The organism is Streptomyces sp. NPDC002446 (assembly GCF_053595675.1).
This window is the reverse complement of record NZ_JBSFYC010000014.1, coordinates 56624-114294: the sequence shown is the minus strand read 5'-3', so window position 1 is coordinate 114294 and position 57671 is coordinate 56624. Positions and strand designations below refer to the sequence as shown.

47 protein-coding genes (2 of these 47 running past the window's edge) are annotated in these 57671 nt (G+C 72.6%); 29 read left to right on the top strand and 18 right to left on the bottom strand.

What is annotated here, in order from left to right:
• Both ACWD6P_RS11360 and ACWD6P_RS11355 read left to right on the top strand, forming a co-directional pair.
• Positions 1–658 carry the 3' end of a protein kinase domain-containing protein gene (locus ACWD6P_RS11360; protein ID WP_451443801.1) on the top strand. Its footprint begins 1412 nt before the window's first position, so the window shows 658 of its 2070 coding nt (coding positions 1413–2070); the start codon falls outside the window, past its left edge; its stop codon occupies positions 656–658.
• 17 nt (positions 659–675) lie between these two features.
• A complete protein-coding gene (locus ACWD6P_RS11355; RefSeq protein ID WP_451443800.1) occupies positions 676–1641 on the top strand; it encodes a hypothetical protein in 966 nt (321 codons plus the stop codon).
• A 121-nt stretch (positions 1642–1762) separates the two neighbouring features.
• Here the strand turns inward: ACWD6P_RS11355 and ACWD6P_RS11350 are convergent, their stop codons facing one another.
• The gene (locus ACWD6P_RS11350; RefSeq protein WP_451443799.1) at positions 1763–2215 is read right to left on the bottom strand and encodes a peptidase inhibitor family I36 protein; all 453 of its coding nucleotides are present in this window, start codon (positions 2213–2215) and stop codon (positions 1763–1765) included.
• 248 nt (positions 2216–2463) lie between these two features.
• Between ACWD6P_RS11350 and ACWD6P_RS11345 the strand changes: the two genes are divergently transcribed.
• The 4 genes from ACWD6P_RS11345 to ACWD6P_RS11330 all read left to right on the top strand — a co-directional run bounded on the left by ACWD6P_RS11345 (position 2464) and on the right by ACWD6P_RS11330 (position 8069).
• Complete coding sequence (locus ACWD6P_RS11345; RefSeq protein ID WP_451443798.1) at positions 2464–4704, top strand: protein kinase; 2241 nt, start codon at positions 2464–2466, stop codon at positions 4702–4704.
• Between the two features lie 283 nt (positions 4705–4987).
• Positions 4988–6142, top strand: a complete 1155-nt coding sequence (locus tag ACWD6P_RS11340) for an acyl-CoA dehydrogenase family protein (RefSeq protein WP_451443797.1) — start codon at positions 4988–4990, stop codon at positions 6140–6142.
• A gap of 7 nt (positions 6143–6149) precedes the next feature.
• Entirely contained in the window at positions 6150–7160 is a 1011-nt protein-coding gene (locus ACWD6P_RS11335; protein ID WP_451443796.1) for an acyl-CoA dehydrogenase family protein, read from the top strand.
• A 450-nt stretch (positions 7161–7610) separates the two neighbouring features.
• A complete protein-coding gene (locus ACWD6P_RS11330; protein ID WP_393487502.1) occupies positions 7611–8069 on the top strand; it encodes an ATP-binding protein in 459 nt (152 codons plus the stop codon).
• Positions 8070–8344: 275 nt separating this feature from the next.
• On the opposite strand, the gene ACWD6P_RS11325 is transcribed toward ACWD6P_RS11330, so the two are convergent.
• Entirely contained in the window at positions 8345–9271 is a 927-nt protein-coding gene (locus ACWD6P_RS11325; RefSeq protein ID WP_451443795.1) for a cyclase family protein, read from the bottom strand.
• A gap of 82 nt (positions 9272–9353) precedes the next feature.
• On the opposite strand from ACWD6P_RS11325, the gene ACWD6P_RS11320 reads away from it, so the two are divergent.
• From ACWD6P_RS11320 to ACWD6P_RS11300, 5 genes are all read left to right on the top strand, one after another.
• Positions 9354–10259, top strand: a complete 906-nt coding sequence (locus ACWD6P_RS11320) for an SDR family oxidoreductase (protein ID WP_451443794.1) — start codon at positions 9354–9356, stop codon at positions 10257–10259.
• A gap of 11 nt (positions 10260–10270) precedes the next feature.
• Positions 10271–11467 (top strand): acyl-CoA dehydrogenase family protein, encoded by a 1197-nt coding sequence (locus tag ACWD6P_RS11315; RefSeq protein ID WP_451443793.1) that lies wholly within the window; start codon positions 10271–10273, stop codon positions 11465–11467.
• Positions 11467–12537: a Zn-dependent alcohol dehydrogenase gene (locus ACWD6P_RS11310; protein WP_451443792.1), complete on the top strand. Its 1071-nt coding sequence runs from the start codon at positions 11467–11469 to the stop codon at positions 12535–12537. The genes ACWD6P_RS11315 and ACWD6P_RS11310 overlap by 1 nt, the downstream gene beginning before the upstream one ends.
• 105 nt (positions 12538–12642) lie before the next feature.
• A complete protein-coding gene (locus tag ACWD6P_RS11305; RefSeq protein ID WP_451443791.1) occupies positions 12643–13977 on the top strand; it encodes an MFS transporter in 1335 nt (444 codons plus the stop codon).
• Between the two features lie 159 nt (positions 13978–14136).
• On the top strand, positions 14137–15225 hold the full coding sequence (locus tag ACWD6P_RS11300) for a hypothetical protein (RefSeq protein WP_451443790.1): 1089 nt from the start codon (positions 14137–14139) through the stop codon (positions 15223–15225).
• Positions 15226–15268: 43 nt separating this feature from the next.
• Here the strand turns inward: ACWD6P_RS11300 and ACWD6P_RS11295 are convergent, their stop codons facing one another.
• Complete coding sequence (locus tag ACWD6P_RS11295; protein ID WP_451443789.1) at positions 15269–15898, bottom strand: flavin reductase family protein; 630 nt, start codon at positions 15896–15898, stop codon at positions 15269–15271.
• A 209-nt stretch (positions 15899–16107) separates the two neighbouring features.
• On the opposite strand from ACWD6P_RS11295, the gene ACWD6P_RS11290 reads away from it, so the two are divergent.
• A complete protein-coding gene (locus ACWD6P_RS11290) occupies positions 16108–16689 on the top strand; it encodes an RNA polymerase sigma factor (protein WP_451443788.1) in 582 nt (193 codons plus the stop codon).
• An 8-nt stretch (positions 16690–16697) separates the two neighbouring features.
• Complete coding sequence (locus tag ACWD6P_RS11285; RefSeq protein ID WP_451443787.1) at positions 16698–17363, top strand: hypothetical protein; 666 nt, start codon at positions 16698–16700, stop codon at positions 17361–17363.
• 2 nt (positions 17364–17365) lie between these two features.
• Here ACWD6P_RS11285 and ACWD6P_RS11280 read toward each other — a convergent pair whose 3' ends face one another.
• Positions 17366–18262 carry an enoyl-CoA hydratase/isomerase family protein gene (locus ACWD6P_RS11280; protein ID WP_451443786.1) on the bottom strand — a complete coding sequence of 299 codons (897 nt, stop codon included), beginning with the start codon at positions 18260–18262 and terminating at the stop codon, positions 17366–17368.
• Positions 18263–18455: 193 nt separating this feature from the next.
• Entirely contained in the window at positions 18456–20714 is a 2259-nt protein-coding gene (locus ACWD6P_RS11275) for an acetate--CoA ligase family protein (protein WP_451443785.1), read from the bottom strand.
• An 810-nt stretch (positions 20715–21524) separates the two neighbouring features.
• On the opposite strand from ACWD6P_RS11275, the gene ACWD6P_RS11270 reads away from it, so the two are divergent.
• Complete coding sequence (locus ACWD6P_RS11270; RefSeq protein ID WP_451443784.1) at positions 21525–21992, top strand: Zn-ribbon domain-containing OB-fold protein; 468 nt, start codon at positions 21525–21527, stop codon at positions 21990–21992.
• A gap of 59 nt (positions 21993–22051) precedes the next feature.
• Positions 22052–22540 (top strand): N-acetyltransferase family protein, encoded by a 489-nt coding sequence (locus ACWD6P_RS11265; protein ID WP_451443783.1) that lies wholly within the window; start codon positions 22052–22054, stop codon positions 22538–22540.
• A 114-nt stretch (positions 22541–22654) separates the two neighbouring features.
• Here the strand turns inward: ACWD6P_RS11265 and ACWD6P_RS11260 are convergent, their stop codons facing one another.
• Together ACWD6P_RS11260 and ACWD6P_RS11255 are read right to left on the bottom strand one after the other, a co-directional pair.
• Positions 22655–23395, bottom strand: a complete 741-nt coding sequence (locus tag ACWD6P_RS11260; protein WP_451443782.1) for a pyridoxine/pyridoxamine 5'-phosphate oxidase — start codon at positions 23393–23395, stop codon at positions 22655–22657.
• Between the two features lies 1 nt (position 23396).
• On the bottom strand, positions 23397–24941 hold the full coding sequence (locus ACWD6P_RS11255; protein ID WP_451443781.1) for an FAD-dependent monooxygenase: 1545 nt from the start codon (positions 24939–24941) through the stop codon (positions 23397–23399).
• 314 nt (positions 24942–25255) lie between these two features.
• Between ACWD6P_RS11255 and ACWD6P_RS11250 the strand changes: the two genes are divergently transcribed.
• Positions 25256–26041, top strand: coding sequence for a VOC family protein (locus ACWD6P_RS11250; RefSeq protein WP_451443780.1), 786 nt, complete (start codon positions 25256–25258; stop codon positions 26039–26041).
• A gap of 56 nt (positions 26042–26097) precedes the next feature.
• On the opposite strand, the gene ACWD6P_RS11245 is transcribed toward ACWD6P_RS11250, so the two are convergent.
• Entirely contained in the window at positions 26098–27333 is a 1236-nt protein-coding gene (locus tag ACWD6P_RS11245; RefSeq protein WP_451443779.1) for a thiolase C-terminal domain-containing protein, read from the bottom strand.
• Between the two features lie 172 nt (positions 27334–27505).
• Between ACWD6P_RS11245 and ACWD6P_RS11240 the strand changes: the two genes are divergently transcribed.
• Both ACWD6P_RS11240 and ACWD6P_RS11235 read left to right on the top strand, forming a co-directional pair.
• On the top strand, positions 27506–29020 hold the full coding sequence (locus ACWD6P_RS11240) for an acyl-CoA dehydrogenase family protein (protein WP_451443778.1): 1515 nt from the start codon (positions 27506–27508) through the stop codon (positions 29018–29020).
• On the top strand, positions 29020–29490 hold the full coding sequence (locus ACWD6P_RS11235; protein WP_451443777.1) for a nitroreductase family deazaflavin-dependent oxidoreductase: 471 nt from the start codon (positions 29020–29022) through the stop codon (positions 29488–29490). The genes ACWD6P_RS11240 and ACWD6P_RS11235 overlap by 1 nt, the downstream gene beginning before the upstream one ends.
• A gap of 343 nt (positions 29491–29833) precedes the next feature.
• On the opposite strand, the gene ACWD6P_RS11230 is transcribed toward ACWD6P_RS11235, so the two are convergent.
• On the bottom strand, positions 29834–30481 hold the full coding sequence (locus ACWD6P_RS11230) for a TetR family transcriptional regulator (RefSeq protein ID WP_451443776.1): 648 nt from the start codon (positions 30479–30481) through the stop codon (positions 29834–29836).
• 894 nt (positions 30482–31375) lie between these two features.
• Here ACWD6P_RS11230 and ACWD6P_RS11225 point away from each other — a divergent pair.
• Complete coding sequence (locus ACWD6P_RS11225; protein WP_451443775.1) at positions 31376–33976, top strand: outer membrane protein assembly factor BamB family protein; 2601 nt, start codon at positions 31376–31378, stop codon at positions 33974–33976.
• A 12-nt stretch (positions 33977–33988) separates the two neighbouring features.
• Here ACWD6P_RS11225 and ACWD6P_RS11220 read toward each other — a convergent pair whose 3' ends face one another.
• Positions 33989–34876, bottom strand: a complete 888-nt coding sequence (locus ACWD6P_RS11220; protein ID WP_451443774.1) for a hypothetical protein — start codon at positions 34874–34876, stop codon at positions 33989–33991.
• 193 nt (positions 34877–35069) lie between these two features.
• On the opposite strand from ACWD6P_RS11220, the gene ACWD6P_RS11215 reads away from it, so the two are divergent.
• Positions 35070–35624, top strand: coding sequence for a hypothetical protein (locus tag ACWD6P_RS11215; protein WP_451443773.1), 555 nt, complete (start codon positions 35070–35072; stop codon positions 35622–35624).
• Between the two features lie 16 nt (positions 35625–35640).
• On the opposite strand, the gene ACWD6P_RS11210 is transcribed toward ACWD6P_RS11215, so the two are convergent.
• Genes ACWD6P_RS11210 through ACWD6P_RS11200 form a run of 3 tightly spaced genes read right to left on the bottom strand, consistent with a single transcriptional unit; the run spans position 35641 to position 38075 of the window.
• The gene (locus ACWD6P_RS11210; RefSeq protein ID WP_451443772.1) at positions 35641–36408 is read right to left on the bottom strand and encodes an enoyl-CoA hydratase/isomerase family protein; all 768 of its coding nucleotides are present in this window, start codon (positions 36406–36408) and stop codon (positions 35641–35643) included.
• Complete coding sequence (locus ACWD6P_RS11205; protein ID WP_451443771.1) at positions 36405–36887, bottom strand: Zn-ribbon domain-containing OB-fold protein; 483 nt, start codon at positions 36885–36887, stop codon at positions 36405–36407. Before ACWD6P_RS11205 ends, ACWD6P_RS11210 begins: the two co-directional genes overlap by 4 nt.
• Positions 36888–36923: 36 nt before the next feature.
• A complete protein-coding gene (locus tag ACWD6P_RS11200) occupies positions 36924–38075 on the bottom strand; it encodes a lipid-transfer protein (RefSeq protein WP_451443770.1) in 1152 nt (383 codons plus the stop codon).
• Positions 38076–38180: 105 nt separating this feature from the next.
• On the opposite strand from ACWD6P_RS11200, the gene ACWD6P_RS11195 reads away from it, so the two are divergent.
• Together ACWD6P_RS11195 and rox are read left to right on the top strand one after the other, a co-directional pair.
• Complete coding sequence (locus tag ACWD6P_RS11195; RefSeq protein ID WP_451443769.1) at positions 38181–39818, top strand: FadD3 family acyl-CoA ligase; 1638 nt, start codon at positions 38181–38183, stop codon at positions 39816–39818.
• Positions 39819–40033: 215 nt separating this feature from the next.
• The gene (gene rox / locus ACWD6P_RS11190; RefSeq protein ID WP_451443768.1) at positions 40034–41482 is read left to right on the top strand and encodes a rifampin monooxygenase; all 1449 of its coding nucleotides are present in this window, start codon (positions 40034–40036) and stop codon (positions 41480–41482) included.
• Between the two features lie 54 nt (positions 41483–41536).
• Here the strand turns inward: rox and ACWD6P_RS11185 are convergent, their stop codons facing one another.
• The 5 genes from ACWD6P_RS11185 to ACWD6P_RS11165 form a co-directional block, all read right to left on the bottom strand.
• Positions 41537–42133, bottom strand: coding sequence for a TIGR03086 family metal-binding protein (locus ACWD6P_RS11185; protein ID WP_451443767.1), 597 nt, complete (start codon positions 42131–42133; stop codon positions 41537–41539).
• A 167-nt stretch (positions 42134–42300) separates the two neighbouring features.
• On the bottom strand, positions 42301–43881 hold the full coding sequence (locus tag ACWD6P_RS11180; protein ID WP_451443766.1) for a class I adenylate-forming enzyme family protein: 1581 nt from the start codon (positions 43879–43881) through the stop codon (positions 42301–42303).
• A gap of 232 nt (positions 43882–44113) precedes the next feature.
• The gene (locus ACWD6P_RS11175; RefSeq protein WP_451443765.1) at positions 44114–44305 is read right to left on the bottom strand and encodes a hypothetical protein; all 192 of its coding nucleotides are present in this window, start codon (positions 44303–44305) and stop codon (positions 44114–44116) included.
• Between the two features lie 214 nt (positions 44306–44519).
• Positions 44520–44723, bottom strand: a complete 204-nt coding sequence (locus tag ACWD6P_RS11170; RefSeq protein ID WP_451443764.1) for a hypothetical protein — start codon at positions 44721–44723, stop codon at positions 44520–44522.
• 237 nt (positions 44724–44960) lie between these two features.
• A complete protein-coding gene (locus tag ACWD6P_RS11165; protein WP_451443763.1) occupies positions 44961–47897 on the bottom strand; it encodes a BTAD domain-containing putative transcriptional regulator in 2937 nt (978 codons plus the stop codon).
• 257 nt (positions 47898–48154) lie between these two features.
• On the opposite strand from ACWD6P_RS11165, the gene ACWD6P_RS11160 reads away from it, so the two are divergent.
• The 7 genes from ACWD6P_RS11160 to ACWD6P_RS11130 form a co-directional block, all read left to right on the top strand.
• Complete coding sequence (locus ACWD6P_RS11160) at positions 48155–49387, top strand: amidohydrolase family protein (RefSeq protein ID WP_451443762.1); 1233 nt, start codon at positions 48155–48157, stop codon at positions 49385–49387.
• 83 nt (positions 49388–49470) lie between these two features.
• Entirely contained in the window at positions 49471–50379 is a 909-nt protein-coding gene (locus tag ACWD6P_RS11155) for a TIGR03619 family F420-dependent LLM class oxidoreductase (RefSeq protein WP_451443821.1), read from the top strand.
• Positions 50380–50499: 120 nt separating this feature from the next.
• Positions 50500–51297, top strand: a complete 798-nt coding sequence (locus tag ACWD6P_RS11150; RefSeq protein WP_451443761.1) for an SDR family NAD(P)-dependent oxidoreductase — start codon at positions 50500–50502, stop codon at positions 51295–51297.
• 141 nt (positions 51298–51438) lie between these two features.
• The gene (locus tag ACWD6P_RS11145) at positions 51439–52563 is read left to right on the top strand and encodes an LLM class flavin-dependent oxidoreductase (protein ID WP_451443760.1); all 1125 of its coding nucleotides are present in this window, start codon (positions 51439–51441) and stop codon (positions 52561–52563) included.
• Between the two features lie 37 nt (positions 52564–52600).
• Positions 52601–54340: an N-acyl-D-amino-acid deacylase family protein gene (locus tag ACWD6P_RS11140; RefSeq protein WP_451443759.1), complete on the top strand. Its 1740-nt coding sequence runs from the start codon at positions 52601–52603 to the stop codon at positions 54338–54340.
• 71 nt (positions 54341–54411) lie between these two features.
• Positions 54412–55851 carry an aldehyde dehydrogenase family protein gene (locus ACWD6P_RS11135; RefSeq protein WP_451443820.1) on the top strand — a complete coding sequence of 480 codons (1440 nt, stop codon included), beginning with the start codon at positions 54412–54414 and terminating at the stop codon, positions 55849–55851.
• A gap of 366 nt (positions 55852–56217) precedes the next feature.
• A protein-coding gene (locus ACWD6P_RS11130; RefSeq protein WP_451443758.1) for an APC family permease crosses the window boundary here: on the top strand, positions 56218–57671 show its 5' portion. Its footprint extends 151 nt past the window's final position; only the first 1454 of its 1605 coding nucleotides appear in the window; its start codon is at positions 56218–56220; its stop codon lies beyond the right edge, outside the window.

Below are 57671 nucleotides of genomic sequence, written 5' to 3'. Positions count from 1 at the left end.
GCTGGGCGCCGTCCTCGCGCTCTCGCTGAGCGGCGACGACACCGGTGGGAAGGGCGGCAAGGCGTCCGGCGGCAGCGACAAGACGTCGTCGGCCAACCGGTCCAAGCCCTCGACGGAATCGGCCGACGGAGACGGTACGGCCGCCAAGTCCGAGGAGCAGGTGAAGGAAGGCGACAAGAACGCGGCGAAGCCGGGCGCACCGGACCCGAAGCCTTCGCCGAAGCCTGCCGAGGGAACCGCGTACAAGCACGACCAGGGATTCTCCATCGACCTCCCCGACGGCTGGAAGTACCGCTCCACCGACGACGCGGGAGCCCGCTTCACCGGTCCGGGCGGCCAGAAGCTGCTCGTGGGGTGGACGACGACGCCCAAGGACGACCCCGTCGCGGACTGGAAGAACCAAGAGGGTGCGATGGTCAGGGCGGACTACCACCGCATCGCCATAAAGTCCGTGGAGTACCGGGGCTGGCCCACTGCGGACTGGGAGTTCACCTATTCGGACGGCGGCAAGCGCTTTCGGTCCATAGACCGGGGGACCGTGGTGAACGACCACCTCGGCTACGGGCTGATGTACACCGCACCGGCCGACGAGTGGAGCGGCAAGCGGAGCCGGGGCGCCTGGAAGATGTTCACCGGCAGCTTCAAGCCGGCATCCTGACGGCAGATCTGTCCGTCATGATGCGTACGAAGGCCGGGGATCCGGCAACGCATGCGCGAGTGCCGTCGTCCTGGCGGCGCGCGTTCCTCTCGCGGCGCGGCCCCGCAGGCGCGCTCGTGCTGGTGCTGCTGAGCGGCTGCGCGCAGCAGGCCGACGACGACGCGCGCTCCGCCGACGGCGGCACCGCCGTGCGGGCACCCCGTACGCAGCGCCCGAGCCAGCAGCTGCCCATCACCGCGTACGCCCTCAGTGCCGAAGAGGACGCACTGGTCGCCAAGGCGGAACAGCGGCTGACGGGGGCCTGCGCCAAGAGGTTCTCCGTGGAGTACCGGCCGCCCGCTGAGGCCGGCAAGGGCGGGGCGGTGCGGGACGAGGACCGGCGCTACGGGGTGGTCGACGCGCAGCTCGCGGCGCGGTACGGCTACCACCTGCCGCCGGACCCCGAGGTCCCCGCATCGCACCTTTCGGACGGTCAGCGCACCGTGCTCCTGGGCCAGTCGGCCGACGGCGGTCCCGTCGAGCGCTTCCGGGGCAAGCGGCTGCCCGAAGGGGGATGCATGGGGGAGGCGCGGCAACGGGCCCGGGGCGACTTCGCGTCGCAGGAGCTGAGCCAGGTCGCCGGCGGAATCGACTCCGGGAGCTTTCGGCCCTCCATGGACGAGCCGAAGGTCAAGGCGGCGCTCGCGCAGTGGTCGCGGTGCATGGCGGGTCGGGGACATGACTACGCCACCCCCCTGGAATCGGTCGGCGACCGCCGCTTCGGGGGCGATGCGCCGTCCGAGGGAGAGCGGGAAGTGGCGAAGGCGGATGTCGACTGCAAGGCACGCACGGGGCTGATCGAGCGCTGGGTGGCAGGAGAATCCCGGCTTCAGCGCGACGCGATCAAGCGGAATTCCGCGAAACTGAAGAAGCTGAAGGAACAGCAGCGCCGTGAGGTCCGGTATGCGCGCACCGTGCTCAAGGGGGACGGCGCGCCGCACTGAGAGATACCGGTACGCAGTACTGAGCCCTTGCGCCGGTGTCGGCGCAAGGGCTCAGTCATTTCCTTCACCGGTCACAGCGGGGCGGGGTCAGCGCTCCCTTTCCTGTGCCGAAAGGGCGGTATCAGTACCACTTCTTGCAGCCCGAAGGGAGCTGTTCGAGCACCCTCGGGTAGAAACGCAGGGAGGCGTTGTTGTTGTAGGTCTTGGCGAGCTTCGGCGCGGTCGCCCAGTGGTTCTCCAGCGAGCCGAAGAGGTCGCACGGACCGGAGTACCCGCTGTTGGCGAAGATGGCGCCGCTGCTGGCCTGCGAGCTGTTGTGCGCCCGGAACTTCGCCGATGCGGCGTTGTTCTTGACGGTCTTTCCCCTGCCCGTCGAGCCGTAATTGAAGTTGAAATCTCCCAGGTTGGAGATATTGCTCGCCGCGATGAAGTACGCGCCCTTGAAGTTCTTGTTGTAGAAGAAATACATGCACGTCTTGTGGGCGCTTTTGCAGCTGCCGGTGTCGGCCGCGCTGGCTGGCGTGGCGCTCAGCGTGGTGCCGGCGAACGCCAGAGCGGCGGCGCCGAGAGTCATCGCGGACTTCTTGAGCCTGTTCACTGTCCCCCCAGAAAACTCATCCGACCGTTACCGATCGACGAGTCCCAGCTTATCGGGACCATGATCAACACATCAACGCCGTTCGGACGAATGTGCGCGCCGGACGGCGCCCGGGCCTGCGGCGACGTATCGTGAGGGTTCACAGGCCGTGCGGAGCCGCAAGTGGGCTGGTACGCGGCGGAGATGAACGTGGACGGCGGGTGAGCGCGCTGCGGGGAGGCGTCGTGGACGAGTACGCAGGAAGGGTGCTCGCCGAGCGCTACCGCCTGCCCGCGCGGCCCCTGGGCGATGACGACTTCACCGAGAGCCGGGCCTTTGACACCTACAGCGGGCAGGAGGTGCTGGTCCGTCAGGTGCCGCTGCCCGAGGTCGTCGAGGCGGAGGTGGTGGGGGCCGGGGCGGCCGGGTTCGCCGGGGGGCACGGCGCCGGCGGCCGCCCCGGCGGTGCGCGGGCGACGGGGGTGGCCGACCGCAGCCCCCGGGATCCCGTCGTACGGCGGGCGCTGGAGGCCGCCACGACCGTGGCGCAGCTGCCCGACCACCCCCGGCTGGAGCAGGTCTTCGACGTCTTCGCGCAGGACGGCAGCCTGTGGATCGTCGGCGAGCTCCTGGCCGCCCGGCCGCTGGCCGCGCTGCTCGCCCAGCGGCCGCTGTCGCCGCACCGCGCCGCGGAGATCGGCGCGGATCTGCTCACCGCGCTGCGGATGCTGCACGCGGACGGCCGGCTGCACCGCAACATCACCGCCCGGACGGTCCTGGTCTGCGACGACGGCCGGGCGATCCTGACCGGTCTGGCGGCGGGCGCGGCCCAGGAAGCGCTGTGCGGATACGATTCGCCGGCCGAGGCCGGGGTCTCGCTGACCAAGTCCGCGGCGTCCGGTGCCGGCCCGGGCGCCACCGCGGCCGACGGGACCGACGGACACGGCCGGCCCGCCTCCGGGCTCGCCGCGGAGCGGGCGTGGCAGGCGCGGCTGACCGTCATCGGCCCGGTCACCGAGCGCTGGGCGCCGGAGCAGGCCGGACCGGTGTACGAGGGCACACAGCCGGCGCTGCAGGTCGGCCCGGCCACCGATCTGTGGGCGGTCGGCGCGCTGCTGTTCCGCAGTGTGCAGGGCCATCCGCCGTTCCCCGAGGACAGCGCCGCCGAACTGGCGCAGCTGGTCTGCTCCGGGCCGCCCGCGGACGCCGCGGAGTGCGGGGCGCTGCGGCCGGTCGTCGAGTCGCTGCTGCGTCAGGACCCCGCCGACCGCCCCGGCTTCGAGGAGCTGCGCGGCGCACTGCGCTCGCTGATCCGCCGGGCGCCGGAGCCGGAGAGCGGCAGCCGGCTGGTGACGATGCCGGCGCTGGAGCAGGGCGGCGATCCACGGCGGCTGCCGATCCTGCGGCGCCGCGGCGAACTCGTCCGCAGGGGGCGCCACAAGAAGAGCCGCACCCCCCGGCGCGAACGCCGCCCGCAGCCGGCACCCGCCGCCGCGGCGCACCGCCTCGCCGCGCCGGTGCCGCCCCGCCGGACCGCCCCCGACTCCGAGCAGACCTTCCCTCCCTCGAGCTCGAAGGAGCAGGGGGGACCCGCATTCCCGCCGCCCCGGCTGTCCCGCCCCCCGAAGCAGCCCAAGCCGCTGCGGCAGTCCAGACCGGCCCGCCCGGCCCGGCTCGCCAAGCAGCCGAAGCCGCCGGGGCGGTCCAGAACCTCGGACCGGGACCTGTACGAGCAGCAGATGCTGGGCCAGGTGGGCGTGGCGGCCGACGCCCGGCCGGCCCGCCCGGCGCGCGGCGCCCCCCGCAACCTCGGCCGGCTGCTGCTCACCGTGATCCTGCTGCTCCTGGTCTGCGCGGTCGTCTACGCGACGGCGTTCATGCCGAAGGCCGGCGAGGCCGGCAAGGACGGGCGGCGCGGCGCGGACCGCGCGGCCACGTCCGGCACGGCCCCCGACCCCGGCCGCACACCGTCCGGCGGCAAGGACGGCGGCGCGCCCGCCACCGCGGGGCCGGGGACCACCGCGTCCGCGGACGTCGCCGAGGGATTCGAGGTGCGCACCGACCCGAGGGGCTTCCAGGTCGCGGTCCGCAAGGGCTGGCAGCGGCGCGGTGCGAACGCCCGGGGCCAGGTGCGGTACGTCGGCGGCGACTACGAGCTGCTGATCGTGCCGGGCCGCGACACGACGGCGAGGTCCGGCGCGGACCCGATGGCGTACCTGCAGAACAAGGAGCCCGAGCTCGCCCCGTACCGCTCCTCCAGCTGGGCCTCGGCCTCCGGCCTGCGGCGGATCGACGTCGGCGGGACGGCGATGGCGGAGGGCACCTTCTCGTGGCGCGACGGCAGCGGCCGCGAGGTCTACGTCCGCAACCTCGCGATGATCCACCAGGGCCGCTACCACCTCGTCCTGGTCATCGGCCCGGACCGCGGACGCCACGAGGTGGACCGGCTGTACGAGCAGGCGACGAGCGCGTACCGGCCGCGCTGAGCTCCGCCGGGCGACCGCCCGACCTCCGCCGGGGCGGCCGCCCCGCAACGTGCTCCTGACGCCGGGTCAGTTCTGGTGCGGAGGCGGCCGGCGTCCGCTGCCTTGTCGCCCCGGGAGTGCGGAGCTAGCCTGTATCTGACGGTCCATCAGATATGGGATATGGCGGTGTGCGGCCCGCCCGGACCCGGGGTGCGGGGACGACGAGGGGGAACCCGATGGAGCTACCGCGGATCATCAGCGTCGACGGCCAGGTGACGGGCCCCGGCGACGGGCCGGTCCGCTGATGGACCTCGCCTACACGCAGGAAGAGGAGGACTTCCGGGCGCGGCTGCGGGCCTGGCTGGGCGAGGTGCTGCCCACGCTCCCCGCGAAGCCCGCGGCGGCCGACTGGCCCGGCCGCCGGGCGTATGACGCGGCCTGGCAGCGGATGCTCCACGACGCGGGGTACGCCGGTCTGCACTGGCCGAAGGACGCCGGCGGGCAGGGCGCCACCCCCACCCAGCACCTGATCTTCCTGGAGGAGACCGAGCGCGCCGGCGCGCCCTACGTCGGCGCGGGCTTCGTCGGGCTGCTGCACGCCGGGCCCACCCTCATCGCCGAGGGCACCCCGCAGCAGCGTGCCCGCTGGCTGCCGCCGATCCTGCGCGGGGACGAGGTGTGGTGCCAGGGCTTCAGCGAGCCGGACGCCGGGTCCGACCTGGCGTCCCTGCGGACGCGGGCGCGGCGCGACGGCGACGACTACGTGATCAGCGGCAGCAAGATCTGGACCTCGCACGCGCAGGTCGCCGACTGGTGCGAGCTGCTGGTCCGCACCGACCCCACGGCGCCCCGGCACCACGGCATCACCTGGCTCGCGATGCCGATGGACGCGCCGGGCGTGACGGTCCGGCCGCTGCGCACCCTCGCCGGGTCGGCGGAGTTCGCGGAGGTGTTCCTCGACGAGGTGCGGGTGCCGGTCGGCAACCGGGTCGGGGCGGAGAACGACGGCTGGCGGGTGACGATGGTGACGCTCTCCTTCGAGCGCGGCACCGCCTTCGTCGGCGAGGTCGTCGCCTGCCGCCGGGTGCTGGGTGAACTGGCCCGTACGGCCCGCGCCAACGGCCGCTGGGACGATGCCGTACTGCGCCGCAGGCTCGGCCGGCTGCGCGCGGAGTTCACCGCGCTGTGGCGGCTCACGCAGTGGAACGTGAGCGAGAGCCGGAGGAACGGGGGGCCGCCCGGTATCGGCGGTTCGGTCTTCAAGCTGCGCTATTCGCACGCCCGCCAGGAGCTGTACGACGCGGCGGCCGAGGTGCTGGGCGCCGGCGCGCTGGACGCCGGCCAGGAGTGGATCGCGGACCGGCTGTCGTCCCTCTCGTACACCATCGCGGCCGGTACGTCGCAGATCCAGCAGAACCTCGTCGCCGAGCGGATCCTCGGCCTGCCGAAGGGGCGGTGAGCGGGCGGTGGACTTCCAACTCACCGACGACCAAAGGGCGTTGCGGGACGGGACGCGGGAGCTGCTGGCCGCCCGGTTCGCCCGCGAACGGCTGCGGGCGGCCGTCGACGCGCCCGCGCTGGACCGTGCGCTGTGGCGGGAGCTGGGCGCGGCCGGGTTCTTCGCGCTGCGGCTGCCGGAGGCGGCCGGCGGAGTGGGGCTCGGACTGCCGGAGGCGGTGCTGGTCCTTGAGGAGGCCGGTCGGGCGCTGCTGCCCGGCCCGCTGGTGGCGTGCCAGCTGCTGGCCGGGACGGTGGACGGCGTCGCGACCGGCGAGAAGATCGTCGGGCTGTGCGACGGGGCGCGGCACCCGGCGCTGTGGGAACACCCGGATGACTGCGATGAGTTGATCCTGCTGGACGCGGACGTGGCCGGGAACGCAGGCGTAGGTGCGGGGGCACGGGCGGTCGGCGGGGGCGCACAGGGGCGCACGGGCGGTGCGCGCCGTAGCGCGCCGGACCAGGTCCCCTGCGCCCCTTTCACCTCCGTCGACCCGCTCACCCCGCTGGCCCGCATCACCGGCACTCCGCGCTCGGCGCCCCTCGCCTGCCCGGACGTGTCCCGGCTGCGTCGCGAGGCCGCGCTGCTCACGGCGGCCCAGCAACTCGGCAGCGCGGCCCGCACGGTCGAGATGGCGGTCGCCCACGCCCGTGCGCGCACCCAGTTCGGCGCCCCCATCGGCTCCTTCCAGGCGATCAAGCATCTGTGCGCGCAGATGCTCGTACGTGCGGAAATCGCCAGAAGTGCCGTATATGCGGCGGCGGTCACGGACAGCGCTCCGGACGTCACGGGCGCCAAGCTGCTCGCCGACGAGGCCGCGGTGCGCAATGCGCGGGACTGTCTGCAGGTCCACGGCGGAATGGGCTTCACATGGGAGGCCGATGTCCATCTGCACCTCAAGCGGGCCTGGCTGCGCGCCGAGTGCTGGGGCACGGCGGCCGAGGCCGAGGAGTCGCTGGCGGCGGGCCTGATCGGCTGAGGGCGGTGAGCGGTGGTGGGCGATGTCAGACTCTGCCAACCCGTGTGCGAAATGTCGGACCCACCACACAGAAGCGGTCACGGAGGGTCGATATCGGGTTGTGTCCTAGGCGTGACTCGTCACAGGCGGGAGTCGGCGTTCCGCTCAGGTACGCTCCGTTGGGTGCGAGTGGTTCTGTGGCGCAACGAACCCGGTGCCGTCGGAGCGACGGTTCCGGGGTACGGACTGCGCGCCGCCCGCCTTGGGCAGGGGCCCGATATCCCCCCTTGTTCGACTCCCCGCAAAGTGCGTCGCACAGTATGCAGCACGCATACTCCCTTGCGCTGGAATATGCCCGAAGCGCTTGTTGGGGTGACTGAACGTCAACCATGCTGTGCTTCACCGGGGTCACGCACCGTGACTCCGTGGAGGCGCGAGGCGATGTTTCCGCCGGTTCGGATGGTGTGAGCGGTGCAGGTGCTTCAGGTGCAGTTGGACGTACGGCCCGACCCCGCGGAGGTGGGCAGAGCACGGCGGTGGGCCCGCTCGCGGCTCGTGGGGTCCGGCATAGGGCCCGATGAACCACTTGCCGAGACGCTGATCCTGCTGATCTCCGAGCTCGTCACCAACGCCGTGGTGCACACCGGCGCGGCTGCCGAGCTGCGGATGTGCTTCTCCGGCTCGGGTGCGGTCGTGGGGACGGTCCGTGTGGAGGTGGTGGACGCCAGCGCCCGCCCGCCGCGCCAGCGGCACGCGGACGGCGACGACACCAACGGCCGCGGCCTGGAGCTGGTCGACGGACTGGCGGACCGCTGGGGCTGGCAGCAGGAGGGTGCCGGCAAGCGCATCTGGTGCGAGGTGGACCGCGGCCGGCCGCTGCTGATGGCGACGGGGACGGACCTGGGGCATTTGAGTCCCATTGCGCCATAGTGAACCGCCCTCAATGCGGGCAAATGGGACACCGATGCGTCCGTGTCGCGAAATTAGTCCAGACCAGGTGTTGACGTGGCGTGCCTAGTTGATCACTCTTGGGTGGAGCGATTCGCCGTGAGGGGACGCCGAGGGTGTGGGGGGCATCGGGCTTGCGCCCGGTCCTTGCCTCGACGAGTGCGGATCGCGGCCCGGGAGGGTGGCGGTCCGCGGTGCCGTGCTCGGGGCGCGCATGAGCGCACCGCCACCTGGCCGGCCGGGCCCCGTCGCGACCGTCACAGGATCGCGACGGGCGCGACCGGAGTGCCGGCCCCGCCGACGAACGGCTCGGCCATCGCCGACAGGAAGAACGTATAGCGGCCCGCTTCCGCGCAGGCCGTCGACAGCTCCTCCAGATTCCAGTTCTGGCCCTGCAGCATGCCCATCTCGACGAGGTGGAGCGCGTGCACCGGCAGCCACAGGTTCTCGATCTCCGGCGGGAAGATCTCGAACGTCAGGGTGTCGTTGGCGACCGCCGCGACATCGCGCGCGTGGAACCACTCCGGGGTGCGCAGCGACAGCCCGGGTGACGGGAACGCGTACGCCTGCCGGTCGCCGGCCAGGTAGTGCTGCAGCTGTCCGGTCCGTACGAGGACGATGTCGCCGGCCCGGACCGCGGTGCCGGCCAGGTCCTCGGCGGCGTCCAGGTCCTCGGGGGTGACGGCGTGCCCGCCGGGCAGCCGGTCGGTGCCGTGGGCGCGGGCCACGTCCAGCAGGACGCCGCGGGAGGCGATCGGGGCGGCCTTCTCGATGCCGAGGGCGGTGGCGCCGAGGTGGGCGGTGACGGAGTCGGCGGGGCGGTTGTTGTAGAGGCGTCCGGAGTGGGAGACATGGGTGAGGCCGTCCCAGTGGGTGGCGGCCTGCAGGCCCATGGTGACCGCGTCGTCCGAGGTCGCGACCGTACCCGGGCCGAAGATCTCCTGGTTGATGGCGGTCATGGTGTGCAGCGGGTTGACCCGGCCGGGGATCATCCCGGTCTGCACGCCGTCCTGCTGGAGCGGGAGCGCGAGCGGGACGCGGCGGCCGCTGCGGATGCAGCCGGCGGCCTCCCGTACGACCTGCTCGGTGATCAGGTTCAGGGTGCCGATCTCGTCGTCCGTCCCCCAACGCCCCCAGTTGTTCACGCGTTTGGCGATGTCGTGGAAGTCCTGCGGCAGGGGCATGGCGGCCTCCGGGGGCTTGTGGTTGACTCGCGTCTGCCCAAAAATCTAACGGTCCGTCAGAAAGTGCGGGAAGGGGCGCGGCATGGGGAACTTCTTGGCCGGCAAGGTGGTCGCCGTCACGGGTGCGGGGCGCGGTATCGGGCGCGCTGTCGCGCTGGCCTGCGCCGCGCAGGGCGCGCGGGTCGTGGTCAACGACTACGGGGTCTCGATCGAGGGCGGCGCCCCGAGCAGCGAGGTCGCCGACGCGGTGGTCAAGGAGATCGAGGCCGCGGGCGGCACGGCCACGGCCGTCGCCGATGACGTGTCGACGATGGCGGGCGGTCAGCGCGTCGTGGACACCGCGCTGGCGCAGTACGGGCGGGTCGACGGGGTGGTGTGCGTGGCCGGGATCCTGCGCGAGCGGATGCTCTTCAACATGTCCGAGGAGGAGTGGGACCCGGTGGTCGCCACTCATCTGAAGGGGACGTTCACGGTGTTCCGGGCGGCGGCCGCGGTGATGCGGCGCCAGGGATCGGGGACCCTCGTCGGCTTCACCAGCGGGAACCACCAGGGGTCGGTGTCCCAGGCCAACTACTCGTCCGCGAAGGGCGGGATCATCTCGCTGGTGCGCAGCGCCGCGCTGGGCCTGCACAAGTACGGAGTGACCGCCAACGCGGTGGCGCCCGTCGCGCGCACCCGGATGTCGGCGAACGTACCGATGGAGCTGAAGGAGATCGGCGAACCGGAGGACGTCGCGGCGTTCGTCGTCTATCTGCTCAGCGAGCGGGCGCGCGAGGTCACCGGGCAGGTGTACACGGTGGCGGGCCCGAAGATCGCGGTGTGGGCGCAGCCGCGGGAGCTTCGTTCCGTGTACGCGGACGGCGGGTGGACGCCGGAGAAGGTGGCCGAGGTGGTCCCCGGGGCGGTGGGGGCGGATCCGATGCCGATGCTGGCGCAGCTGGAGGAGATGGCGGCGGCCGCGGCGGCCAAGGCCCGGCCCAACCGGTAGGCGGTCCGGTCGTGGACTTCGGGTTCGGGCGTGCGGAGGAGGAGTTCCGGGCCGAGGCACGGGCCTGGCTGGCGGGCCGCCTTGCGGGCCCCTACGCCGGGCTGGCGGGCCGGGGCGGACCCGGCAGCGAGCACGAACAGGCCGCGGCGCGGCGCGCCTGGGAGCGGGAGCTCGGGGCCGGCGGGTGGATCGGGATCGGCTGGGACCGTACGCACGGCGCGTACGGGAACCGGGCGGCGAGCCTGACGCAGCAGGTGGTGTGGGCCGAGGAGTACGCCCGGGCGGGGGCGCCGGGCAGGGTGGGGCACATCGGGGAGAACCTGCTGGCGCCGACGCTGATCGCGCAGGGGGACGAGGCGCAGCGGCGGCGGTTTCTGCCGGCCGTCGCGCGCGGTGAGGAGCTGTGGTGCCAGGGCTACAGCGAGCCGGAGGCGGGGTCGGATCTGGCGGGGCTGCGGACGGTGGCGGTCCGGGACGGGGCCGCGTACCGGATCAGCGGGCAGAAGATCTGGACCTCGCTGGCCCGGGAGGCCGACTGGTGCTTCGTCCTGGCGCGGACGGACCCGGGCGAGCGGCGGCACCGGGGGCTCTCGTTCCTGCTGGTGCCGATGGACCAGCCGGGCCGCATCGAGGTGCGGCCGATCCGGCAGATGTCGGGGACGGCGGAGTTCAACGAGGTGTTCTTCGACGGGGCCCTGGCACGGGCCGAGCATGTGGTCGGCGGGGAGGGGAACGGCTGGCGGGTGGCGATGGGGCTGCTGGCGCTGGAGCGCGGGGTCTCCACGCTCGTCCAGCAGATCGGGTTCGCCGCGGAGCTGGCGGAGGTGGTCGCCGCCGCGTCCCGCTGCGGGACGCTGAACGACCCCGTACTGCGCGATCAACTCACCACGCAGTGGGCCGAGTTGAAGGTCATGCGGTGGAACGCGCTGCGGACCCTGGGCGCGGCCCGGGGCGCGGGCGCGCCGAGCGTGGCCAAGCTGCTGTGGGGCGGCTGGCATCAGCGGCTCGGGGAGCTGGCGATGCGGGTACGGGGCGCCGCGGCCGCGCTGGGGCCGGCCGACTGGAGCGGGCGGGCGCCGTACGAACTGGACCCGCTGCAACGGCTGTTCCTGTTCACCCGTGCCGACACCATCTACGGCGGCTCGGACGAGATCCAGCGCAACATCATCGCCGAGCGTGTGCTCGGCCTGCCCAGAGTGGAGCGGTGATGAGAGGCGTCATATTCGACGGTGAGCAGCCCCGGGTCGTGGACGATCTGGAGGTGCGTGCCCCCGGACCGGGCGAGGTGCTGGTCGGGATCCGGGCGGCCGGGCTGTGCCACAGCGATCTCTCGGTCGTCGACGGGACGATCCCCTTCCCGGTTCCGGTGGTGCTGGGGCACGAGGGGGCGGGGGTGGTGGAGGCCGTGGGCGCGGGCGTCGGGCATGTGGTCCCCGGCGACCATGTCGCGCTGTCGACGCTGGCCAACTGCGGGGCGTGCGCGGAGTGCGACCGCGGGCGGCCGACGATGTGCCGTCAGGCGATCGGGATGCCCGGCAGGCCGTTTCGGCGGGGCGGCACCGAGCTGTTCCAGTTCGCGTCGAACTCGGCGTTCGCGGAGCGTACGGTCGTCAAGGCGGTGCAGGCGGTGAAGATCGCCGAGGATGTTCCGCTGACGTCGGCCGCGCTGATCGGGTGCGGGGTGCTGACGGGCGTAGGGGCGGTGCTCAACCGCGCGAAGGTGGACCGCGGCGAGTCGGTCGTGGTGATCGGGGCGGGTGGGATCGGCCTCAACGTGCTGCAGGGGGCGCGGATCGCGGGCGCGTCGGTGATCGTCGCGGTGGACGCCAACCCGGCGAAGGAGGCGGTGGCGAGGCAGTTCGGCGCCACGCACTTCATCGACGCGTCGGCGGTGGCGGACAGCGTCACGGCGGTCAAGGAGATCCTGCCGGCCGGCGCCGACCACGCCTTCGAATGCGTGGGCAGCACACGGCTGATCCGGCAGGCGATCGACCTGCTGGACCGGCACGGCCAGGCGGTGCTGCTCGGGGTGCCGCCGGCCTCGGCCCAGGCGTCGTTCCTGGTGGCGTCGATGTATCTGGACAAGTCGATCCTGGGCTGCCGCTACGGCTCGGCACGGCCGCAGCGGGACATCGCGCTGTACGCCCGGCTCTACCGCGAAGGGCGGCTGCTGCTGGACGAGTTGGTGACCCGGACGTACGCGGTGGAGGACTTCGCGAAGGCGGCGGACGACGCGCACCACGGGCGGGTGGCACGGGCGGTGCTGACGTTCGGCTAGGGGGCTGCCGGGCCTCCTGCCGTGGTCTCCCGCTGGCCCGATCCTGGCGAACCCTGACCTTCCGGCCACTCGTTCCGTACGGGCGCTGCGGACGAAGCTGCTGCGGTGACCCAGACACCTGAACTGCCGATACGGGCGAAGGGCCGCCGTGCGGCGGGTGCCGCAGTGCCCCCTGGGCGGCGGCGGCCGCACCGCGCCTGGTCCGTCGCCGCCGTCACCTTCCTCACGATCATCGGCGCGGCCGGCTTCGCCTCCCTCCCCGGCCTGCTCATCGACCCGCTGCACGCCGAGTTCCACTGGTCGCGCGCCACCATCGGCTTCGCGGTCTCGGTGAACCTCGCCCTGTACGGGCTGACCGCGCCGTTCGCCGCCGCCCTGATGGACCGCTTCGGCATCCGCCGGGTCGTCGCCGTCGCCCTGGTGGTGATCGCGACCGGCGCCGGCCTGACCGTCTTCATGACGGCCGGCTGGCAACTCGTGCTCCTGTGGGGCGTGCTGGTGGGCCTGGGCAGCGGCTCGATGGCGCTGGCCTTCGCCGCCACGGTCACCGGCCGCTGGTTCACCGAGCGGCGCGGGCTGGTCACCGGCATCCTCACCGCGGCCGGCGCCTCCGGCCAGCTGGTCTTCCTCCCGGCCCTCTCCTGGATCATCGACCGGCACGACTGGCGGCCGGCCGCGGTGACCGTCGCGCTCGCCGCGCTCGCCGTCGTCCCGCTGGTGTGGCTGCTGCTGCGCGACCACCCGGCGGACGTCGGCCTCGCGCCCTACGGGGCGACGGAGTTCGTCCCCAAGCCGCCGCCGCAGCGGGGCGCGGCCCGGCGGGCGCTGCGGGCACTGGTCTCAGCGGCAGCCACGGGCCCGTTCTGGCTGCTCGCGGGCACCTTCGCGATCTGCGGCGCCACCACGAACGGACTGGTCAAAACCCACTTCGTGCCCGCAGCCCACGATCACGGCATGCCGGTGACGGCGGCCGCCTCGCTGCTCGCGGTGATCGGCGTCTTCGACATCGCCGGAACCATCGCCTCCGGCTGGTTCACCGACCGCTTCAACACCCGCCGGCTGCTGGCCGTCTACTACGGACTGCGCGGCCTGTCCCTGATGTTCCTGCCGCTGCTGCTGTCCGACACCGTCCATCCGCCGATGGTCTTCTTCATCGTCTTCTACGGCCTGGACTGGGTGGCCACCGTCCCGCCGACCATCGCCCTGTGCCGCGAGCACTACGGCGAGGACGGCGCGATCGTCTTCGGCTGGGTCCTCGCCGCCCACCAGGTGGGCGCCGCCCTGATCGCCTTCCTGGGCGGCCTCGCCCGCGATGCCTTCGGCACCTACAACCCGGTCTGGTACGCCTCGGGCGCCCTGTGCGCCCTCGCGGCCCTGATGGCCCTGGTCATCCGGCAGCGGCGTGAGCAGCCGGGGCGGGCACGGCCGGCAGCGTCGTGAGCCACCCCCCCCCGGTGGAGGGGTGCATTTTCGGCCACTGCATGATCCCGGTGTCGGGCTGAGGCGCTGAGGTGCCGAGGCGCTTGGGATGCGTGAGATGCGCGTGATGCATGAAGTGCACGTGATGCATGAGATGCGCGGGGACGGAGGGGGCGGGCGATGGGGACGGCGGTCGGGGACGAGGCAGCAGCCGGAGGGAGCGAGGCAGCAGCCGGAGGGAACGAGGAGGCAGCCGCAGCGAACGAGGCAGGAGCCGCAGGGAACGAGGCGGCAGCCGGCGGCACCGGGTGGCCGGACGGGGCGGCGCTGCGCGAGGTCCGGAGCGAGTTCCGGAGCGAGGTCCGGAGCGAGGGGAGCGCCGGGACGCTGCGCGAGGTGTGGAGCGGGCGGGCCGTTGTGGTGTCGATGGCGACGCTGTTCGCCGAGGCGGTGTGCGCCGGGGTCGGGCTGGTGCTGTACGGCTTCACCCAGGAGGGGCCCATCGGCAGTCCGATCCTGGTGATCTTCCTGCCGTTCGTGCTCGCCCTCGGGGCGATCCCCGGCTTTGTGGTCACGGCCGCCGTGGTGCTGCCCGCGCTGACGCTGGCGCGGTGGGCGGTCGGGTGGAGCGGCCGGCCGGGGCGGCCGAAGTGGTGGTGGACGGTGGCGGCGACCCCCTTCGCGGCGGCCGCCGCGACCGCCGTGTGCGGGGTGTTCCTCGCGCTCCGTACGGGCTCCGTCGGGCCGTTCGCCGCCTACGCCGCATGCTGGGCGGTGCTCACGGCCGCCGCCGTCCCCGCCGCTCTGCTGGCCGCGCTCGCCGCCAGGGGCACCGGGACCCTGCGCACCGTGCGTATCGCCGCCACCGTCGCGGGCGGCGCCCTTCTGGCGGCCTTCGCGGCGGGGGCCCTGGGGGTGGCGGCCCTCCTGACCGGACTGCTGCCGGCGTACGAGCCCCCGCGGCTGGACCGGGCCGATCTCGTAGGGGTCTGGGAGGACGGCAGCGGCGGCACCCTCGTGCTGCGCTCCGACGGGGTGGCGCGAGCCGCTCGCGTCGGCGAGCCGGGAGAGCGCTGCGGCGGTGTCGGCAGCTGGGAGCCGGAGCGGTTCATGGGGGAGGGGAGAGTGCTGGTGTCCGGCGACTGCGGGGGCGAGTGGTTGATCGGCGGCACCGAGGAGCGGCCCACGCTCTACTACTTCCTGGGCGATCCGGATGACTGGAAGCGGTATGTGCTGACGCGGCGGGACCGTGGGGCTTCGGCCCGCTAGGGCCTGTCCGATGGGTCAGGGTCGGACAGGCCCTGGCCCGCCCTCACGGGCTGAAGTGCCCGAACGCGCCCCGGTGGAAGAGGAGCGGGCCTGCTTCGGCGGCGTGCGGGTCCGTGCCGAGGGCTTCGACGCGGCCGACGACGATCAGGTGGTCGCCGCCGGTGTGCACGGCGTGGATCGTGCAGTCGATCCAGGCGGGGACGTCCGCGAGCCGGGGTGAACCGGTCGCGGGGGCCGGCCCGTAGGAGACGCCGGCGAACTTGTCGGCGCCGCTGACCGCGAAGCCGCGGCACAGCTCCCCCTGGCCCGCGCCGAGGACGTTGACGCAGAACACCCCGGCGCGGGCGATCCGGGGCCAGGTCGTCGACGTACGCGCCACCATGAACGTCACCAGCGGTGGGTCGAGGGACAGGGAGGCGAAGGACTGGCAGGCGAAGCCGGCCGGGCCGGGCTCTCCGGGGGAGGTGACGACCGTGACGCCGCTGGCGAAGTGTCCCAGGACGGCGCGGAATTCGGCCGGATCCAGCGGGGCGCGCTCGTCCTCGCGTACGGCGCGCAGCGCGGGCCTCGGGTGAGCCGTGGCGGGGGCGGCCGGTGCGGCGGCCGTGGTCGGTGCGCCGACGGAGCGCAGATAGCGCACGGCCGTGGCCGCCATTCCAGCGTGTCCCATCATGGCGTCATTGAATCTGATGGAGCGTCAGTTGTGAAGCGGACGGGGGAAGCGGCGGTGCCACCCGGATGTGTGGTTTGGCTGCGGGGGCGGGGCGGCCGTCGGTGGATTCGCGGGAGATTGGACGGCGGATTACCGAATGCGTGTCGCCCGCACGGGTAGCGTCCACCTCGGCCGCGTCCGTAGCCGAGCACGGGGGAGAGTTCCGGTACATGGCCGATGCGACACCGTCATCAGCTTCGTCCGCCGCGTCACCCACCTTCGACGAGGTCTTCTGCGGGCTGCTGCCGCGGCTCTACCGAAGAGCGGTGATGCTGGCCGGTTCCAGACAGTCGGCGGAGGACGTGGTGCACGAGGCGTACCTCAAGCTCGCCGCCCGTCCGCAGCGCTTCCTCGCCCATCCGGAGCCGTACGCCTACGCCTTCACGGCCGTGCTCAACGTCGCCCGTGACGCCCACCGCAAGGACCGGCGCCAGGTGCTGGTCGACGGGCTGGAGGGGGTGGAGGAGGCCGGCGCGAGCGCCTCGGGGGCCGGGCCCGGCGGGGCGCCCGGCGGCTGGGACGGCGGGGTGGAGCGGCGGAACGCCGAGATCGAAGCGGTGCGCCTGTTAGGGCGGTTGTCGCACCGCCAGGCGGGCATCGTCATCCTCGTCGACCTCGACGGCTACACCATCGACCAGGCCGCCAAGATCATGAAGGTGCATCGCGGCACCGCCGCCCGCCATCGGGCCCGTGCGCTGGACAGGCTGCGCGCCTACCTCGTTGAATCGGAACACGGGCAGGCCGGGAGGTGAGCGGCACGGTGGGTGTGGGGCCACGCTACGAGCACGGCGGCGCGGGAGGTGCGGGAGGCGCGGGAGGCGGCCGGGACTTCGGCGGTGGCCGGGGCGACGGCGCCGGTGACGACGCCGAGGCGCTGCTGCGCGCCCGGTTGCGGCGCGCGGACGCACAGATCGAGACACCGCCGGGCCTGTGGGACCGCATCAAGGAGACCGGCGGCCAATCGTCGCCCGCCGTGGTCGTGCGGCCCCGCAGACGCCCGTACGCGGTCGCGCTGGCGGTTGCGGCCGCGGTGGCCGCGGTGGCGCTGGGGGTGTGGTGGCTGGTGCGCCCCGGGTCCGTCACGCCGCAGCCGGCGGGGCCGGGCCGGATGGTGAAGATCACGGTCTACAACAGCGAGCAGGCCTGCCGTGCGGGCCGTTCCCTGGAGTGCGCGCTGCGGCTGGCCAAGGACCCGCACGCCGAGTACGCGGCGCGCGACAACTCCGCCGGCCGGGTCTGGCACGGCGACGAGCTGGGCGCACGCTGTGTCGTCACCGACGGCGTCATGGTCCGCGACGAGGCCGGCATCACCTCCACCCGCTGGTATCTGGTCACCAGCGGGCAGGGGGTTCAGGGGTGGCTGCCGGGTGTGCGGACGCGCAACACACGTGAGGTGCCGGTGTGCCCGGAGGGCGTGCGGGGGTAGGGCTATCGGCCCCGGTAGGAAGGGCTGCGCCGTTCCACGAAGGCGGTGACGCCTTCCTGGGCGTCCGCCGTCGTCATGTTGATCTCCTGGGCGGTGGCCTCGGCGGCGAAGGCCGTGGCCCGGTCGGCCTCGAAGGACGTGTTGACCAGCTGCTTGGTGAGGGCCAGCGCGCGGGTCGGGCCGGCCGCCAGCCGCTGTGCCCACTCCCGGGCCGTCTTCGTCAGCTCGCCGTCCGGGACGACCCGGTTGACCAGCCCCAGCCGTTCGGCCTCCGTGGCCGCTACGGCGTCTCCGAAGAACATCAGCTCCTTGGCGCGCTGCGGGCCGATCAGGCGGGGCAGGAGGTAGGCGCCGCCGCCGTCCGGGACCAGGCCGCGCCGGACGAACACCTCGATGAAGCGGGCCGATTCGGCCGCCAGTACCAGGTCGCAGGCGAACGCGAGATGGGCGCCGATCCCGGCCGCGGTGCCGTTGACCGCGGCGATCACTGGCTTCTCGCAGTCCAGCACCGCGGCGATGAACCGCTGGGTGCCGCGCCGGATCATCCGGGCGACATCGCCGGCGACCCGTTCGCCCGCCGGCGCCGAGCCGCGCAGATCGGCGCCGGCGCAGAAGCCCTTGCCGGTCGCCGTGATGACGACGGCCCGTACGTCCGGGTCGGCCGAGGCGTCGGCGAGGTGGCCGATGATGCGTTCGCGCTGGTCCCAGGCGAGGGCGTTGAGCACGTCCGGACGGTTGAGGGTGATCCACGAGACGCCGTTGTCAGTGGCGTGCAGTACCAATGAATCGACGGGGTCGGCTGAATCGACGGGGTCGGCGACGGCGGAGGGGCCGACGCGCTCGTCGCCGCCGGCCGGTTCGGTGGGGGGAACGGAACCGGGGGACGGGGAGGATGTCATGGGGGAGTGGCTCCAGAGGGTGCGGTCGGGGTGCTTACGGCGGGCGGGTGCTGCGCTGCTCGGGTGGATGGCGGCGTGGATGACGGCGTGGATGGCTGTGCGGACGGCGGCGCGGGCGGTTGCGCGGGCGGTGGTGCGGGCGGCGGCGCGGGCGGTGGTGCGGACGGCGGCGCGGACGGTGGTGCGGTCGCCATCAGTGGCAGACGGCGAGCGCGTCGAGGGCCACCGCGCCCTGTCCGCGCGGCAGCACCACCAGCGGGTTGATGTCCAACTCGGCCAGTTCACCGCCCATTTCGAGGGCCATCCGCTGCACGCGCAGGACGACCTCGACGAGGGCGTCGGTGTCCGCGGGCGGTGTGCCCCGTACGCCGTCCAGGAGGGCGCCGCCGCGCAGCTCGCCGAGCATCGCGCGGGCCTGGTCCTCCCCGAAGGGCGGTACGCCCACCGCGACGTCCCGCAGGACCTCCACGAGGACCCCGCCGAGGCCGACGGTCACGGTCGGCCCGAAGAGGCTGTCGTGGGTGACGCCGACGACCATCTCGACGCCCCGCTCGATCATCTGGCAGACCAGGACACCGTCCAGCGGGAGGTCCTCGTAACGGGCGATGTCGGTGAGCTCGCGGTAGGCGTCCCTGACCTGGCTGGCCGAGGTCAGACCGACCTTGACCAGGCCGAGTTCGGTCTTGTGCGCCAGCTGCGGCCCGGAGGCCTTCATGACGACGGGGTAGCCGACCAGGCTCGCCGCCCGTACGGCCGCCGCCGCGCTGGTCACCAGCTGTTCGCGCGGGACCCGGATGCCGTAGGCGCGCAGCAGCTGCTTGGCCGCGTGCTCGCTGAGCTGCTGGCCCGGGCGCATCAGGGCCTGTGCCTTGCGCGCGGAGGGGGACAGCACGCGCGGGGCGTCGTCGAAGGGGGAGCGGTAGGCGGCGGCGAAGCGGTGGTGGTCGAGGTAGGCGCGTACGGCGGTGATGCAGTTGGCGAAGGTGCGGAAGGTCGCCACCCGGGAGGAGCCGAGCAGGGTGTGGCGGTAGGCCTCCTCCGTTCCGACCGGCGAGCCCCACACCACGCACACCAGCTTGTCCGTCCGCTCCGCCGCGTCCACCAGGTCCTGGGCGAGTCTGTCGCTCATCGGCGGGAAGGGGCCGGTGATCGGGCAGATCAGTACGCCGATGGACGGGTCGGCCAGTATCGCGTCGATGATCTTTCGGCCGCGCCAGTCGCCGACGGGGTGCCCGCCGTTGTCGATCGGATTGGCGACGCTGAGATAGTCCGGTATCCACTGGTGCAGCTCGGCCTGCTTGGCGTCGTCCAGGGTGGGCAGCCGCAGTCCCGCCGCGGTCGCCAGGTCCGAGAAGTGGGCGCCGGTGCCGCCGGAGATCGAATAGACGGCGATGCCCTCGGCGGTGGGCTTCCTGGCACGGGCCAGCAGCGCCGCGGTGTCCTGCAGCTCGTCGAGCCCGTCCACCCGGATCACGCCGAACTGCCGCATCGCGGCGTCCACGACCCCGTCCGCGCCGGTGAGTTTGCCGGTGTGGGAGGCGGCCATCCGGGCGCCGGTCTCGGTGCGGCCGACCTTGACGGCGACGACCGGGACCTTGTTGCGGGCCGCGCGGTCGGCGGCGAGCAGGAAGCTGCGGCCGTCCTTGAGGCCTTCCACATACGCGGCGATGGCGCCGACCTCGGGCCGGGTGGCGAAGTAGGAGAGGAAGTCGGCGGTCTCCAGATCGGCCTCGTTGCCGGTGGGCGCCCAGTGGGAGAGGCGGATGCCCAGTTCCTGAAGGGTGAAGACCGGCCGGCCCTGGTGGCCTGACTGGGTGATCAGGGCGATGGCCGGGCCGTCGAGGTCTTCGCGGAACTGCTCGAAGGCGTTGAGGTTGGTGTTCGGGCCGAGCAGCCGCAGCCCGGAGCGCTCGACGGCCGCGGTGAGCCGGGCCTGGGCGGCCGCGCCCTGCTCCCCGGTCTCGGCGAAGCCGGAGGCGAAGGCCACCGCGAACTTCACCTTGGCCTCGGCGAGTTGCTCGATGACCGGCAGCGGATCGCCGACCAGCAGTACGGCGAGATCGACGGCCTCCGGCAGATCGGCGACGGTGGCGTGGCAGGTCCGGCCGAAGACCTGCTTCCGTCCCGGATTGACGGGGTGCAGCCGGGCGCCGACCCGCTCGGCCCAGGTGAGGAGCTGGCGGGTGATGCCGGTGTTGGGGCGGCCCTCGGTGTCCGAGGCGCCGATCACGGCCACCGACTCGGGCCGGAAGAACCGGTCCAGGTCGGGCACCGGAGCGTGCAGCGGGCGGCCGCTGACGTCCCGGTCGACGGCGCCGTCCGCGCCCGGTCCGCCGCTGCCGCGATGCGGTGCGCTCATGCCGTGGACGGTGTGTGGTGGTTGCTCCCCACAGGCCACGACGCGGGCCGGCCGGGAGTGAGTGGTGAGGGTGCCGTGAGTCGATCCAAGCATCGCAACGCCCGCTCCTGTGTGACGGCTCTCATTACCTGGCATGCCCGGCCACCCGGCCTACTCGGCTCACGGGACCGGCGAATTCCTGACAACTGACGCCTAGTCAGATTACTGAACTGATGCTGCGTCAGGAATGGGGATGCAGGGGAAAGCAGGGGAAAGCAGGGGAAAGCTTCGGGGCGGGGTGGGCGGCCCGCCGCGCGGGCGCTGGGGAAGGCGGGTTGCGGGAGCCCGCTGGCCGCCATGTCCGGTGATGGATCGCGTCACGCTTCTTGCGCGGGGGTGTGTTCATGGGCTGGACTGGTGAAGCTGACGTAGCGTCAGAAATACTGAAGGGGAGGTAGGGAGGGAGGGAGAGCGTGAGGGTGCGCGGAATGCAGACGTTCCATCGCGGCGGGGGCCGGGCGGCCGGCCGTGCCCCGCACCGGGCGCGGAGCCGGAGTATCCGGTCAGCCACGGCACTTCGGCCTCCGGCAGCCGCCGCTCAGCCTCGGCCTGCGGTGGCTGGAGGGCCGGCGGCACAAGAGCACGAAGGGTCGGCATGAGCGCGGTAGGGGCGACGGGGCGACCGGGCCGAGCAGGCGCGGGACGCGGTGACGGGGCCGGGTGCGGTGATGGCGCCGGAGACGCGGTGATGGGGCCGGACGCGCTGTTGGCGCCGGACTCCCGCGCCGCCCTGGTGGGCGCGAGCCGGCGTACCTACCTGGTCGATCGACGGAGCGGTGGGGTGTGAGTGGTGGGGGTGGTCTTGTGAAGGGTGGGGCCGGGGGGAGTGCCGCGGCTGTGGGCGCGCAGAGTGCCGGGGGAGGCGTGCCGCGCTTTGATGTACCGGAGGTGGATGCCTTCACCCGGCCGTACTGGGAGGCGGCGGCACAGGGGCGGCTGTTGTTGCGGCGTTGCCGGGCCGCGGGGTGCGGTGCGGCCCATCACTACCCGCGCGAGTTCTGCCCGTACTGCTGGAGCGAGGAGGTCGGCTGGGAGCCGGCCAGTGGCCGCGCCACGCTCTATACGTGGTCCGTCGTGCACCGTAACGATCTCCCGCCGTTCGGTGAGCGGGTGCCGTATGTCGCGGCCGTGGTCGATCTCGCCGAGGGGCCGCGGATGATGACCGAGATCGTCGATTGCGAGGAAGGGCGGCTGCGCATCGGGATGCCGCTGCTGGTGCGGTTCCGTGGCGAGGGTGCGTCCGGTGGCGGTGCCGGGGCGGGCGGTGCCGGGGCGGGCGGTGGTGCCGGGGAGGGCGGTGGATTCGCCGTCCCTGTCTTCCGGCCGGCGTGAGGGTCGGGGCGGGGGTAATTCCGGTGGCGGTGCGGAGGGGGCGGCGTCATGCTGTGGCCGTGCTGATTCGTGAGGCGACCGCGGCCGACTGGCCTGCCATCTGGCCCTTCTTCCATGCCATCGTGGCGGCCGGAGAGACCTACACCTACCCGCGTGACCTCGACGAGGCGACGGGCCGGGAGATGTGGCTGCTGGAGCCGCCCGGCCGGACGGTCGTGGCCGTCGACGACTCCGGGACGGTCCTGGGCACGGCCAAGATGAACCCCAACCACATGGGCGGGGCCGCGCACATCGCCAGCGCCAGCTTCATGGTCGATCCGCAGTACGGCGGACGCGGCGTCGGCCGGGCACTGGGCGAGCATGTGCTGGACTGGGCCCGCGCCGAGGGCTATCGGGCGATGCAGTTCAACGCCGTCGTGGAGACCAACACCGGCGCCGTCGCCCTCTGGAAGTCCCTCGGCTTCGAGATCATGACCACCCTTCCCGAGGGCTTCCAGCACCCCACCAAGGGGTATGTGGGGCTGCACATCATGTATCAGCAGCTGTGAGCGTGAGCATCGGCAGCTGTGACAGCGGGAAGGGATATGCAAGGGGGCAGCGCGTCCCTTAGGGGCAGTGCCTAGGGGTCGGGGCCGTCCCACGCTCGAAGCCCGCCCAGCGCTTCACGGCCAGAGCAGCTCCTGGCGCCAAGTCCCGTTCTCGTAACGGTAGTTGAGCCGTACGTGGCGACGTTGAGCGTCGCCCTGGAAGAACTCGACCTCCTCAGGGTGCAGCACATACAGCGTCCAGCTGGGCACCGGTGCGTCCGGCTCCTGCTGCGCGCGCTCCCAGGCGGCGCCGGAGGCGCGCGCCAGCTCCTCGGTCGAGCCCAGTACCTCGCTCTGCCGGCCCACCAGCGCGGCGGCCAGCGCACCCGTGGAGCGGCGGTGCAGATCGGCCGCGCTCTCCTCGGGACCCGCCTCCGTCACCGTCCCCCGGACCCGCACCTGGCGGCCGACCGCGGGCCAGTAGAAGCCGAGCGCCGCCCGCGGCCGTGCCGCCAGCTCGCGGCCCTTGCGGCTGCCGCGGTGCGAGGCGAAGTGCCAGCCGCGCTCATCGGCGTCATGCAGCATCAGGGTCCGTACGGAGGGATCGCCGGCCGCGTCCGCGGTGGCGAGCGTCATGGTGTGCGGCTCCGGCTGGCCCGCCTCGGCGGCCTCCCGCAGCCACTGCCGGAACAGCGGCAGTGGCTCGGCCGGGGCCTTCGCGGGGTCGAACGCCGGCAACTCGTGGTCCCAGACCCGCAGCCCGCGCAGCAGTTCGCGGAATGCGGCGGTCGCGGCGTCCGCCTCGCCGGGGCGGGCCGCCGCGGAGCCGGTGGGGGCGGCGTCCGGGGCGTCCTGGTGCGTGGGGTGATCGCTCATGTCAGGCAGCGTACGTGCGGTGCGCGACCTCCGGCGCGGGGACGGCCGCAGGGCCCGGCGCCCCGCCTGCACCCCCGTCGGGCTCGTGGCCCGCGGCCCCGGCCGCCATCCCGCCCGTCGCCCCGCCCGCCGTCCCGGTCGTAGCCCCACCCGTACTCCCACCCGTGCTCCCACTCGTACTCCCGCCGTGCGCAGGTGCCGCCGGTGCGGCCGGTGCCGGCGCCGGATAGTCCTTCAGCGTGATGGCGTTCGCGGCCCGCTGCACATCCTCGGCGATCTTCTTCGCGACGAAGTTCTTCCACGGCATGTACGGCAGGATCCGCATCATCAGATGCCGGAAGCGGATCTGGCGCCAGCTGTCCGCGGTCATCTCCTTGGCGAACTTCCGCGCCAGCGTGTGATTGACCGCGACATAGCCGCGCATCTCCTCCTCGTAGCGGGCGAAGGCCGCCTCCGGAGCCTCGTCGCCGGCCGCCGCGAGCTCCCCTGCCAGGACGTACGCGCCGACCAGCGCCATCCCCGTACCCTGCCCCGACGCCGGTGAGGGGCAGTTCGCAGCATCGCCGAGCAGCACCACCCGCCCCCGTGACCAGCGGTCCATCTCGACCAGGTGCAGCCCGTCGAAGTAGAGGTCACCGGCCTCGCGGGCCGCTTCGAGGAGCCGTGGCGTCTGCCAGCCGACGCCCTCGAACGCGGCCTCCAGGAGGGCCAGTTGCTGTGCGGTGTCCCGGTGGTCGTAGCTCAGCCGCGGCGAACGGAAGGTCAGCAGGCCCTTGGCCGCAGGATCCCCGGCGGAGCTGTAGGCGCAGATCAGCTTGCCGGGCACGGCGTGGTACAACTCCTCGCGGTCCAGGCCGAGTTCGTTCGGCATCGAGAAGGCCGAGATATATGCGCCGAGGTGCCGTACGAACTGCTCTTCCGGGCCGAAGGCCAGCCGCCGGACGGTCGAGTGCAGACCGTCGGCGCCGACGACGAGGTCGAAGCGGCGGGGGGCGCTCCGCTCGAAGGTGACGTAGACGCCTTCGCGGTGATCGTTCGACCGAGCTGCGGTCACGTCGTTCGGGCCGATCGGGGTGATCGGGCCGTTCGGGCCATCCGGGCCGAGCGGGGTGATCGACGTGATCGAGTCGCCGAAGACGTACTCGACGTCGGTCCGGGTGCGGTCGTAGAGGATGCGGGCCAGTTCGCCGCGCATGATCTCGTCGTCACGGCCGACCCGGGCGCCGAAGACATCGGCGGGGAGGGTGGCGATCCGCTTCCCGCCGTCGTCCACATACGCGCCGGTCTGCATGTCCGTACTGGCGCGCTGGATGTCCTCCAGGATCCCCATCCGTTCCACGACGTCGATGGCCGCGCCGCGGATGTCGACCTTGTAGCCGCCGGTACGCAGCTTGGGCGCGCGCTCGACGACGGTCACCGCGAAGCCGTATCGGTGCAGCCAGTAGGCGAGCGCCGGGCCGGCGATGCTCGCGCCGGAGATCAGCACGGTGCGGGGTGCGGTGCGGGGGTGGGCGGTGGCGCGGGCGGGCGAGGCGGTGCCGGGCATGGCGGGTTCCCTTCGGGTGCGTGGTGCTCCTGGGCGGGCTGCGTCGCGCGCGGCGTGGCGACGCTCGGTCGTGGTGCGCTCGCTGACCGGTCCTCCCGACTATACGAGCGTCTTAAACGTTTGTCTATGACGCTTGTATAGATCCTTGTGTGGCCCCTCGTGTAGCCCTCCCTCGGGTAGCGCCTTGTGTAGAGCCTGGGGTGACTGCCGGAGGCGCCCTAGTAGGACAGCCCCCGTCCTCGACCCTCGTTAGCGTCGGGGCACCCGATCCGGGCCGTGCCGCGGGGCAACGCGACGGACTAGAGGAGCAGCCGATGAGTCAGATCGACGTCAACCAGCCGCTGGGAACGCCCACATGGATCGATCTCGGGGTCCCCGACCTCGACCGTGCGAAGGCGTTCTACCGCGCTCTGTTCGGCTGGGAGTACGCGGAACGCTCGGCGGCGACCGGACCCTTCACGATGTGCCTGCTGCGCGGCCGCCGGGTGGCTGCGCTGCGGCCCGTATCCGCCGCGGACGCCGCGGACGCCGAGGGCGAGTCCTGGTGGCACATGTATCTGGCCACGGACGACTGCGACGCCACGGCCCGGCGCATCACGGACAGCGGCGGGACCCTGCTCACACCGCCGTCGGACGTGGCGGAGCTGGGCCGTACGGCCGTCGTCATCGACCCGGTCGGCGCCCGCTTCAGCCTCTGGCAGGGGCGTACGCTCCCGGGCTGCGAGCTGGTCAACGAGCCGTGCACGCTGGTGCGCAACGATCTGACGTCCCCGGACCCCGAGCCCGCCCGCCGCTTCTACTCCGCCGCGTTCGGTTTCACCCTCGACGGCAACGACGACCTCCCCGGCTTCGACTTCACCTTCCTTCGCCGTCCCGACGGGCATGAGATCGGCGGAGTCGCCGGCGTGCCGGATCTCGCCGCGTCCCGCTGGCAGACCCTCTTCGAGGTCGAGGACACGGACGACCTGGTGGCGCGTGCCCTCGCCGCGGGCGGTACGGCCGAGCCCCCGGAGGAGACCCCGTACGGCAGGATGGCCGCGATCAGGGACCCGTTCGGTACGCCCTTCAGCGTCATCACGCGGCCGTCGCCCACCGGGTGACAGCCCAGCCGCCGCCCGTCCCTCCTCCGTCCCGCTACCGGTAGCCGTTCCGGCCCTCAGCCCCGCCCCAGTACCAGGGTCCCCGACGAGCAGAACCAGCCCCCGGTACCCGAGGCGACCGCCAGCTGTGGCAGCCGGCCGCCGGCCTTGCGGACCTGGCGCTCCGGGCCCGCCTCGCCGCGCAGCTGGCGTACCGCCTCGACCAGCAGGAACAGGCCGCGCATGCCGGGGTGGCAGGCGGCCAGGCCGCCCCCGTCGGTGTTGACCGGGAGCTCGCCGTCCCGCAGCAGCCGCCCCTTCTCGACGAACGCGCCGCCCTCGCCCTTGGCGCAGAAGCCCAGATCCTCCAGCGTCACCAGGGTCATGTACGTGAAGGCGTCATAGAGCTCGGCCAGGTCGATCTCGGCGGGGCGGACTCCGGCGCGCTCGAAGGCGAGCCGGCCGGATGCCGCCGCGGGCGAGACCGTGAAGTCGTCCCACTCGGACATGGTGGTGTGCGAGACCGCGGTACCGGAACCGAGCACCCATACCGGGGGTTTGGCGAGGTCGGGCACGTAGTCCTCGGCGGCCAGCAGGACCGCGCAGCCGCCGTCGGAGCGGATGCAGCAGTGCAGCTTGGTGAACGGGTCGGCGATCATCGGGCCGGAGAGGACCTCGTCGACGGTGACCGGGGCGCGGTACATCGCGTCCGGGTTGGCCGCCGCGTTGGCCCGCGCCTGGACCGCTATCTGGGCCAGCTGCTCCAGCGTGGTGCCGTACTGGTGCATATGGCGACGGGCGGCCATGGCGTACTTGGCGATCAGGGTGTGCCCGTAGGGGACTTCGAACTGGAGCGGGCCGCGGGCGCCGAAGGAGAGGTTCGAGGTGCGGCGGCGGGCCTTGATGTCGGCGCGGGCGGTGGAGCCGTAGACGAGCAGTACGGCGTTGGCGTGGCCGGCGGCGATCGCGTCGGCGGCGTGCGCGGCCATCACCTCCCAGGTGGAGCCGCCGACCGAGGTCGAATCGACCCAGGTGGGACGCAGTCCCAGATACTCGGCGACCTCGATGGGGGCGAGGGTGCCCAGCCCGGCCGAAGCGAAGCCGTCGATCACCGATCGGTCCAGGCCGCTGTCGGCGAGTGCCCGGCGGGCGGCCTGGGCGTGCAGCGCGTACGGGGTGGCCTCGTCCACGCGGCCGCAGTCGGACAGGGCGATCCCGGCGACGACGACCCTGCGATTCCGGGAGGGGGGCCGGGGAATCCTCGGGCTCCCGGGACTGCCCGGGGTGCCTGGCCCTGGCGTCACTGAAGGCATGAATCTGACGGTACATCAGATCGAGGGGTGGGGGCAGGCCCGCGGTGAGGCAAGGCCGCGACCCTAGGAAACTCCACCCCCCACCCCTACTATGACGCCCCGTCAGATCGGCTGCCGGGGCCCGTCGGATCGGACCGGGCGGGCGTTGTCTACGGCCGGGAGGAGCCCGCCGATGGATGCCGCGTTCACCGAGGAGCAGCACGAAATCCGCCGCACTCTGCGCGAACTGCTGCACAAACACTGCGGCCCGGACGAGGTCAAAGCGGCGGTACGCACCCCACCGGGCTACGACGAACAGCTGTGGCGCCAGCTCGCCGGCCAGCTGGGGCTCCCCGGCCTTGCGCTGCCCGCCGCGTACGGAGGGGTGGGCTGCGGGCCCACCGAACTCGCCCTGGCCTGCGAGGAGACCGGTCGTGCCGTCCTGCCCTCACCGCTGGTCGCCACGGCCGCGCTGGCCGCCCCCCTGATCCTCGCGCTGGGCAGCGAGCGGCAGCGCGCCGCGCTGCTGCCGCCCCTCGCGGCCGGGGAGCTGACCGGCACGCTGGCCGTACCGGGCGGACAACTGGCCACCGCACTGGCCCTGACCGGGCCCAACGACGGCGACTGGGCGGGCGGCGGCCGGTCCGGCGGCATCCAGGCGAGGCTGCGGGACGGCGGCTGGCGGCTGTACGGGGAGGCCACGCAGGTGCTGAACGGGCACACCGCGCAGGTGCTCGTCGTGGCCGCGCACACCGGCGGCTTCGCGCACAGCCGCACACTGCTCTTCCTCGTACGTGCGGACGCCGTCGAACAGGCAGGGCAGGCCGAGACGCCGCCCGGCCTCCCCGGCCCGCCCCGTCTCCCCGGCCCGCCCCGTCTCCCCGGCCCGCCCCGTCTCCCCGGCCCGCCCCGTCTCCCCGGTCTGCTGCGGACCCGGCAGACCGCGCTGGACGAGACCCGGCCCCAGGCGCGGCTCGAACTGCGCGACGTCCCGGCCGAGTTGCTGGGAGAGGAAGCGGGCGAGGGAGCGGGCGCCGGGACGGCGGTGGCGCGAGCACTCGCCGCGACGGGTGCGGCGGCGGCCGCGGCACTGGCCGCCGAGGCGGTCGGGGCGGCCGATACGGCACTCTGCCGGACCGTCGCCTACGTCAAGGAACGGACCCAGTTCGGCCGGCCGATCGGCTCCTTCCAGGCCATCCAGCACCGGCTCGCCGACCTGTACGTGGCGCTGCAAGCGGCCCGGTCGGCGGCGTACTACGCGGCGTGGTCGGCCGGACGCGTACGGACCGGTTACCCCGATGCCGACCCGTACGGGACGGCCACGACACACAGCACGAGCGGCACAGGCAGCACAGGCAGCACAGGCACCACGAACGAGCCCGGAGTAGGCGCGCTGGCCCTTGCGCAGGCGCTGGAGGCCCTGCGGGCGGTGGCGGCCGAGGCCGTGCAGCTGCACGGCGGCATCGGCTTCACGTGGGAGCACGAGGCGCATCTGTACTTCAAGCGCGCGGCGTGCGACGAACTGCTGCTGGGGCCCGTGCACCGGCTGCGGGCCCGGGCCGCCGAAGAGGCGGGGCTGTTCCCGGCGCCGACGGGCACGATGGACAGTGGCGGGCCGGCCGATGGCGCGCACCGGGCCGGTGTGCCGGCGACGGTCCGTACCCAAGAGGCGGTCGGGGCTCGTACCCAAGAGGCGGTCGATGTGTGATGCCACCAGGTGAGCGGCTGCTGCAGAAGATCTCCGCGACCCGTACGTTCGCCCGGATCGCGCCGCACTTCATCCCCGCGCTGGACCGCGCCGTGCACCGGCTCACCGGTGGAAAGGTGCTGCTCAGCGCCCGGATGCTGCCCGGGGTGATCCTCACCGCGACGGGCGCCAGGAGCGGGCTGCCGAGGCGTACGCCGCTGGCCTGCATGCCGGAGGAGGACGGCGGTTGGCTGCTGATCGGCAGCAACTTCGGTCGGCCGGGCCATCCGGCCTGGACCGGCAATCTGCTCAAGAATCCGGAGGCGGAGGTCAGTTGGCGGGGTCAGGACATTCCCGTAAGGGCCCGGCTGCTGACCGGTGAGGAGCGGGCGCGGGCCTGGCGGGCGGCGCTGGCGTTCTGGCCGCCGTACGCCGCGTATCAGGCGCGGGTGGAGCGGGAGATCCGGCTGTTCCGGCTGGAGCGCCGCTGAGCGGCCGCACAGGGACGGCGCCGGACAGGGACGGTGCCGCACAGGGACGGTGCCGCACAGGGACGGTGCCGCACACGGACGGTCCCGCACGGACGGTTCCCGCGCACCCGTACGCGGACGGTCCCCGCACGCACACAGCGGGTGCCTCGGCGGCCCCCTAGGGGGCGGGCGGCACCCGCTGTGTGTGCGGTACAGCTATGGCAGGACGGATACAGGACCGACGGCGAACCGGCCCGGATGCACCGGGACTTGGGGGAGCGGCTGTTGCGTGGCCGCTTCCTCGGCTGCTGGCTCGGTTGCTGGCAGATGGTTCCGCTAGGAAGTCCGCTTCATATGGTCCGCTTCACTTCGTGGGCTTCTTTCCCGTGATGCCGAAGTGCACCAGCAGCGCCAGATTGGGCTTGAGCTCGGCCTGCTTGACGCCCCAGCTCTGGAAGCCCTTCTGGTGCCCGGCGACCGCCGCGAGCATCGCGACGATCGAGCCGGCCATGGCTGCCGCGCTGACGTCCTTGTCGACCTTGTTCTTGCTCTGGAGCTCCTGGATGGAGTCCGTGAGCGAGTTGGTGACGGCGTTGAGGATCTTCATGCGGATCTTGTAGAACCGCTTGTCGCCCTCGGCCGCGCCCAGGTCGATGACGCGCAGGATCGCGTCGTGCTTGCGCCAGAAGGAGAGGAAGCCTTCGACCAGGTCCTCTGCCGCCTGCCAGCCGGACTTGCCCACCCAGGAGCGTCCGGCGACAAGATCGGTCAGAGTGGCACCCTCTTTGGCCATCTCCTCGGCGATTTCCAGGACGGCGCCTTCCACGTCCGGGAAGTACTGATAGAAGGTAGCGGGTGAAGTCCCCGCTTTTCGGGCCACATCGATGACCTTGACGTCCCGGTAGGGGGACGAACTGAGCATTTCACTGAGGCAGTCGAGAAGCTTCTGCCGCGTCGCCTGTCCGCGGCGGCCGGCAACTCTGCCGTCGACGGTTCGAACTTGTCCTGTCATGCCGTCAGCTTACCGAGGGGTGATCGGAGCGCGATTTGGCTGCCTGCAAATGGGGACGCGGGAGTTCGGGGTGTGTGATCCCCGTGAGTGCGCTGGTGGCGGGCCTGTGGGCGGCCGTGGAGCGCGCGCGGTGGCTTGGTCCGAACCGGTGAATGGTCTTATCAACAGGCTGTGGACAACTTCGGTGGACAATCGGTCACTGTCCGTGCATGAAATGAGCAATCGGGGACGTGAGTTGGATGCTCGGTTCGGCGATTACCGGTAACTCCTCACCGTGCGGATTCGATCAGTATTCATCGGTATCCATCGATATCGAGTTGAGGTTCGATTGTTTGTGTTTGATCGCTCTCTGCGGCGGACCGCGCGAACCGGCGCTAGCTTGGGCATATGGCCGCCGCGGCGGTCTCCACTCCTGCCTGCGTGAGCGGTCCTCGCCACGCCGGACGGAGCGTTCTGGCGTCGAAGTGGCGGTCGGCGGCGCAGAATTGGGCGGTGGGGCCGGAGAAGGTGACGGGGGGCGACGACGCGGCGACTGTGGGGGCATGGCCGGCGGGCCGTCAAACGGGGCGGTGCACGTCCGTATATCGGGCGGTATCGCGCAAGGGGGAGCCATAACTCGCCGGTAACCCCTCGATGGTCATCCGTCGGCGGACGTATCGGAGCACGTCAGGCGAGGTTGGGTTACGTCGGGTAACAGGCCCGTTGCGGGTCGCGGGGGGCATGCCATGACACGGCGGACAGGCCCCGGGTTCGCAACCGTCGGCTCGGCCAGGAAGAATCAGCACGCGTACGGCCGGTTCGGCCAGGCGGTGAGACGCTGCACGGGGCAGTGGCTCTCGGCGGCTCGTGGCTATTGAGAGTCTCTTTTACGCCCCACGGGGAGGTGGCAGGCAAGTGGTGGAGCAGCTGAAGCAGCTGACGCAGCACGATCCCCGGCGGATCGGGCCGTTCGAGGTGCTCGGCCGTCTCGGGGCCGGCGGCATGGGACTGGTCTATCTGGCGCGCTCGGCGTCCGGCCGGCGCGTGGCGATCAAGACGGTGCGCACCGAGCTCGCCGAGGACCAGCTGTTCCGGGTCCGCTTCACACGCGAGGTCGAGGCGGCCCGCGCGGTCAGCGGCTTCTACACCGCGGCGGTCGTCGACGCGGATCCGCGGGCCGCGGTGCCGTGGCTGGCGACGGCGTACGTCCCCGCGCCCTCCCTCGAGGAAATAGTCAATGAGTGCGGGCCGCTGCCGGCCCAGGCGGTGCGCTGGCTGGCGGCCGGGATCGCCGAGGCGCTGCAGTCCATCCACGGCGCGGGCCTGGTCCACCGCGACCTGAAACCGTCGAATGTGCTGGTCGTCGAGGACGGCCCCCGGGTGATCGACTTCGGTATCGCCTCCGGGGTGTCCAACACCCGTCTGACGATGACCAACGTGGCCGTCGGCACGCCCGCCTATATGTCGCCCGAGCAGGCCCGTGACTCACGCAGCGTCACGGGTGCGAGCGATGTCTTCTCCCTCGGCTCGACGCTGGTGTTCGCCGCCACCGGGCACGCGCCGTTCCACGGCGCCAACCCCGTCGAGACCGTCTTCATGCTGCTGCGCGAGGGCCCCGACCTGACCGGGCTGCCGGACGAACTGCGTCCGCTCCTGGAGTCCTGTATGCAGATGGAGGCCGGCCACCGGCCCTCCCCGGCCGATCTGCAGTCCCAGCTCGCCCCGCACCTCTTCGGCTCCGGCAGCGACGACAGCGGTACCGCCTCGGCCTGGCTGCCGCCCGGCGCGGTGGCGCTCATCGAGAGCCGGCGCGGCGGCCGCTCCTCCGTACCGAAGGACACCCAGCGGGCGAGCTCCGTACGCGGCTCCGGCCGTCCCGCGCCCGCCGCGCCGCCGGCCCCGCCCGCGTCGCCCCCGATGCCCGCACCACGGCCCGTACAGGCGCCGCCGCGGCCCGGGAACGCGCCCGCCGCCGCGGGGGCGCAGGCCGGCTGGCCCGGCCGGATCGGTGCCGGCCCCGAGGCGCACCGGGGCGGCGACCCGCGCGGCGGCCACCCCGGCCCGATGCCGCAGCCCGCCCCGCTCGGCCCGGACGTCTCGACGGCCCGCATGACCCCGGTCTCCGCGGCACCGCCCGCCGCCGCACCGTCCCCGGCCGCCACGCCCTCCGCGGAGGGCGCCGCCGGTCCGGTCCACCTCGGTGGCTCGCCCGCCCCGATAGGGCCGGGACCGCGCGTCGACGCCCGCGAGCCGCAGCCGCGCGGGCAGGCCGGTGCCGCGACGAACTGGGTACGGCCCCCCGGTGGCGGCCCGGTGGCCGGTGCGCCGCAGCAGGGCGCCGCCGCGCAGCCGGCCGCCCCGGCCGAGGCGCCGCCCGCCGAGCCGGGCCGCTGGCGCCCCTGGCGGTTCCGTATGTCGAACGACGTGTGGGGCACGCCCACCGTGGACGGCGATCTGCTCTACGTCACGTCCTTCGAGGTGCACGCGCTCGATGTGGCCAGCGGCCGCCGCAAGTTCAAGACCCGTGACGTCGCCTGGGCGATGGCGGTCGCCGACGGGCGGATCCACGCCTCGGACGGTCCGAGTCTGTACGCGCTGGACGCCGCCGACGGCACCGAGCGCTGGCGGCTGAACACCGACGGCTGGGTCTACGCCCTCAAGGCCGACCGCGGGACCGTCGTCACCAGCACCCGCGGCGGCGGCGTCCAGGCCTGGGAGGCCGCCAACGGTGAGCTGCTGTGGGAGATCGGCGGCGTCCAGACCGACTTCGAGAGCGCCGAGGCCGGTCCCGTGGTGCACGAGGGCACGGTGTTCGTGTGGGCCGACGCGCGGCTGAAGGCGCTGGAGGCCCGTACGGGCGCCGAGCGCTGGTCGTACCCGGTGGGGGACGCGGCGGCCTGCGGCGGGGTACCGATGCGGCTGCTGCCCGCGTCGGACGGTGTGGTCTATGTGGTGGCCGGGACCCGGGTGCTGGCCATCGACATCGCGCGCGGTGACGTGCGCTGGCACTTCGAGGCGCCCGCGGTGTTCCTGGCCCCGCCCGCCTTCGCCCCCGGACCGGCCGTCACCGGCGGCGGGGTCTATCTGGCGGACTACCTCGGCACGGTCTACGCGCTGGACGCGGCGGACGGCCGCGACCGCTGGCGGATCGCCACCGAGGCCCGGCAGTCCACCGAACCGGTGCTGGTCGCGCACGGTGCGGTCCACCTGGGCAGCGGCAAGGCGCTCTACACGCTGGACGCGGTGACCGGTACCCCGCGCTGGCGGTTCCAGGCCGGCGCGGAGGTCGTGGGCGCGCCGGTCGTCGCCGAGGGCCGGGTGCACTTCGGCTCGGCCGACCACTGCCTGTACACGCTCGATGCGATGGGCGGCCAGCTGCGCTGGAAGCTGGAGACCGGCGGCGAGATCACCGGCTCGCCGGTGGCCGTCGGCGGGGTCGTCTACGCCTGTAGCAAGGACCGCTGCGTGTACGCACTGGACGCGGCGAAGGGGACGGGGCTGGCGCGGAGGGCCTGAGGGCCTGTCCGGCTACTCCCGTTCCTCCGGGGGCCGTTGTGGCTGCTGGGTTCCTTCGGGTTTCCGCTCCTCGGGCTGCTGCGGCTGCGGCCTGCGGTGTTCCTTGCCCCACTCCACCGGGGGCGTGGGGCGCAGCCGGCGGGAGGGCATGGTCGGCGGGGGTTCGGTGACCGGCAGGGGAGCGGTCGGGGTGTCACCGGGCTCCCCGTAAGGGCCGTCGGCGCGGCCCGGCGGGGGACCGCCCTGGCCGGCGGCGTACGGCTCCGGGTCCCACTCCTCCGCGCCCGGGCGGCCCGCGTCCCATGGTTCGGGCGTCGCCGGCGGATAGGCGGAGGGGGGATAGGGCGTGCGCCCGCCGTAGCGGTCGTGGGGTGCGTAACGGCCGTAGTGCCCTTCGTCGTACTGCCGCTCGCCCTCGCGCCGATCGTCGTAGTACGGCTCGTCAGGGCGCCGCTCGTCGCGGTGCCGGCCGGATCCGCGGCCGTACGCGCCGCGGCCGCGGCCCCGCATGATCAGGGCGCCGAGCAGCATCAGCGCACCGCCGCCCAGGGCGTTGGCCACACCCACGCCCAGACCGCGGGCCCCGGCGGTCAGCTCGCTCGCGGCCTGCCCCTGGCGGACCATCCACAGGATCGTGAACCCGAGGACGACCACGCTCGCGAGGGCGACCAGCGCCCGGGAGCGCAGCGCGACGCCGATCAGGGTCAGCACCGCGGCGAAGGCCATGGGCAGCAGGACGGAGCCGAAGAGCGCGGCGCCGTGGCGGGTGATGCCGTTGAAGAGGTCCTCGATCCGGACGTCGCTGCCGTGACGGCCGTCGTACCAGGGACGGAAGGGGCTCCAGACGGCGGCCGTCGCTCCGACGAGGGCGATCAGGGACCCGAGAACGTTGCGCACCACGGGCGTCGCCTCGCTTAGGGTCGTCCTGTCGTCCTCCGTGACCGACGCTACGCCTGCCCGTCTGCACTCGCTAGACAAGTACGGCCAGCCGCGTCGCAGGGGCCCGTACGGGTTGTCACCCGCTCTTGCTAGGGTGCCGTGCACGCGTCAACCCACGGGTGGCGGGCTCAGAGTTTCCACGGGGGACGGTCGGATGAAGCAGCGCACACGCACAGGCATGGGCATCCGCGGTGGTGCCCGTAGGGGCATCAGGGCGGCGGTCGCCGGTGGCCTGGTGCTCGCCACGGTCGCCACGGTCAGCGGCTGTATCAGCAGGCCACGGGTCCATGTGCCGACGAACTTCCCGAGCCCTTCGTCCTCCAGCAGCTACGACCCGTACGGCTCGACGCCCACGGGATACCCGACGGACTCCTACTCGCCCTCCCCGACGCAGGAGACCTTCGACCCGGACGGGCGGTCGGACGTCACCGGCACCGGCTGCGACTTCTCCAATTCGCTGCGCCAGTTCACGTACACGGTCTCCATCACCAACCCGTCGTCGACCGACAGCTTCTCCTACGACATGGCCGTCAACTGGATGAAGGCCAGGCCGGCCGACGGCAAGGCGTACGGGCTGCACGAGCGGTCCATCATCGTGGGCCCCGGCGACACCGAGACCTACACGGCCAAGTACACCGTCAACCAGTCGTCCATCGGGCGGTTCTGGTTCACCTGCCAGATCACCCGGGCGCAGAAGACCCGTATGTGAGGGGCCGGCCGTCCCGTTACCCGTCCCGTCGGCCGTCCCGCTTGCGGGCGGCGAAGAGCTCGGCCTGGCGGTCCGGGGGCAGATTGCCCAGCGCGATCAGCTGGGGGGCCTGCGCCAGGGCCTGCGACCTGGCCGCCTCCTTGGCCGCCCACAGGGCGCGTACGGTGCCCTGGACCGCCTCGGTCGGCTGCGCGGCGACGGCGGCCGCACGGCGCAGCGCCACCTCGGCCGCGGCGCCGGGCGCGGTCAGCTCGGAGACCAGGCCGATCTCGTATGCGCGTGCCGCGCCGAGCCGCTCCGCCGTGCCCATCAGGGACAGCCGGGCGATCTCCCCCAGGGGCATCCGCTGCGCCATGTAGACGGACTCGTACGCGCTGACCATCCCGTAGGTGGTGTGCGGGTCGAAGAAGGTGGCGTTCTCGGAGGCGATGAGGAACTCGGCCTCCCCCAGGAGGTAGAAGGCGCCGCCGCAGGCCATGCCGTCGACAGCGGCGATGACCGGCTTCCACAGGTCGTTGGACTTCGGGCCGATGCGGCGCAGCGGGTCGTCGAGGGAGTAGGGGGAGGACGGCTGGGGGACCACGGCGGAGCGGTCGATTCCGGTGCTGAAGGCGCGGCCGCCGGCCCCGGTGACCACCACGGCCCGTACGGAGTCGTCGAAGCGGAACTCCCGCCAGGTGGCGGCGAGTTCACCGGCGGTGGCGAGGTCGATCGCATTGTGCCGCTCCGGCCGGTCGAGGGTGACCAGCGCGACCCCGTCCCTGATCTCCGTACGGATCGTCACGGCCGCTCCAGGAGCCAGCGGGGCACGGTCACGCCGCCGGGCAGCGTGTGGAAGACCGCCTTCACCGGGGCGCCGATGCGCAGCCGGGACGGGGCGACGGAGTTGAGGGGGGCGTCGGCGGCGGCGACGAGGTTGCCGACGAGGCGGATGCGCGGGGCCTCGGCCAGCTCCACGACGATCGCGTTGTAGCCGGGCTGTGCGGCGTAGGCGGGCAGCAGCGGCGGGTGCGGAAGGACGTAGGACCAGATGCGTCCGCGGCCGCTCATGCGCCGCCAGTGGGCGTCGAAGGACTGGCAGTGCGGGCAGCAGGGCCGGGGCGGGAAGCGCAGCTCGTCGCAGCCGGAGCAGGCCTGCACCCGCAGTTCGCCCCTGGCGGCGTACTCCCAGAACGGTGCGCCGTCGTCGTCGGGGACGGGAAGCAGCAGGTCGGAGTCGGTGCCGGGCCGATTGTCAGTGGCGGCTGGCACGCTTGGGGTCATGGCTTCACGAACGGGTTCACGCGCACTCATCAAACCTCAACTCCTCAGCAGCAGGGCCGAGGTGGGGACGCCCTCGCCCGCGGTCACCAGGCAGGTGGCGGCGTCGGGGACCTGCGCGGTGCTGGTGCCGCGCAGCTGTTTGACGCCTTCGGTGATCAGGTTGAAACCGTGTACATACGCCTCGGAGAGGCCGCCGCCGCCGGTGTTGAGGGGGAGCCGGCCGCCGATCTCCAGCGCGCCGCCCTCGGTGAAGGCGGCCCCCTCGCCGCGCCCGCAGAAGCCGTAGCCCTCCAGGGAGAGCGGGATCAGGGGGGTGAACGCGTCATAGATCTGTGCCACGTCGATGTCCTGCGGTCCGAGGTCGGCGCCCTTCCACAGGTGCCGGGCGGCGGTCCAGGCGGGGCCGGTGAGCGGGTCGTCGTTCCAGTAGTTGACCATGCCGTGGTGCTGGGCGGGCAGGCCCTGGGCGGCGGAGTGGACGTAGACGGGCCGGTGGCGGCAGTCGCGGGCGCGCTCGGCTGCGACCACGACGCAGGCCAGCGCGCCGTCCGTCTCCAGGCAGTTGTCGAAGAGGCAGAGCGGCTCGCTGATCCAGCGGGCGGTCATATACATCTCGCGGGTCAGGGGGCGGTCGTACATGATCGCGGCCGGGTTCTGGTTGGCGCGGTTGCGGCAGGCGAGCGCGACGTTGAAGAGGTGGTCGCGGGTGGCGCCGTATTCGTGCATATAGCGGCGGGCCAGCATGCCGATCTCGTCGGCGGGGCGCAGCAGTCCGAAGGGCCGGGTCCACTGCCCCGGGGTCGGCAGCTGGACGTGGGTGTTCTTCCAGGGCCGCGGTCCCGAGCCGCGCTTGCGGGAGCGCCAGGCCACGCCGACGCCCGCCTGCCCGGTGGCGATGGCGGCGGCCAGATGGGCCACCGTCGCGCAGGAGCCCCCGCCGCCGTAGCCGACCTTGGAGAAGTGGGTGACGTCCCCGGCGCCGACGGCCTTGGCTATCTCGACCTCGTCGGTCTCCTCCATGGTGTAGGAGGCGAAGGCGTCGACCTCCGACGGGGCGATCCCGGCGTCGTCCAGCGCCGCGAGGATAGCCCGGCAGGCCAGGGTCTTCTCGGATTCGGGGAGTTGCCTGGCGAACGGAGTCTGCCCGATGCCGGCTATCGCCGTAGCGTCCTTGAGGGTCGCCCCCATCGCCACCTCCGTGGTCGGTCGCCAGTGCTGACAGCGCAGGAGGCTACCGCTAATCTGACGGACAGTCAGCTAGTGGTCGGTCACTCTTCGGCGGAAGGCAGTGCGATGCACGACGACGTGGACGCGCGGGCGGACCTGGCGTACGGCGCCATCCCCCGGCTGGTACGCACGGCCGCCCGGCGGTACGGCTCCCGGGAGGCCGTCGTCGAGGGCCGCACCCGGGTGTCGTACGCCGAGCTGGGCGAGCGGGTGGAGCGGGCCGCGGCCGCCTGTATCGCCTCCGGGGTCGCGCCCGGCGACCGCGTCGCCGTATGGGCGCCCAACACCCTCGACTGGATCGTCTCCGCCCTCGGGGCGGTGACCGCCGGCGCCGTCCTGGTCCCCGTCAACACCCGCTTCAAGGGCACCGAAGCCGCCTACGTCCTCGGCCGCACCCGCGCCAGGCTGCTCTTCGTCACCGGCACGTTCCTCGGCACGTCCTACGTCGCCTCGCTCCGCCGCGCCGCCCGGGAAGGCACCGGCCGGGGCCCGCTGCCCGGACTGCCGGCGCTGGAGAAGGTCGTGGTGCTCTCCGAGGACGCCCCGGCCGACTTCCTCACCTGGCGGGACTTCCTCGCCGGCGGCGCCCGCGTCCCCGCCGAGGCGGTCCGCGCCCGCGCCGACGCACTGCGCCCCGACGCGCCCTCGGACATCGTCTTCACCTCCGGCACGACCGGTCACCCCAAAGGCGCCGTGATCACGCACGCCCAGACCCTGCGCGCCTACGACGTCTGGAGCGAACTGGCCGGCCTCCGGGAGGGCGACCGCTACCTGATCATCAACCCGTTCTTCCACACCTTCGGCTACAAGGCCGGGGTCATCGCCTGCCTGCTGCGCGGTGCAACGATGGTTCCGCAGCCGGTCTTCAGCGTGCAGACCGCGCTCGCCAACATCGCCGCCGAGCGGATCTCCGTACTCCCCGGCCCGCCCACCCTCCACCAGCAGCTCCTCGACCACCCCGACCGCGCCCTGCACGACCTGTCCGCACTGCGCCTGGTGGTCACCGGCGCCGCCGTCGTCCCCCTGCAGCTCGTCGAGCGGCTCCGCAGCGAACTGCGGATCTCCACCGTCCTTACGGCATACGGCCTTTCGGAGAGCTCGGGCATCGTCACGATGTGCCGCCGCGGCGATCCGCCCGAGGTCATCGCCGCGACGTCGGGCCGTGCCCTGCCCGGCACCGAGATCCGGGTCGTCGACGCCGCGGGCCGCCCGATGGCGCCCGGCGAGCCCGGCGAGGTGCTGGTCCGCGGCTACCACGTGATGTCCGGCTACTTCGAGGACCCGGCCGGCACGGCCCGCGCGATCACCCGCGACGGCTGGCTGCGCACCGGCGATGTGGGCGTCCTGGACGCGGCCGGCAACCTGCGGATCACCGACCGGATCAAGGACATGTTCATCGTCGGCGGCTTCAACGCCTACCCCGCCGAAATAGAGCAACTCCTCGGCCGCCACCCGGACATCGCCGAGGTCGCCGTCATCGGCATACCCGACCCCCGCCTCGGCGAGGTCGGCAAGGCCTATGCGGTCCGCCGCGCCGGCTCCTCGCTCACCGCCGACGACCTGATCGCCTGGTCCCGCCGCGAGATGGCCAACTACAAGGTCCCGCGCGAGGTCGCCTTCGTCCCCGAGCTCCCGCGCAACGCCAGCGGCAAGGTCCTCAAGACCCGGCTGCGGAACGGAGTCCCGGGGCCCGCGCCCGTGTGATCCGGCGGCCCGGCGGCGCGCGCCGCCGCCGCGCGGGGAGGCTGTCCCGTTCCGCAGCGGACCACGAAAGCGGACCACAAAAAGCAAAGGCAAGGAGGTCACCCACTCCTTGCCACTCTCAACATATAGCGCACTGGGGGCCTTGCGGCAAGGCCCCGGTCATGCCGCAGAATCTCCCGCCGTAGCCACAACCTGCGGAAACGGGAGAGCTCTTGATGATCGACGTGGTGGTCGCCGGCGGCGGACCGACCGGCTTGATGTTGGCCGCCGAGCTGCGGCTGCACGGCGTGCGCGTGCTCGTGCTGGACAAGCAGGAGGAGCCGACGCCGGTCGTCCGCGCCCTCGGTCTGCATGTGCGCAGCATCGAGGTGATGGACCAGCGCGGTCTGCTGGAGCGGTTCCTCGCACACGGCCGGCAGTACCCGGTCGGCGGTTTCTTCGCCGGCATCGACAAGCCCGCGCCCGGCCTGGACACCGCGCACGGCTATGTCCTCGGCATCCCGCAGACCCTCACCGATCGGCTGCTGGCCGAGCGCGCCGTCGAGCTCGGCGCCGAGATCCGGCGCGGCTGCGAGGTGGTCGGGCTGAGCCAGGACGAGGACGGGGTGACCGTCGAACTCGCCAGTGGGGGCGTAGCCGGGGGAGGTGGAGGCGAGCGGCTGCGCGCCCGCTACCTCGTCGGCTGCGACGGCGGCCGCAGCACGGTGCGCAAGCTGCTCGGCGTCGGCTTCCCCGGTGAGCCGGCCAGGGTCGAGACGCTGCTGGGCGAGATGCAGGTGGCCGCGGAGCCGGAGACGGTGGCCTCGGTGATGGCCGAAGTACGCAAGACCCAGAAGCGGTTCGGCATCACGCCCTTCGGGGAGGGGGTGCACCGTGTCGTGGTGCCCGCCGCGGGGATGGCCGAGGACCGCACGGTCCCGCCGACCTTCGAGGAGTTCAAGCAGCAGCTGCGGGCGGTCGCCGGCACCGACTTCGGTGTGCACTCGCCGCGCTGGCTCTCCCGCTTCGGCGACGGCACCCGGCAGGCCGAGCGCTACCGGGTCGGCCGGGTGCTGCTGGCCGGCGACGCGGCGCACATCCACCCGCCGGCCGGCGGTCAGGGCCTCAACCTCGGCATCCAGGACGCGTTCAACCTCGGCTGGAAGCTGGCCGCCGAGGTCGGCGGCTGGGCGCCGGAGGGGCTGCTGGACAGCTACCACGCCGAACGGCACCCGGTGGCCGCCGACGTGCTGGACAACACCCGTGCGCAGATGCAGCTGATGTCCACCGAGCCGGGACCCCAGGCGGTGCGCCGGCTGGTGGCGGAGCTGATGGACTTCGAGGACGTCAACCGGTACCTGATCGAGAAGATCACCGCGATCGGGGTCCGCTACGACTTCGGCGCGGGGCATGAGCTGCTGGGCCGGCGGATGCGGGACGTGGGGCTGAAGCGGGGGCGCCTGTACGAGCTGATGCGCGGCGGCCGCGGGCTGCTGCTCGACCAGACCGGCCGGCTCTCGGTGGCGGGCTGGGCGGACCGGGTCGACCACGTCGTCGACGTCGGCGAGGAGCTGGACGTGCCCGCGGTGCTGCTGCGGCCGGACGGCCATGTGGCGTGGGTCGGCGAGGACCAGCAGGACCTGCTCGGCCGGCTGCCGCGGTGGTTCGGGGCCGCCGTCAGCTGAGCGCGGGCGCCCAGTGCCCTCCGCGCGCCCCGGCCCTGACCCGTCGGACGGACGCTAGTCCGCCGGCGGTGTCCAGTCCGGCCGGCGGCCGCTGAGGGCCACCGCCTTGTCGAGGAGCGGGGCGTCGTCGGGGACGGGGACGACCGCGCCGAACAGGCCGCCGGTGCCGCCCTCGGCCCAGGACGCCAGCAGGGCGTACGAGACCCGGAGGCTGTCGGCGTCCGGCGTGTACTCCTGGCCGGTGGCGCGCGCCAGGTCCCAGCCGTGCAGCACCAGCTCGTTGAGTGCGATCCGGCCCGCCACGGAGCCCGGCAGGGGGACGCCGCCCGCCTCGGTCTCGCCCTGCCACGCCTCCGGGGCGCGCCAGGCCTCCGCCATCCCCGCGAGGTTCCGGTCCAGCTCGGCGCGCCAGCCGGGCCCGGCATCGGGCCGGAACGCGTCGGGGGAGGTGCCGGTCGCCGGCCCGAGCTCCTTGCGGGCCACGTCCTGGAAGGCGGCGGCCAGTGCGACGAGATGGCCCAGGAGGTGGCGTACGGCGTACTGCTCGCACGGTGTGGGCGCATCGAGCTGCTCGTCGGCGGTCCGTGCGGCGAGCCGCGACACCAGCCGGGTCTGCGCCGCGAAGTCGATCATCTGGGGCGTCTCGGTCATCCTCCGGGTTCCTTCCGCTCCGGGGGCGGGGGCACCGGTCCGGACACCGGCACCGCCCCTCCCAGTGAAGACCGCCCGGCCGCCCGGAACTCATCGCCACACCGCCCGGCCCCCCGAGCCGCCCCGTCCCCGGTCCGTTCCGCGTCCCCGCGTGGGCCCGCGCCCGGTCACCGCGTGTAGCGCTCCCGCAGTGCCGCCTTGAGGACCTTGTTCAGCGGCCCCCCGCGCGGCAGCTCCTCGGTGATCTCCAGCTGTTCCGGGAGCTTCTGCGTCATCAGCCCGGCCGCCCGCAGATGCGCGGTCAGCGCGCCGAGGGTGAGCGCCGGGGCGGCCGGATCGGCGGGCGTGATCACCGCGCACACCCGCTCGCCGCGCTCACGGTCCGGCAGCCCGATCACCGCCGCCTGCGCCACGGCCGGATGGGTGTGCACCAGGTCCTCGATCTCCTGCGCGGAGATGTTCTCGCCCTTGCGGATGATGATGTCCTTGAGCCGCCCGGTGAGCACCAGGTGCCCGTCGGGGCGCAGCCGTCCCAGGTCGCCGGTGTGGAAGTAGCCGTCGGTGTCGAACGCCTCGGCGGTCAGCGCGGGGTCGGTGTAGCGCCGGAAGAGCATCGGCCCCTTGAGCGTCACCTCACCCGGCTCGCCCGTCCGGGCCTCGCTCCCGTCCGCCCGGACGATGCGTATCCGCGCGCCCGCCACCGGCTTGCCCACCGTCCGTGCCAGCTGGTCGTCGCTGTCGTACGGCGTCCCCATCGTGATCATCGGGCACTCGGTCATCCCGTACCCGTGCACGATCGCGCACTCCAGCTCCCGCCCGGCCGCCGCGTACAGCTCCGGTGGCATCGGCGCCCCGCCGCCCGACAGGAGCCGCAGCGACGGGATCAGCCGTCCGGCGTGCGGCTGCTCCTTGCGGTAGCGCCGCGACTCGTCCAGGAACGCCTGGTAGAAGGCGGTGCTGCCGCCGGCCATGGTGACGCCCCGACGCCGGTAGACGGCGGCCGCGCGGCCCGGCTCGAAGCTGTCCAGGACGACCGCGGGAAAGCCGCCGACCAGCATGGCGACGACATAGTCGGGGCCGGCGATATGCGCGTAAGGGAAGGCGATCGAGCCGATGTCCCGCGGGGACATGCCGAGTGCGGTGGCCAGCCCCGCACCGCCGGCGATGAGGGTGGCATCGGTGTGTTCGACGCCCTTGGGGGACGAGGTCGTGCCGGAGGTGTAGTAGATCCATCGCGTCCCGCCGTCCCGGGGCGCCGGGGCCGCCTCGCCGATCCCGCCCACGTCCCCCGCCGGCAGCCCGCCCGCCACCGTGACCACCCGCACCCCGTCCCCGGCGACCCTGCGCACCATCGCGGTGTGGTCGAACCCCCGCCATACGCCCGGTACGAGCACGAACTCCGCCGCCGACTCCGCCAGGATGAAACCGACTTCGCGCTCCCGGTGGAGCGGAATGAGGGGTGTCTGTACGGCTCCGAGCCGGGCCAGCGCCAGCGAGGCGATCACCGTGTCGATCCGCGTCGGCAGCTGCCACGCCACCCGGGTCCCGGCCCCGATCCCCAGCTCCCGGAACCCGGCCGCCACCCGCAGCGCCTGGTCCCGTACGCCGTCGAAGGTGACGGTCCGCCCGCCCTCGTCGAAGAACATCGGTGCCCCGCGCGAGGCCCGGGCCCGGTACTCGACCAGTTCCCAGAGAGTCTGCAGTGTCTGCACACGAGCGGCTTCGAACACGGCGCGCCTCCTGACCATGAGCAGGGCGGAACGGGTCCGGTCGGCGGCCCCGGTGCCCCGGCCGTCCCGAATGGCGCGACTGTAGCAGCGAAACTGACGGAGCGTCAGGTATCGGTTTCCCGGGGTGTGCGGCGGTGGGCACGAGGCGCGCGTCAAGCGAGCCGGCAGCGGGGCCATGCGCTGCGCATGGTCTCGCTGCCGGCTCGCTGTGCGACATGGAGCCCCGAGGGGCGCCGAAGTGCCCGGTGGATCAGGGGCGGTGGCCGTCCTCGGCGGTGAGGTCCGCGGGCGAGAGGAGGTGCCCGGTGATCGGAGCGTGGTGGTCGAAGGTCGAGATCTCGCCGGACCGGTCGTGCGAGTCGGCCATCGCCGGTGCCGCGGCCGTGGTCGCGGCGGCGACCGTGAGTGCGGCGAGGACGACGGCCTTGTGCGTGCGGGTCATGCGCGTTCCTCCGTGACGGGTGACGTGGTTGTGCGTAGAGGGTAGGGAGCAGCCGGGGTTCGCACGAGCGAATGTTCGAATACGTGGCCGGAAAGTGCGGTGGCGCGGCCGGATCTCCCAGGGTGCGGATACGCCGCAGGGGCCGCTTTCGATGGCTCCCCTCCATGCCATCGAAACGGCCCCTGCGATCCCCCGAACCGTCGTGCGCGGTTCTTTACTTGGACTCGCCCAGGGCATCGCCGATGGGCTTGCCGATGGGCTGGTGGTGGTCGAGCGTCGTGATCTCTTCCCCGGGCGTCACCGGCTGGTCCTGCTTGCCGACGATGCGGCGCCCCTTGGGGCCGAGGATCGGCTGGTGGTGGTCGAGCGGCTTGATGATGTCCCGCTCGCCGGGCTGCTGGGTGTTCTCGGTGGCCAAGCTGATCAACTCCAGTGTTTGGGCGCTTGATACCGGCCCACCCGGCCGGCGACTCCCCCGTGGGTCGCCGGACAGGTGCGTCGGGGCCGAACACCATAACGGTGGGGCCAACTCACCGAACCGCTTGCCCCCCGAGGCGGCGGGTCGGTGAGTAGAGCCTGGCGTGTGGCGATGAACGATCGATAAACGTCCGCGTCTACGCCCGCCGTGCACCGCCGGCAAAAGCGTCGGCGCAGGTCACGCGGCCGCGACGGGCCGCAGCAGGTTCTGCACCACCGCGCACTCCGGCGAGCCCAGCCGCTCGAAGACCGTCAGCGCCTCCTGCCAGCACACCCGGGCCCGCCCGGACTGCCCGACCCCGTCCAGGGCCCGCCCCAGCAGCGTCAGGACATTGGCGTGCCACCACTCGCCGCCGATGGCGCGCAGCGCGGTGAGTGCCTGCTCGGCGTGGTTGGCGGCCTGGGCGGGGTGACCGGCCGTCAGGTCCGCCTCGGCCAGCCGGAAGTAGGTCATGCCCTCCCAGAACCGCTGCCGGCTCGCCTGGAAGACGGCCAGCGCCTTGTTCAGCTGCTCCGTGGCGTCCTCCAGCCGCTTCGCGCGGGTGAAGGCCAGCCCGAGCGCGTACATGCCGTTGGCCAGCCGGCGGGTGGCGCCGAGCTCCCGGTAGATCGCGATGCCCTCCTGGGCCAGCCGGATCGCGGTGTCCACCCTGTTGGTGGCCAGGTGGACCCGCGAGAGGTTGCACAGCGCGCTGGCCTCCGACGGCTTGTTGCGGTCCGCGCGGAAGGCGGTCAGCGCCTGGGTGAGGTAGGCCTCGGCGTCGGCGTGGCGGTTCTGCGAGTTCGCGATGATGCCGCGGTCGTTGGGGGCGTAGGAGGAGGCGAACGCGTCGTCGGTGGCCAGCCCGAGGAGCATGGCCGACTGGGCGTGCTCGTCGGCCTTGTCGAACCGCCCGGCCAGGGTGTGGACATTGGTGAGCGCGACGTGGATGCGGGCCTGGGCGCGCTGGTCGTCCGTGGCGCGCGCGGCCTCCAGCAGCGCCATGTTCACCTGCTCGTACTGCCGGGAGTCGGCGCCCGACTCCGCGAGGTCCTGCGCCAGCAGCAGCAGGTCCACCGCGCGCCGCAGGCTCGCGGGCCCGGCGGACTGCTGTGCGCAGGCCATCAGGCAGCGGGCCTCCCCGAAGAGCCATTCCAGGGCGCCTATGCGGTCGGTGAAGACCAGCCCCGCGTACTGCGGACGCGCCATGTGGTCGGCGAGCCGGTCGCCCGGACGCTCCAGGGTGTAGACCTCCTTGGCCGTCGCCAGGTAGAAGTCCAGCAGCCGGGAGAGCGCCGCGTCCCGTTCCGCGGGCGGCTGCTCGTCGCGTTCCGCGCAGGCGCGCGCGTACAGCCGCACCAGGTCGTGGAAGCGGTAGCGGCCGGGGGCGGCGGACTCCAGCAGACTGGCGTCGACGAGGGACTCGATGAGGTCTTCCGCGGACTCGATGTCCATGTCGAGGAGCGCGGCCGCGGCGGCCAGCGAGATGTCCGGGCCGTCGGCGAGACCCAGCAGGCGGAACGCGCGGGCCTGGTGGGGCTCCAGCTGGCCGTAGCCGAGTTCGAAGGTGGCCGTGACGGCGAGGTCGCCGGCGCGCAGCTCGTCCAGCCGGCGGCGCTCGTCGGCGAGCTTGCGGGCGAGGGTGGAGACGGTCCACGTACGGCGCGCGGCGAGCCGGGAGGCCGCGATGCGGATGGCCAGGGGCAGGAAGCCGCAGGCGCCGACCACCGCCATCGCGGACTGCCGTTCGGCGTTGACGCGCTCCTCGCCGACGATGCGGGTGAAGAGGTTCAGCGCCTCCTCGGGGCTCATCACATCGACGTCGATCAGATACGCGCCCGCCAGGTCGATCAGCCGGGCCCGGCTGGTGATCAGCGCCGCACACCCCTCCGACCCCGGGAGCAGCGGCCGTACCTGGGCCGCGTCGCGCGCATTGTCGAGCAGTGCCAGCACCCGCCGCCCCGCCAGCGTCGAGCGGTAGAGCGCCGAGCGCTCCTCCAGGCCGTCCGGGATGGACGCGTCGGAGGTGCCCAGGGCGCGCAGGAAGGCGCCCAGGACCGCCTCCGGTTCGGAGGGGGTGTGGCCGGCGCCCTGGAGGTCGACGTAGAGCTGGCCGTCGGGGAAGTGCTCGCGGGCGGCGTGGGCGACGTGCACGGCGAGGGTGGTCTTGCCGACGCCGCCGATGCCGGTGAGCGCGGAGACCGCCATCACGCTGCCCTCGGCGGTGGCCAGTTGCCGGCCGAGCTCGGAGACGAAGGCGGTGCGGCCGGTGAAGTCGGCGACGGTCGCCGGGAGTTGCTGGGGGCGTACGACGACATGGTCGGCGGCGTCCGGTCCGTCGATGACGACGGGCGGCGCGTCCAGGTCCGTGTCGGCCCGCAGGATGCGCTGCTGGAGCTCGGAGAGCGAGGTGCACGGATCGACGCCCAGCTCGTCGGCCAGCAGCCGGCGGGTGTCGGCGTAGACGGCGAGCGCCTCGGCCTGCCGCCCGCTGCGGTACAGCGCCAGCATCAGCAGTTCGCGCAGCCGCTCGCGCAGCGGATGGGCGGCCGTGAGCGCGGTGAGCTCGGAGACCGCCTCGGCGTGGCAGCCGGCCTCCAGGACGAGTTCGAGGCGGGCCTCCGTGAGGGACAGCCGCCATTCGTGCAGGCGGGTGCGCTGGGTCTCGGCGTACGGGCCGGCCAGGCCGGCCAGCGGCTCGCCGTCCCACAGCGCCAGGGCCTTGTCGAGGAGTTCCCGGGCGCGGCCGCGGTCGCCGGACGCCTTGGCCTTCTCCGCCTCGGCCGCGTACTGCTCGGCGTGATCGTGGTCGAGGTCCAGGGGGCGGCCGTCCACCGGCCGGATCGCATAGCCGCCGGACTCGCTGACCAGCGCTTCGGCGTCCGCGCCCAGCGCCTTGCGCAGCCGGGAGGCGTAGGTGCGCAGCGCCGCGAGCGCGGCATGCGGCGGTTCGTCACCCCACAGGGCGTCGACGAGCTCGGGCGCGGTGGCGGTGCGTCCGCCGCGCAGCAGCAGTGCGGCGAGCAGCGCGCGCTGCTGCGGGGAGCCCGCTGCCAGCGGCGTTGCGCCGCGCCAGGCCCGTACGGGACCGAGCACGGTGAAGCGGAGCCGCTCCCGACCCGGACCGTCGTCCATGGTGTCCCCCTGCCCTGTGCCAGTTGACCACGCTGTATGCGCCTTCTCGCTGTGTGCAACGGCCAGTCTGCCTTGTCGCGGCCTCTTCCGTCAGTAGGGGTCCGGACCGTGCACAAAGCCTCCCCGGCCGACGAGGGCGGGACCGCGGCGGTGTACGGCCGGGGCGCGGAGCCCCGCGCTCCGCGTGCGCCCCGCGCTCCCGGCCACTCCTCCGCCGTTTACTGACGGATCGTCAGATCGGCGCTACCGTATCCGCCATGGAGACCTTCCCCAAGATCATCTCGGTGGACGACCACACGGTGGAGCCCCCCAACGTCTGGCGGGACCGGCTCCCGTCGAAGTACCAGGAGACCGGCCCGCGCATCGTCCGGGCGCCCGTGAAGGAGATGACCTTCGTGGGCGGCAGGTTCGCCCCGAAGATGGGCGCCCCCGGTGACGACGGCCCGATAGCCGACTGGTGGGTCTACGAGGACCTGCAGCGCCCGCTGACCCGCCTCGACACCGCCGTCGGCTACTCCCGCGAGGAGGTCAGACTCGAAGGGATCACCTACGAGCAGATGCGCCCGGGGTCGTTCAGCGTGCCCGAGCGCCTCGCCGACATGGACGTCAATCACGTCCAGTCCGCCCTGTGTTTCCCCACCTTCCCCCGCTTCTGCGGCCAGACCTTCACCGAGGCGAAGGACCGCGAGCTCGGGCTGCTGGGGGTGCGGGCGTACAACGACTGGATGGTGGAGGAGTGGTGCGGCCCGCAGGCGCACGGCCGGCTGATCCCGCTCACCCTGATCCCCCTGTGGGACGCGGAACTGGCCGCCGCGGAGGTGCGGCGCAACGCGGCCCGCGGTGTACGGGCGGTCTGCTTCAGCGAGATCCCGCCGCATCTGGGGCTGCCCAGCATCCACACCGACTACTGGGACCCGTTCCTGCGCGCCTGCGCCGAGACCGGCACGGTCATCGCCATGCACATCGGCTCCTCGTCGAAGATGCCGTCGACCTCGGCCGACGCGCCGCCCGCCGTCGGCTCCACGATCACCTTCGCCAACTGCTGCTTCTCGATGGTCGACTGGCTGATGAGCGGCAAGTTCGACCGCTTCCCCGAACTGAGGATCATGTACGCCGAGGGGCAGATCGGCTGGATCCCGTACGTCCTGGAGCGCGCGAACGTGGTCTGGGAGGAGAACCGCGCCTGGGGCGGCGTCGCCGACAAGGTCCTGCGCCCGCCGTCCGAACTCTTCGCCGAGCACGTCTACGGCTGCTTCTTCGACGACGCCTTCGGCCTGCGCAGCCTGGACGCGATCGGCGCCGGCAACGTCCTGTACGAGACCGACTACCCGCACTCGGACTCGACATGGCCCACGTCGCGGGAGGTCGGCGAGTCCCAGATGGGCCATCTGCCGCCGGATGTCGTGGAACGGATCGTGCGGGGGAACGCGATCGAGCTGCTGGGGCTCACCCCGGAGGGGCTGTGGGCCGGGGGCGGGTCCGCGATATGACCGACCGTCAGCTGGGGTGGGGCGTGGACAGCGCGGAACACGAAGGCGTCTGGCGGCCCGAGCGGGGGCGGACGGCGTACGGGATGCAGCTTCCGGTGCAGTCGCAGAGCACGCTCTACGCGGAGAGCTGGGAGGCCGCCGCGGGCCCCGCCGATCTGGTCGAGATCGCCAGGGCGGCCGACCGGCACGGGTTCGCCTACCTCGCCTGCTGTGAGCACATCGCGATCCCGCGCCGGCTGGCCGAGGCGATGAGCACCGTGTGGTACGACCCGGTCGCCACGCTCGCGCACCTGGCCGCCGTGACCGAACGCGTACGGCTGCTGAGCCATGTCGCGGTGGTCGGGCTGAAGCATCCGCTGATCACGGCCAAGCAGTACGCGACGCTCGACCATCTCTCCGGCGGGCGGCTGATCCTCGGGGTCGGCGCCGGGCACGTCCAGGAGGAGTTCGAGGCGCTCGGGGTGGACTTCCGGCGGCGCGGGGCGGTGCTGGACGAGACGGTGGAGGCGCTGAAGGCGGCGCTGGGGAGCGCGGAGTTCCCCGAGTTCGCGGGGGAGCGGTTCGCGTTCGAGGGGCTGGGGCAGGCGCCGCGGCCCGCGCAGAGGCCCCGGCCGCCGATCTGGGTGGGCGGCTCCTCGCCCGCCGCCGTACGCCGCGCAGCGGAGCGCGCGGACGGCTGGCTGCCGCAGGGCGACCGGCGCGAGCAGCTTCCCGGGCAGATCGCCAGGCTGCGGGGGCTGAGGGAGGCGGCCGGCGTCGGGGAGCCGGTCGTGATCGGGGCCATCGCCGAGCCGCTGTACGTGGGCGAGCCGGGATGGGAGGTCGGCCGGCGGACCCTGAAGGGGGCGCCGGAGGGGATCGCGGAGTCGCTGCGGGAGTACGGCGCGATGGGGGTGCAGCAGATCCAGGTCCGGTTCAGGTCCCGCAGCCGGGGTGAGCTGACGGACCAGATGGCGGCGTTCGCGGCAGAGGTCGCACCTCACCTGCAGTGACGCGGCACGTCCGGACCGGCCGGCCGCGCGCGTCGCCCGGACCGGCCGCCCGTATCCGAACCGGCCTTCGCGCCTGAAGCGGGCCGGAGCAAGCCGAAGTCAGCAGCCGAGGAGGCCTTCATGGGCAAGCTGGACGGACGTGTCGTCATCGTCACCGGTGCGTCGCGCGGGCAGGGGGAGCAGGAGGCGCGGCTCTTCGCGGCCGAGGGGGCGAGGGTCGTCCTCGCCGATGTGCTCGACGAGCAGGGCCGGGCGCTCGCCGAGGAGATAACGCAGGAGGCGGGGCCGGGGCGGGCCCTGTACGTCCACCTGGACGTGAGCCGGGAGGACGACTGGAGCGGTGCCGTCGCCGCGGCCAGGCAGGCGTTCGGGAAGGTCGACGGGCTGGTCAACAACGCCGGCATCCTGCGTTTCAACGAGCTGACCTGCACACCGCTCGACGAGTTCCAGCAGGTCATCCAGGTCAACCAGGTCGGCGCCTTCCTCGGGATCAAGACCGTGGCACCGGAGATCGAGGCGGCGGGCGGCGGCACCATCGTGAACACCGCCTCGTACACGGGCGTCACGGGCATGGCGTACGTGGGTGCGTACACCGCCACCAAGCACGCCATCGTGGGGCTGACCAGGGTCGCCGCGCTCGAACTGGCCGCCAGGGGGATCCGGGTGAACGCGGTGTGCCCGGGGGCCGTGGACACCGCGATGAGCAATCCGGCGCAGCTCGATCCGGACGCGGACGGCGAGGCGGCCGCACAGGCCCTCGACGAGCTGTACCGCAAGCTCGTGCCGCTGGGGCGGATCGGGCGGCCGGAGGAGGTCGCCAGGCTGGCGCTCTTCCTGTCGAGCGAGGACTCCTCGTACATCACCGGGCAGCCGTTCGTCATCGACGGGGGCTGGCTGGCGGGGGTCAGCGTCCTGTGACGGCCGGGCGGCATCCCGTGTCTGATGCCCCATCAGTTATCGGCCGCGACGGCTATTGACGGTCCCGGCGCGCGGTGGAACAGTCGGCACACCCATTGAATCTGACGGTACGTCAGAAATAGCTCGGGACGGTGAACCACCTTGGAATTCGGGCTCTTTGTACAGGGATACGTGGGCAAGCGGGCCGAGACCGACCCGCTCGCGGAGCACAAGGCGCTGATGGAGGAGACCGAGTACGTCATCCAGGCGGACACCTCCGGCTTCAAGTACGCCTGGGCGTCCGAGCACCACTTCCTGGAGGAGTACTCGCACCTCTCCGCCAATGACGTCTTCCTGGGGTACCTGGCGCACGCGACCGAGCGGATCCACCTGGGATCGGGGATCTTCAACCCGCTTGCCCAGGTCAACCACCCCGTGAAGGTCGCCGAGAAGGTCGCCATGCTGGACCACCTCAGCGAGGGCCGGTTCGAGTTCGGCAGCGGGCGCGGCGCCGGGTCCCACGAGATCCTCGGCTTCCTCCCCGGCATCACCGACATGAACCACACCAAGGAGATCTGGGAAGAGACCATCGCCGAGTTCCCCAAGATGTGGCTCCAGGAGGAGTACGCCGGGTTCCAGGGCAAGCACTGGCAGCTGCCGCCGCGCAAGGTCTTCCCCAAGCCGTACGGGGCCTCGCATCCGGCGATGTGGTACGCGGCCGGGTCCCCGTCCTCGTACGCCATGGCGGCCAGGAAGGGGCTCGGGGTGCTGGGCTTCAGCGTCCAGAAGGTCTCCGACATGGAGTGGGTGCTGGAGCAGTACAAGACGGCGATCAGGGACGCCGAGCCGGTCGGTGACTTCGTCAACGACAACGTGATGGTGACGTCGACGGCGATCTGCGCCGAGACGCACGACAAGGCGGTGGAGATCGCCGTGGGCGGCGGGCTCAACTACCTCCAGTCGCTGGTCTTCCGCTACCACGACACCTTCCCGCGGCCCGAGGGCGTCCCCGAATGGCCCGAGCTGCTGCCCGACTACACCACCGAGATCATCGAGCTGCTGATCGCCGAGGAGCTGATGATCTGCGGCGATCCGGACGAGGTGCTCCGGCAGTGCAAGCGCTGGGAGCAGGCCGGCGCCGACCAGCTGAGCTTCGGGCTGCCGATCGGGGTGCCGTACGAGGACACCATGAACACGATCAAGCTCATCGGTGAGCACGTGATCCCGAAGATTGATACGGATCCGGTGCACCGCACGACGCGGTTCCGTCAGGCGGCCGGCGACTGAGACACCGGTCAATCCAAGGCGAGGAGGCACTGCCGTCATGCTCGACCACCTGATCAGGGGCGCGACCGTCGTGGACGGGACGGGCGCGCCCGGGTACGTCGCCGACGTGGGGCTGCGCGACGGGCGCATCGCCGTGATCGCCGGGCCCGGGACGGTGCGTGAGGAGGCCGCTTCGAGCGAGGACGCGCGCGGCCGGGTTCTCGCGCCCGGATTCGTCGACCCGCACACCCACTACGACGCCCAGCTCTTCTGGGACCCGTACGCCACGCCCTCGCTCAACCACGGCGTGACCACCGTCGCGGGCGGCAACTGCGGTTTCACCCTGGCCCCGCTGAACCCCGCACGGCCCGAGGACGCCGACTACACCCGGCGGATGATGGCCAAGGTCGAGGGCATGTCCCTGGTGGCGCTGGAGGAGGGCGCGCCCTGGACGTGGAGTTCGTTCGGTGAGTATCTGGACGCGCTCGACGGGCGGATCGCCGTCAACGCGGGGTTCATGGTGGGGCACTGCGCGCTGCGCCGGTATGTGATGGGCGCGGACGCGGTGGGCGGGCAGCCCAGCGAGCAGCAGATGGCGCAGATGCTCGCGCTCTTCCACGAGGCCATGGAGGCGGGGGCGTGGGGGCTGTCCACCACCCAGTCGTCCACCCACTCCGACGGCGACGGCGCGCCGGTCGCCTCCCGGCACGCCCGGCCCGCGGAGCTGCTCGCCCTGTCGCGGGCCGTCGCCGAACACGAGGGCACCCAGATCGAGGCGATCGTGGCCGGCTGCCTCGACCAGTTCAGCGACGACGAGATCGACCTGTTCGTCGAGATGAGCGCGGCGGCCGGACGGCCCCTGAACTGGAACGTGCTGACGATCGACGCCGCCGTCCCGGAGCGCGTGCCGCGCCAGCTCCTGCCCAGCGAGCGGGCCCGCAAGGCGGGCGGCCGGATCGTGGCGCTGACGATGCCGATCCTGACGCCGATGAACATGTCGCTGGGCACCTTCTGCGCCCTGAACCTGATCCCCGGCTGGGGCGAGATCCTCGGGCTGCCGGTCGACGAGCGGATCGCCAGGCTGCGCGACCCGCAGGTGCGCGCCGGGATGCTGCGGCGCGCGCAGAGCAAGGAGGCCGGCGTCTTCCGGCGGCTCACCGACTTCGGCCGCTATGTCATCGGCGACACCTACAGCGAGGCGAACGAGGGCCTCACGGGGCGGGTCGTGCGGGACATCGCCGCCGAGCGCGGACAGGAACCGTTCGCCTGCCTGGTGGAGATCTGCGCCAACGACCGGCTCCGTACGGTGCTGTGGCCCATGCCCACCGACAACGACCCCGGCTCCTGGGCCCTGCGCGCCGAGACCTGGCAGCACGAGGACGTACTGCTGGGCGGCTCGGACGCGGGCGCGCACCTGGACCGGATGTGCGGGGCGCCGTACACCACCCGTTTCCTCGGCGACTGTCTGCGCGGCCGCCGGCTGGTCGGCCTGGAGCAGGCCGTGAAGATGCTCACCGACGACCCCGCGCGGCTCTTCGGCCTGCGGGAGCGGGGCCGCATCCAGGAGGGCTGGCACGCCGACCTGGTCCTCTTCGACCCGGAGACCATCGACGCGGGCAAGGCGACGCTCGTCCACGACCTGCCGGGTGACAGCCCCCGCCTGGATTCCCGGGCGATCGGCGTCAAGGCGGTGTGGGTCAACGGCGTCGAGGCGATCCGTGACGATGTGGTGACCGGTGCCGTGCCGGGCAAGGTGCTGCGGTCGGGGCGGGACACCAGGACGGTGAGTACCAGGTGAGCGGTCCGGACGGGAAGGCCCGCGCGGCCGGTGCGGGCGCGCGACGTCAAGGGGCCGACGCCGGCGGGAGGTTGTTCATCGGCGGGGAGTGGGTCGAGCCCGCCGGCGGGCACTACGAGGTGATCGACCCGGCGGACGGGTCGGTGGTCGGGCTCGCGCCGGAGGCTTCCCGCGCGCAGGTGCACGAGGCGGCCGCGGCGGCGCGTGCGGCCCAGGAGGCCTGGTCCCGGACGCGGCCCGAGGAGCGCGCGGCGGTCCTCGACCGGGCCGCGGACGTCATCCAGCGCGACTTCGCTGCGAACGCCGAGCTGGCGCAGGCCGAGAGCGGTGCGACGACCGGGACGGCACGCGGTATGCAGGTGGGCGTGGCGGTGGCGCGCTTCCGCCGCTATGCGAAGGGTGCGTTGGAGCCCGTGGAGCAGGGCGTTGTGCCGCAGATCAACGAGGCGGGTCCGATGGGCAGGGCGGGCGTGATCGGAGCGCTCGCCGTGCGCCAGCCGGTCGGCGTCGTCACCTGCATCACCTCCTACAACAACCCCTGGGCGAACCCGGCGGGCAAGGTCGCCCCGGCCCTGGCCATGGGCAACACGGTCGTGGTGAAGCCCGCCCCGCAGGACCCCCTGTCGGTGTACCGGATGGCGGCCGCGCTGGAGGAGGCGGGGGCACCGGCGGGGGTGGTGAACGTGGTGAGCGGCGCCTGTGCGGAGGTCGGCGCGGCCGCCGTCGACGCGCCGGACGTGGACATGGTGAGCTTCACCGGCTCCACGGCCGTCGGGCAGCGCATCGGCGAGGTCTGCGGGCGCGGTATGAAGCGCCAGCTCATGGAGCTGGGCGGCAAGGGCGCGGCGGTGGTCTTCGACGACGCGGACCTGGAGTCGGCCGTCCGGGGCATCGGTACGACGTTCTCCTTCTACAGCGGGCAGATCTGTACGGCGCCGACGCGGGTGATCGCACAGCGGGGTGTGTACGAGGCGCTGGTGGACGGTCTTGCCCGGTACATCGGGCAGCTCACGGTCGGGCACCCGAGGGAGCGGGGCACGGTCGTCGGGCCGGTGATCTCGGCCGCGCACCGGGACCGGGTCGAGTCGTATGTGGAACTGGGCCGGAAGGAGGGCGCCCGGGTCGTGGCGGGCGGCGAGCGGCCCGGCCAGGAGAAGGGGTTCTATGCGGCCCCGGCACTCCTCGCCGACTGCACCGGCGACATGCGGGTCGTCCGGGAGGAGATCTTCGGTCCGGTCGTGGTGGTCGTCCCCTTCGGCGAGGAGGACGAGGGGGTGGCCCTCGCCAACGACAGCGACTACGGCCTCATCGACTACGTCTGGTCCGAAGACGTGGCCCGGGCCTTCCGGGTGGCCCGGCGGCTGCGCGCCGGCGGGGTCGGGGTGAACACGGTCGGCCGGAACATGGAGGCGCCGTTCGGCGGGTTCAAGAAGAGCGGGGTGGGGCGGGACGTCGGTTCGTACGCCCTGCATGCGTACAGCGAGCTGCAGGCGATCGTGTGGCAGGGGTGAGGGGTGAGGGGGGCCGGGGGCCGGGCTGGTGCCGGGCTGGGGCCGGGCTGGGGTTCCCGTGCGTGGGCCCCGGGATCGGGTGTGCGGGATCCGGTGTGCGGGCCCCGGGATCCGGTGTGCGGGATCCGGTGTGCGGGATCCACCGTCCAAAAATCGGACGGGAAAATTTTGAACCCTGACAAAACGGACGGGGCTGCGATTCTCGCAAGGTGAAAGACGTGCCCGGAGGGCGTGGAATCAAAGGTTGAGCGTGCAATCAATCTTGATGTTGGGTGCCGAGTGCGCTCGCCTCCCTGTGGCTCGAAGGTGCGAGTTGCGGAACCTGACCCTCCGGATACGAATACAGCAGCACTTAACGTCCTGTTCATGGTTCAGGTAGACCCCCGGCCCCAGACCGGAGACACGGTAACGAGCGTCGGCGCTACCGGCAGTGACGTCCCCGGCGGCACTCGGGGCGGCGCTCCGGGCGGCACCCGCGGCAAGGGCCTCAGCGGCAACTCCGTAGGCCTGCTCGGCAACGCCGTCATCGGCATCTCCACCGTCGCGCCCGTCTACTGCCTCACCTCGACGCTCGGCCCGACGGTCGGCGAGGTGGGCGTGCAGATGCCCGCCGTCTTCCTCGCGGGCTTCCTGCCGATGCTGCTGGTCGCCTTCGCCTACCGCGAGCTCAACAAGGCGATGCCGGACTGCGGTACGTCCTTCACCTGGACGGTCAAGGCCTTCGGGCCGCGCATCGGCTGGATGTGCGGCTGGGGGCTGGTGATCGCGACGATCATCGTGCTCTCCAACCTGGCCGGCGTCGCCACCTCCTTCTTCTATCTGCTGCTCGGCGAACTCACCGGCAGCCAGGCCATCGCCGGACTCGACGACAACAAGGCCGCCCACATCCTGACGTGCCTGGCCTTCATCGCCGTCGCCACCGCCATCAGCTACCGCGGGATGACCGCCACCAAGGGCGTCCAGTACGCCCTGGTCGGCCTCCAGCTCGCCGTCCTCGCCGTCTTCGTCGCGATGGCCCTGGTCAAGGCGGAGTCCGGTGACTTCGCCGGCTCCGTCGACTTCTCCTGGACCTGGCTCGACCCGTTCGCCGTCCAGTCCTTCTCCGCCTTCACGGCGGGCCTGTCCCTCTCGATCTTCATGTTCTGGGGCTGGGACGCCTGCCTCACGGTCAACGAGGAGACCGCCGGCAGCGAGAAGACGCCCGGCCGCGCCGCCCTGCTGGCCATGCTCGTACTGATCGGCTCCTATCTGCTGACCGCCGTCGCCTCGCAGATGTTCTCCGGCGTCGGCGACAAGGGGCTCGGCCTCGGCAACCCGGACACCTCCGACAACGTCTTCGCCGCCCTCGCCAACCCCGTCATGGGCACCGTGCTCGGCGTACTGCTCTTCGTCGCGGTCCTCGCCTCGGCCGCGGCCAGCCTGCAGACCACTTTCATCCCCGTGGCCCGTACGGTCCTGGCGATGAGCACCTACGAGGCGCTGCCGGCGTCCTTCGCCAAGATCCACCCGCGCTTCCGCTCCCCGGGCCAGGCCACCATCGCCGCCGGTGTCGCCACCGGCGTCTTCTACGCCGCGATGAGCGTCCTGAGCGAGAACGTCCTCATCGACACCATCTACGCCCTCGGCCTCATGATCTGCTTCTACTACTCGATCACGGCCTTCGCCTGCGTCTGGTTCTTCCGTCGTGAGCTGCGCACCTCCGCCCGCGATCTGCTCTTCAAGGGTGTCCTCCCGTTCCTGGGCGGCCTCCTCCTGGCGGCCGTCTTCTTCAAGACGCTGATCGACATGTGGAACCCCGCCTACGGGTCCGGCAGTTCGGT

Coding starts and splice junctions, on each gene's coding strand:
- ACWD6P_RS11255 (WP_451443781.1), bottom strand. CDS start 24,941: ATGCCCGGCACCGCCTCGCCCGCCCGCGCCACCGCCCACCCCCGCACC.
- ACWD6P_RS11150 (WP_451443761.1), top strand. CDS start 50,500: ATGGGCAAGCTGGACGGACGTGTCGTCATCGTCACCGGTGCGTCGCGC.
- ACWD6P_RS11275 (WP_451443785.1), bottom strand. CDS start 20,714: ATGCTTGGATCGACTCACGGCACCCTCACCACTCACTCCCGGCCGGCC.
- ACWD6P_RS11140 (WP_451443759.1), top strand. CDS start 52,601: ATGCTCGACCACCTGATCAGGGGCGCGACCGTCGTGGACGGGACGGGC.
- ACWD6P_RS11290 (WP_451443788.1), top strand. CDS start 16,108: ATGGCCGATGCGACACCGTCATCAGCTTCGTCCGCCGCGTCACCCACC.
- ACWD6P_RS11215 (WP_451443773.1), top strand. CDS start 35,070: ATGAAGCAGCGCACACGCACAGGCATGGGCATCCGCGGTGGTGCCCGT.
- ACWD6P_RS11280 (WP_451443786.1), bottom strand. CDS start 18,262: ATGACATCCTCCCCGTCCCCCGGTTCCGTTCCCCCCACCGAACCGGCC.
- ACWD6P_RS11195 (WP_451443769.1), top strand. CDS start 38,181: ATGCACGACGACGTGGACGCGCGGGCGGACCTGGCGTACGGCGCCATC.
- ACWD6P_RS11185 (WP_451443767.1), bottom strand. CDS start 42,133: ATGACCGAGACGCCCCAGATGATCGACTTCGCGGCGCAGACCCGGCTG.
- ACWD6P_RS11165 (WP_451443763.1), bottom strand. CDS start 47,897: ATGGACGACGGTCCGGGTCGGGAGCGGCTCCGCTTCACCGTGCTCGGT.
- ACWD6P_RS11175 (WP_451443765.1), bottom strand. CDS start 44,305: ATGACCCGCACGCACAAGGCCGTCGTCCTCGCCGCACTCACGGTCGCC.
- ACWD6P_RS11240 (WP_451443778.1), top strand. CDS start 27,506: ATGGATGCCGCGTTCACCGAGGAGCAGCACGAAATCCGCCGCACTCTG.
- ACWD6P_RS11250 (WP_451443780.1), top strand. CDS start 25,256: ATGAGTCAGATCGACGTCAACCAGCCGCTGGGAACGCCCACATGGATC.
- ACWD6P_RS11300 (WP_451443790.1), top strand. CDS start 14,137: ATGGGGACGGCGGTCGGGGACGAGGCAGCAGCCGGAGGGAGCGAGGCA.
- ACWD6P_RS11310 (WP_451443792.1), top strand. CDS start 11,467: ATGAGAGGCGTCATATTCGACGGTGAGCAGCCCCGGGTCGTGGACGAT.
- rox (WP_451443768.1), top strand. CDS start 40,034: ATGATCGACGTGGTGGTCGCCGGCGGCGGACCGACCGGCTTGATGTTG.
- ACWD6P_RS11230 (WP_451443776.1), bottom strand. CDS start 30,481: ATGACAGGACAAGTTCGAACCGTCGACGGCAGAGTTGCCGGCCGCCGC.
- ACWD6P_RS11200 (WP_451443770.1), bottom strand. CDS start 38,075: ATGGGGGCGACCCTCAAGGACGCTACGGCGATAGCCGGCATCGGGCAG.
- ACWD6P_RS11320 (WP_451443794.1), top strand. CDS start 9,354: ATGGGGAACTTCTTGGCCGGCAAGGTGGTCGCCGTCACGGGTGCGGGG.
- ACWD6P_RS11355 (WP_451443800.1), top strand. CDS start 676: ATGATGCGTACGAAGGCCGGGGATCCGGCAACGCATGCGCGAGTGCCG.
- ACWD6P_RS11155 (WP_451443821.1), top strand. CDS start 49,471: ATGCAGCTTCCGGTGCAGTCGCAGAGCACGCTCTACGCGGAGAGCTGG.
- ACWD6P_RS11340 (WP_451443797.1), top strand. CDS start 4,988: ATGGACCTCGCCTACACGCAGGAAGAGGAGGACTTCCGGGCGCGGCTG.
- ACWD6P_RS11295 (WP_451443789.1), bottom strand. CDS start 15,898: ATGATGGGACACGCTGGAATGGCGGCCACGGCCGTGCGCTATCTGCGC.
- ACWD6P_RS11180 (WP_451443766.1), bottom strand. CDS start 43,881: ATGGTCAGGAGGCGCGCCGTGTTCGAAGCCGCTCGTGTGCAGACACTG.
- ACWD6P_RS11325 (WP_451443795.1), bottom strand. CDS start 9,271: ATGCCCCTGCCGCAGGACTTCCACGACATCGCCAAACGCGTGAACAAC.
- ACWD6P_RS11260 (WP_451443782.1), bottom strand. CDS start 23,395: ATGAGCGATCACCCCACGCACCAGGACGCCCCGGACGCCGCCCCCACC.
- ACWD6P_RS11160 (WP_451443762.1), top strand. CDS start 48,155: ATGGAGACCTTCCCCAAGATCATCTCGGTGGACGACCACACGGTGGAG.
- ACWD6P_RS11235 (WP_451443777.1), top strand. CDS start 29,020: ATGCCACCAGGTGAGCGGCTGCTGCAGAAGATCTCCGCGACCCGTACG.
- ACWD6P_RS11350 (WP_451443799.1), bottom strand. CDS start 2,215: ATGACTCTCGGCGCCGCCGCTCTGGCGTTCGCCGGCACCACGCTGAGC.
- ACWD6P_RS11205 (WP_451443771.1), bottom strand. CDS start 36,887: ATGACCCCAAGCGTGCCAGCCGCCACTGACAATCGGCCCGGCACCGAC.
- ACWD6P_RS11245 (WP_451443779.1), bottom strand. CDS start 27,333: ATGCCTTCAGTGACGCCAGGGCCAGGCACCCCGGGCAGTCCCGGGAGC.